Source organism: Rhodobacter sp. 4.3.4 (assembly GCF_058724655.1).
In genome coordinates, this window is the sequence record NZ_CM178967.1 from 731053 (window position 1) to 787525 (window position 56473).

Annotated in this window: 53 protein-coding genes (1 of these 53 cut by a window edge); 25 read left to right on the forward strand and 28 right to left on the reverse strand. The window is 65.7% G+C overall.

The window, feature by feature from the left end:
* The 8 genes from AC4PTB_RS03540 to AC4PTB_RS03575 all read right to left on the reverse strand — a co-directional run.
* Positions 1-1671, reverse strand: partial view of a DUF5906 domain-containing protein gene (locus AC4PTB_RS03540; RefSeq protein WP_492191721.1) — the 5' portion only. The gene continues 627 nt to the left of window position 1, outside the view; only the first 1671 of its 2298 coding nucleotides appear in the window; its start codon is at positions 1669-1671; the stop codon falls past the left edge of the window.
* Positions 1672-1819: 148 nt separating this feature from the next.
* Entirely contained in the window at positions 1820-2050 is a 231-nt protein-coding gene (locus AC4PTB_RS03545; protein ID WP_492191722.1) for a helix-turn-helix domain-containing protein, read from the reverse strand.
* 134 nt (positions 2051-2184) lie between these two features.
* A complete protein-coding gene (locus tag AC4PTB_RS03550; protein WP_492191723.1) occupies positions 2185-3366 on the reverse strand; it encodes a tyrosine-type recombinase/integrase in 1182 nt (393 codons plus the stop codon).
* A gap of 222 nt (positions 3367-3588) precedes the next feature.
* Positions 3589-4047: a GNAT family N-acetyltransferase gene (locus AC4PTB_RS03555; RefSeq protein WP_492191724.1), complete on the reverse strand. Its 459-nt coding sequence runs from the start codon at positions 4045-4047 to the stop codon at positions 3589-3591.
* Entirely contained in the window at positions 4044-5408 is a 1365-nt protein-coding gene (locus tag AC4PTB_RS03560) for a 3-deoxy-D-manno-octulosonic acid transferase (protein WP_492191725.1), read from the reverse strand. Before AC4PTB_RS03560 ends, AC4PTB_RS03555 begins: the two co-directional genes overlap by 4 nt.
* Positions 5405-6697 (reverse strand): 3-deoxy-D-manno-octulosonic acid transferase, encoded by a 1293-nt coding sequence (locus tag AC4PTB_RS03565; RefSeq protein ID WP_492191726.1) that lies wholly within the window; start codon positions 6695-6697, stop codon positions 5405-5407. Before AC4PTB_RS03565 ends, AC4PTB_RS03560 begins: the two co-directional genes overlap by 4 nt.
* Positions 6698-6771: 74 nt before the next feature.
* Positions 6772-7164 carry a diacylglycerol kinase gene (locus AC4PTB_RS03570; protein WP_492191727.1) on the reverse strand — a complete coding sequence of 131 codons (393 nt, stop codon included), beginning with the start codon at positions 7162-7164 and terminating at the stop codon, positions 6772-6774.
* Positions 7164-8831 (reverse strand): phosphoethanolamine transferase, encoded by a 1668-nt coding sequence (locus tag AC4PTB_RS03575; protein ID WP_492191728.1) that lies wholly within the window; start codon positions 8829-8831, stop codon positions 7164-7166. The genes AC4PTB_RS03570 and AC4PTB_RS03575 overlap by 1 nt, the downstream gene beginning before the upstream one ends.
* A 137-nt stretch (positions 8832-8968) precedes the next feature.
* Between AC4PTB_RS03575 and AC4PTB_RS03580 the strand changes: the two genes are divergently transcribed.
* Together AC4PTB_RS03580 and AC4PTB_RS03585 are read left to right on the forward strand one after the other, a co-directional pair.
* Positions 8969-9622, forward strand: a complete 654-nt coding sequence (locus AC4PTB_RS03580) for a response regulator transcription factor (protein ID WP_492191729.1) — start codon at positions 8969-8971, stop codon at positions 9620-9622.
* Positions 9619-10857, forward strand: a complete 1239-nt coding sequence (locus AC4PTB_RS03585; protein WP_492191730.1) for a sensor histidine kinase — start codon at positions 9619-9621, stop codon at positions 10855-10857. Before AC4PTB_RS03580 ends, AC4PTB_RS03585 begins: the two co-directional genes overlap by 4 nt.
* Here the strand turns inward: AC4PTB_RS03585 and AC4PTB_RS03590 are convergent.
* The 14 genes from AC4PTB_RS03590 to bchF form a co-directional block, all read right to left on the reverse strand.
* On the reverse strand, positions 10854-12176 hold the full coding sequence (locus AC4PTB_RS03590) for an ABC1 kinase family protein (protein ID WP_492191731.1): 1323 nt from the start codon (positions 12174-12176) through the stop codon (positions 10854-10856). The genes AC4PTB_RS03585 and AC4PTB_RS03590 overlap by 4 nt on opposite strands.
* Before the next feature lie 39 nt (positions 12177-12215).
* Positions 12216-12797, reverse strand: coding sequence for a NifB/NifX family molybdenum-iron cluster-binding protein (locus AC4PTB_RS03595; RefSeq protein WP_492191732.1), 582 nt, complete (start codon positions 12795-12797; stop codon positions 12216-12218).
* 15 nt (positions 12798-12812) lie between these two features.
* Positions 12813-13301, reverse strand: coding sequence for a lysozyme inhibitor LprI family protein (locus AC4PTB_RS03600; protein ID WP_492191733.1), 489 nt, complete (start codon positions 13299-13301; stop codon positions 12813-12815).
* A gap of 108 nt (positions 13302-13409) precedes the next feature.
* On the reverse strand, positions 13410-14234 hold the full coding sequence (puhE, locus tag AC4PTB_RS03605) for a putative photosynthetic complex assembly protein PuhE (RefSeq protein ID WP_492191734.1): 825 nt from the start codon (positions 14232-14234) through the stop codon (positions 13410-13412).
* A gap of 171 nt (positions 14235-14405) precedes the next feature.
* On the reverse strand, positions 14406-14894 hold the full coding sequence (puhC, locus tag AC4PTB_RS03610; RefSeq protein ID WP_492191735.1) for a photosynthetic complex assembly protein PuhC: 489 nt from the start codon (positions 14892-14894) through the stop codon (positions 14406-14408).
* A gap of 10 nt (positions 14895-14904) precedes the next feature.
* On the reverse strand, positions 14905-15546 hold the full coding sequence (gene puhB, locus AC4PTB_RS03615) for a photosynthetic complex putative assembly protein PuhB (protein ID WP_492191736.1): 642 nt from the start codon (positions 15544-15546) through the stop codon (positions 14905-14907).
* Between the two features lie 71 nt (positions 15547-15617).
* The gene (gene puhA, locus AC4PTB_RS03620) at positions 15618-16382 is read right to left on the reverse strand and encodes a photosynthetic reaction center subunit H (protein ID WP_492191737.1); all 765 of its coding nucleotides are present in this window, start codon (positions 16380-16382) and stop codon (positions 15618-15620) included.
* A gap of 14 nt (positions 16383-16396) precedes the next feature.
* A complete protein-coding gene (locus AC4PTB_RS03625; RefSeq protein ID WP_492191738.1) occupies positions 16397-17830 on the reverse strand; it encodes a PucC family protein in 1434 nt (477 codons plus the stop codon).
* Entirely contained in the window at positions 17827-18501 is a 675-nt protein-coding gene (bchM, locus tag AC4PTB_RS03630; RefSeq protein ID WP_492191739.1) for a magnesium protoporphyrin IX methyltransferase, read from the reverse strand. The genes AC4PTB_RS03625 and bchM overlap by 4 nt, the downstream gene beginning before the upstream one ends.
* A 1-nt stretch (position 18502) precedes the next feature.
* A complete protein-coding gene (gene bchL, locus AC4PTB_RS03635; protein ID WP_492191740.1) occupies positions 18503-19417 on the reverse strand; it encodes a ferredoxin:protochlorophyllide reductase (ATP-dependent) iron-sulfur ATP-binding protein in 915 nt (304 codons plus the stop codon).
* A 28-nt stretch (positions 19418-19445) separates the two neighbouring features.
* The gene (locus AC4PTB_RS03640; RefSeq protein ID WP_492191741.1) at positions 19446-23015 is read right to left on the reverse strand and encodes a magnesium chelatase subunit H; all 3570 of its coding nucleotides are present in this window, start codon (positions 23013-23015) and stop codon (positions 19446-19448) included.
* Between the two features lie 4 nt (positions 23016-23019).
* Positions 23020-24597 carry a ferredoxin:protochlorophyllide reductase (ATP-dependent) subunit B gene (gene bchB, locus AC4PTB_RS03645; RefSeq protein WP_492191742.1) on the reverse strand — a complete coding sequence of 526 codons (1578 nt, stop codon included), beginning with the start codon at positions 24595-24597 and terminating at the stop codon, positions 23020-23022.
* Complete coding sequence (locus AC4PTB_RS03650; RefSeq protein WP_492191743.1) at positions 24594-25868, reverse strand: ferredoxin:protochlorophyllide reductase (ATP-dependent) subunit N; 1275 nt, start codon at positions 25866-25868, stop codon at positions 24594-24596. Before AC4PTB_RS03650 ends, bchB begins: the two co-directional genes overlap by 4 nt.
* Complete coding sequence (gene bchF / locus AC4PTB_RS03655) at positions 25865-26380, reverse strand: 2-vinyl bacteriochlorophyllide hydratase (RefSeq protein ID WP_055209586.1); 516 nt, start codon at positions 26378-26380, stop codon at positions 25865-25867. Before bchF ends, AC4PTB_RS03650 begins: the two co-directional genes overlap by 4 nt.
* Positions 26381-26702: 322 nt before the next feature.
* Between bchF and AC4PTB_RS03660 the strand changes: the two genes are divergently transcribed.
* The 8 genes from AC4PTB_RS03660 to idi all read left to right on the forward strand — a co-directional run bounded on the left by AC4PTB_RS03660 (position 26703) and on the right by idi (position 35802).
* Positions 26703-27521, forward strand: a complete 819-nt coding sequence (locus AC4PTB_RS03660; protein ID WP_492191744.1) for a cobalamin B12-binding domain-containing protein — start codon at positions 26703-26705, stop codon at positions 27519-27521.
* Between the two features lie 98 nt (positions 27522-27619).
* Complete coding sequence (gene ppsR, locus AC4PTB_RS03665) at positions 27620-29005, forward strand: transcriptional regulator PpsR (protein WP_492191745.1); 1386 nt, start codon at positions 27620-27622, stop codon at positions 29003-29005.
* A gap of 460 nt (positions 29006-29465) precedes the next feature.
* Positions 29466-31193: a magnesium-protoporphyrin IX monomethyl ester anaerobic oxidative cyclase gene (bchE, locus tag AC4PTB_RS03670; protein WP_492191746.1), complete on the forward strand. Its 1728-nt coding sequence runs from the start codon at positions 29466-29468 to the stop codon at positions 31191-31193.
* A 15-nt stretch (positions 31194-31208) separates the two neighbouring features.
* Positions 31209-31850, forward strand: coding sequence for a bacteriochlorophyll 4-vinyl reductase (gene bchJ, locus AC4PTB_RS03675; protein ID WP_492191747.1), 642 nt, complete (start codon positions 31209-31211; stop codon positions 31848-31850).
* Between the two features lie 44 nt (positions 31851-31894).
* Positions 31895-32809, forward strand: coding sequence for a chlorophyll synthase ChlG (gene chlG, locus AC4PTB_RS03680; protein WP_492191748.1), 915 nt, complete (start codon positions 31895-31897; stop codon positions 32807-32809).
* On the forward strand, positions 32806-34092 hold the full coding sequence (locus AC4PTB_RS03685) for a BCD family MFS transporter (protein WP_492191749.1): 1287 nt from the start codon (positions 32806-32808) through the stop codon (positions 34090-34092). Before chlG ends, AC4PTB_RS03685 begins: the two co-directional genes overlap by 4 nt.
* A 1-nt stretch (position 34093) precedes the next feature.
* Positions 34094-35269 carry a geranylgeranyl diphosphate reductase gene (locus tag AC4PTB_RS03690; protein WP_492191750.1) on the forward strand — a complete coding sequence of 392 codons (1176 nt, stop codon included), beginning with the start codon at positions 34094-34096 and terminating at the stop codon, positions 35267-35269.
* Positions 35260-35802 carry an isopentenyl-diphosphate Delta-isomerase gene (gene idi / locus AC4PTB_RS03695; RefSeq protein WP_492191751.1) on the forward strand — a complete coding sequence of 181 codons (543 nt, stop codon included), beginning with the start codon at positions 35260-35262 and terminating at the stop codon, positions 35800-35802. The genes AC4PTB_RS03690 and idi overlap by 10 nt, the downstream gene beginning before the upstream one ends.
* Positions 35803-36011: 209 nt before the next feature.
* Here idi and bchO read toward each other — a convergent pair whose 3' ends face one another.
* The 4 genes from bchO to crtA are packed head-to-tail and all read right to left on the reverse strand — an operon-like array spanning position 36012 to position 40333.
* Positions 36012-36866: an alpha/beta fold hydrolase BchO gene (gene bchO, locus AC4PTB_RS03700; RefSeq protein ID WP_492191752.1), complete on the reverse strand. Its 855-nt coding sequence runs from the start codon at positions 36864-36866 to the stop codon at positions 36012-36014.
* Between the two features lie 2 nt (positions 36867-36868).
* Complete coding sequence (locus AC4PTB_RS03705; RefSeq protein WP_492191753.1) at positions 36869-38557, reverse strand: magnesium chelatase subunit D; 1689 nt, start codon at positions 38555-38557, stop codon at positions 36869-36871.
* 1 nt (position 38558) lies between these two features.
* On the reverse strand, positions 38559-39611 hold the full coding sequence (gene bchI, locus AC4PTB_RS03710) for a magnesium chelatase ATPase subunit I (protein ID WP_492191754.1): 1053 nt from the start codon (positions 39609-39611) through the stop codon (positions 38559-38561).
* On the reverse strand, positions 39608-40333 hold the full coding sequence (gene crtA, locus AC4PTB_RS03715) for a spheroidene monooxygenase (RefSeq protein ID WP_492191755.1): 726 nt from the start codon (positions 40331-40333) through the stop codon (positions 39608-39610). Before crtA ends, bchI begins: the two co-directional genes overlap by 4 nt.
* Positions 40334-40490: 157 nt before the next feature.
* Here crtA and AC4PTB_RS03720 point away from each other — a divergent pair, with 157 nt between their 5' ends.
* The 3 genes from AC4PTB_RS03720 to tspO all read left to right on the forward strand — a co-directional run bounded on the left by AC4PTB_RS03720 (position 40491) and on the right by tspO (position 43673).
* Positions 40491-42062: a phytoene desaturase gene (locus AC4PTB_RS03720; protein WP_492191756.1), complete on the forward strand. Its 1572-nt coding sequence runs from the start codon at positions 40491-40493 to the stop codon at positions 42060-42062.
* Entirely contained in the window at positions 42059-43084 is a 1026-nt protein-coding gene (crtB, locus tag AC4PTB_RS03725; RefSeq protein ID WP_492191757.1) for a 15-cis-phytoene synthase, read from the forward strand. The genes AC4PTB_RS03720 and crtB overlap by 4 nt, the downstream gene beginning before the upstream one ends.
* A 106-nt stretch (positions 43085-43190) precedes the next feature.
* Positions 43191-43673 (forward strand): tryptophan-rich sensory protein TspO, encoded by a 483-nt coding sequence (gene tspO / locus AC4PTB_RS03730; protein ID WP_492191758.1) that lies wholly within the window; start codon positions 43191-43193, stop codon positions 43671-43673.
* 58 nt (positions 43674-43731) lie between these two features.
* Here tspO and crtC read toward each other — a convergent pair whose 3' ends face one another.
* Complete coding sequence (gene crtC, locus AC4PTB_RS03735) at positions 43732-44577, reverse strand: carotenoid 1,2-hydratase (RefSeq protein WP_492191759.1); 846 nt, start codon at positions 44575-44577, stop codon at positions 43732-43734.
* Between the two features lie 65 nt (positions 44578-44642).
* Positions 44643-46127, reverse strand: a complete 1485-nt coding sequence (gene crtD, locus AC4PTB_RS03740; RefSeq protein ID WP_492191760.1) for a 1-hydroxycarotenoid 3,4-desaturase CrtD — start codon at positions 46125-46127, stop codon at positions 44643-44645.
* A gap of 136 nt (positions 46128-46263) precedes the next feature.
* Here crtD and AC4PTB_RS03745 point away from each other — a divergent pair, with 136 nt between their 5' ends.
* From AC4PTB_RS03745 to pufX, 12 genes are all read left to right on the forward strand, one after another.
* Positions 46264-47133 carry a polyprenyl synthetase family protein gene (locus tag AC4PTB_RS03745; RefSeq protein WP_492191761.1) on the forward strand — a complete coding sequence of 290 codons (870 nt, stop codon included), beginning with the start codon at positions 46264-46266 and terminating at the stop codon, positions 47131-47133.
* Positions 47134-47135: 2 nt separating this feature from the next.
* Positions 47136-48317, forward strand: coding sequence for a methyltransferase (locus AC4PTB_RS03750; RefSeq protein ID WP_492191762.1), 1182 nt, complete (start codon positions 47136-47138; stop codon positions 48315-48317).
* 162 nt (positions 48318-48479) lie between these two features.
* The gene (bchC, locus tag AC4PTB_RS03755; protein WP_492191763.1) at positions 48480-49424 is read left to right on the forward strand and encodes a chlorophyll synthesis pathway protein BchC; all 945 of its coding nucleotides are present in this window, start codon (positions 48480-48482) and stop codon (positions 49422-49424) included.
* Positions 49424-50425, forward strand: coding sequence for a chlorophyllide a reductase iron protein subunit X (locus tag AC4PTB_RS03760; protein ID WP_492191764.1), 1002 nt, complete (start codon positions 49424-49426; stop codon positions 50423-50425). Before bchC ends, AC4PTB_RS03760 begins: the two co-directional genes overlap by 1 nt.
* Positions 50426-50470: 45 nt before the next feature.
* Positions 50471-51964, forward strand: a complete 1494-nt coding sequence (bchY, locus tag AC4PTB_RS03765; RefSeq protein ID WP_444462868.1) for a chlorophyllide a reductase subunit Y — start codon at positions 50471-50473, stop codon at positions 51962-51964.
* Complete coding sequence (bchZ, locus tag AC4PTB_RS03770; RefSeq protein ID WP_492191765.1) at positions 51964-53436, forward strand: chlorophyllide a reductase subunit Z; 1473 nt, start codon at positions 51964-51966, stop codon at positions 53434-53436. Before bchY ends, bchZ begins: the two co-directional genes overlap by 1 nt.
* 1 nt (position 53437) lies before the next feature.
* Positions 53438-53662: a cytochrome PufQ gene (pufQ, locus tag AC4PTB_RS03775; RefSeq protein ID WP_492191766.1), complete on the forward strand. Its 225-nt coding sequence runs from the start codon at positions 53438-53440 to the stop codon at positions 53660-53662.
* Between the two features lie 156 nt (positions 53663-53818).
* Positions 53819-53968, forward strand: coding sequence for a light-harvesting antenna LH1, beta subunit (gene pufB / locus AC4PTB_RS03780; protein WP_013066435.1), 150 nt, complete (start codon positions 53819-53821; stop codon positions 53966-53968).
* A gap of 13 nt (positions 53969-53981) precedes the next feature.
* Positions 53982-54158 carry a light-harvesting antenna LH1, alpha subunit gene (pufA, locus tag AC4PTB_RS03785; RefSeq protein WP_013066436.1) on the forward strand — a complete coding sequence of 59 codons (177 nt, stop codon included), beginning with the start codon at positions 53982-53984 and terminating at the stop codon, positions 54156-54158.
* A 132-nt stretch (positions 54159-54290) separates the two neighbouring features.
* Complete coding sequence (gene pufL / locus AC4PTB_RS03790; protein WP_055209562.1) at positions 54291-55139, forward strand: photosynthetic reaction center subunit L; 849 nt, start codon at positions 54291-54293, stop codon at positions 55137-55139.
* Positions 55132-56055, forward strand: coding sequence for a photosynthetic reaction center subunit M (pufM, locus tag AC4PTB_RS03795; protein WP_492191767.1), 924 nt, complete (start codon positions 55132-55134; stop codon positions 56053-56055). Before pufL ends, pufM begins: the two co-directional genes overlap by 8 nt.
* A gap of 12 nt (positions 56056-56067) precedes the next feature.
* Positions 56068-56304, forward strand: a complete 237-nt coding sequence (gene pufX, locus AC4PTB_RS03800) for an RC-LH1 core complex protein PufX (RefSeq protein WP_111395987.1) — start codon at positions 56068-56070, stop codon at positions 56302-56304.
* Positions 56305-56473 lie beyond the last annotated feature (169 nt).

The following is a 56473-nucleotide window of genomic DNA, read 5'->3' on the forward strand; positions in this document are numbered from 1 at the left end:
GTCATCCCGTTCGACATGCACCGCGTGCTCATTGTTGGTTGTGGCGATCAGCCGGTGAACATTCTTCGCGCGGAACGCCGCCTTGAACTTCTCCTCATAGGTCCAGCCCGGTGACGAGATGAACGACTTGAGCGCGTCTGCATCCTTCTTCGACCCGTGAAAGATCGACTCCTCGCAGGCGATGATAGTGCAGCCGAACAGGGACCGATTGAACTGGCCGAACAGGCGCGAGGACTCATGCACAACGTGCATCTGCCGGTCATGAAAGATAGCGCCAAGCACGCGCTCTTGCAGGAACGACTTGCCCGCCCCCTGCGGCCCGCGCAGCGCGAGTGCTGTCGGCACTGATGGTTCTGTCGGGCGCTGCACGGCGTCTGCGAGCCACATCGTGACCCAGTGCGCAAGGCCTTCGTCGCCCGTGCAAAGCACGTCCTTGATGTAGGACTCGAACACCGATGCGTCGCCATCGCGCGGCGCGACCTTGAAGCCACGGAACACGTTATAGCCGGGGCCATCATAGGTTTCCGGTTCGCAGACGACGCCTTCATACTCGGCACGATCCGGGTCTTCGATCCAGAGCTTCGCCAGCGGCACGCGGTACCGGCCAAGCTGCACCTGCTGGTGCGCCGTCTTGGCCATCAGGTCTTCCTTGCCGTAGGTCGTGAACTCAGGCGACGACTTGCGCAGATATTCAATCTTGCCGTTCAAGTCGATCACGGCCCATTCGCGATTGAACTTCTCAACCTCGCGATAGTGCAACGGCGTCGGCGTGCCTTTGTCGCGGCGCTTGGCCGAACGCAGTAGATTCGCAATCTCGACTTCTGGCAGCGCGCCGTCAGCAAAGAGCGGGTGGAAATTGGCATCGCCGTTCAGGCGGCGAATCTCGGCGTCCATTTCTGTGTCAGGCCAGCCGCGCGATTGCATCGACATGGCAATCCGCATGAGCAGGTCATTCCGGCCAGCCGGATTATCCGGCACTTTGTAGCCGATCTCGCTGGAATCGAGTGTCGGGGTCTCACTGATGATCTGCTTGACCAGCGCAGCATCGACCCGGCAACGCTCGTCGATGTGCTTGAGGATCGAGACAGGCGAGTGTTCATCAAGGGCAAACTTCACGCCGGTGTCGTCGATGACCCAAGCAAGCTCGCGCTGCTGGCTGCGAAGCGGCAGATTGACGGCTGTTGGTTCGTTGTCTTTCGAGACGTTGACCTGCGTTGCCTTGGGGAAAACTTCTGTCTTGTCACGGGCCTTCTTCGGCAGCCGTTTGCGCAGGGCAATCAGATAGTCGTGCATGTCGCGCGCTGTGATCGGTTCCGACATGAAGACATAGATGTGAAGGCCGCGGGACTTCGTGCGGAATGCAGCGGCGCGCGTGCGCAGCCGGTCAGCCAATGCACGAACATCGTCTTCCGGCATGTCGTACCAGTCAACGTCGAGCACGCCCCAAGCGCAGGTGCTGTCTGCCTTCACAGGCGCGACGCCGATTGAGGCCTCGCCCGCAATATGAGCAGCGGCCAGTTCCGCCGTGATCGGCCCTTCGACCGTCTGCACCTTGGCTGTGACCTTGCCTTTGGCGTCTTTGGCAACGCCCTTGGCGTTCAATTCGATATGCCGCTTCTCATACCCGTCCCAGAGACGGAGAAAGGCGGCTGCGGTTTCGTTCTGATCCATTTTCTTGTCCTTGGATTGGACAAGCCGGTCCTCAAACTGTGGTCGAAGCGCGCACGAGCATCGTCTATAACCAAGTCATCCCAAATACTTGGCGTTGCTCTGCGCTGACAATTTCGACCGAGGCGAGTTCCAGCTTGCCTCGGTCAATTCATGCAGCGACGCGCGAACGGCTCAGCCACGCGAGAAGATCGGTCCGCGTGTAGCGGATCACCTTCGATGCTGGCTGATGATACGCGGGACCAGACCGCGCGCGGCGATGATCACGCAAGAAGTCCTCGGACACGCCAAGGAATTGCGCGGCCTGCGCCGGGGTCATGATTTCAGGGAAGGACTGCGCTTCGATAGCAGCGCGCAACTCTGCGAGAAGGTCTTCGGTCATAGATGCACTCTCTAGGTTGAGAGCCCATCGACCGATCAAGCAACCTTCTCCCTGAGCGCACCGCGCTCGTCTGCTCGGATCGGCCTCACGCACCGGTAGGTCTGGTCCGGGCGAGGAGGCAAGATGACGGTAAGTTAGGCCCGATTGAGCAATTCTGCAATAGGCAAAGAAGGTCCGCACTTTGCCATGATCTGAGACGCGATGGCGTTTGCATCGGCATGTGACCCAAGATCGTGCATGTAACGCCCAGCAGCACCCTGCATAATGGTCACGTCACCGCGCATCCAGTTGATTACTGGACCTGAAAGACCTGCCTTCGCCGCTGCTGACGAAAACAGGTGGCGCGTGTCGTGGGGGCGCAGAACGCCGCCGTTGTCCACGTCATTGCCGCCAAGGTCGATCTGGCGAAGGCCCGTGATCGGCTTGTTGTAGTGCCGCCCCTCGAAGACGATTTGATCGTGAGTGCGCGGCGTCAGGCGGAACACTTCAAGGGCCGCGTCAGACAGCGGGAACGTGCGCTTGAGGCCGTTCTTCATGCGTTCGAGGGTCAGCATCCCCTCGTCGAAGTCAATGTCAGACCAGCGAAGGGCGCGAATGTTGCTCATCCGAAAGCCGGTGAACAGCAGCGCGAGCCATGCCGCCCGCCTTGTCTGGTTCGGTACGTTCGCGATGGCGTCGAGAGCAGGCCAGCGCTTCGCCTCGTCGAACAGCAGTTCCCTTGTCCGCGCCTCATAGCCTTTCACGCGGTAAGTCGGGTCATGTTCATAGCCATCATCCCGATAGGCAAGCTGGGTGCCATAGATCGCAGACAGGGCGCGCAAAAGGCAACTTGCCGTCGTCGGCTTGTTCGCCATCGCCTTGATCTTCTCGTTGATCATCTGCCGCTTGATGTCCGTGATAGGCATGTCGAGCCAATGCGGGACATGCAGGCGCAGCATGTTGGCATATCCGGCAGCCGTTTCCGGCGACACTTTGCGTTGCCGTGGGTCGAGCGCGCGCGTGCAGTGCTGTTCCAGTGCGACCCGCAGCGTGATCTCAGGCGCATTGCGGCGACGATCATCGTGCCGCGTGATGCCTGTCTCCTCAACGCGCTGGTTGATCTCGGCTGCGGTCTGGGCCGCTTCGATCACGCCCATATTCGGCCAAGTCCCAAGGGTCTCGGTGAAGTTCTGGCCCTTCCAGAACTTGCGATAGCGCCACGTCTTCGAGCGCGTGCCGACTTCAAGGTAGAGGTTGGGATAGCGGGCGTCGCGATACCGTGTCGCCTGCCCGCCTTCGTGCGCGGCCTTGTCGAGCGCGCCTTTGGTGAAGGTCATTTCTTGCGTTGCCATAGCGGCCTCCATGCAATCGACTATGCAATTGCATGGCACCCAGCGGCGGGGTTGATCAACCGAAGATGCTGATTTTGTTAGGTAATCCCACCGTCAGCGATGGTCAGCAAGGCCGAATGATCTGATTAGAAGGCAGCTGCTCTATCCAGCTGAGCTACGGGACCGCATGCCCTCCTTTTGCGCCAAGCGCGAAAGGCATGCAAGCATTCACAGCGCCCGCGTCATGAAGACCGAATTCGGATCGTGGCCGTAGCCCTCGAACGGGCCGCATTCGACAAAGCCCTCGGCCAGATAGAGCGCCCGCGCCGGGCCGAAACTGTCTTGCGATCCTGTCTCGAGGCTGAGCCGGGCAAAGCCCAGACGCCGCGCCTCGCCCACCAGATGCACGACCAGCGCCCGCGCCAGCCCCATGCCGCGCATCTCCGACAGCACATGCATCGATTTCACCTCGGCGTGATGGGCGTCGATCCGCTTCAGCGCGCCCATGCCCACCGGCCGGCCCTCGAAGCGCAGCACGTAAAACCAGATCCCCGGCGCCGCCAGCGCCGAGGCGGGCAGCATGTGGATCGATTCGGGCGGCGTGTCGGCATGCATCGCCACCGTGTGCCGCTCGTGCAACAGCGCCAGCTCCGGCGCCAGCGGCGAAGAAAGTTCAATCTCGATCATGGCTTGTCTCGTCCTGTTTCGACCTCGCTGCGGTTCTGGCGCGATCGGGCGGCCAAGTCCAGCCGGGCCAGCGCCGCATCCGCCGCGGCAAGGGTCCGGGCGCTGGCCCCCGCATGTTCGGCCAGAAAGGCCGCGATGGCGGCGCGGTTGTCGCGCGGCGGTTCGGCCAGCGCCGCCAGCAGCGCCGCCCGGTCGGGCAGGCTGCGCGCCACGCCCGCCGCCGCGGCCTCGGCAAAGGGATATTCGATCGTATGCACCTGCGGCCCGGTCAGCACCGGCTTGCCCAGCATCAGCGGCTCGATCACGTTATGGGCGCCCTTCGGGCTGAAGCCGCCGCCGACAATCACCCGGTCGGCCAGCGCGAGGTAAAAGAACATCTCGCCCAGGCTGTCGCCCAGAACCACATCGGGCGGCAGGATCGGGCCGAGGGGGGCCAGATCTGGGCCAAGCGCGGCACTGCGGCGCAGCACGTTCAGCCCCGCCGCCGTAAGCCCCGTGGCCACCGCGTCAAAGCGCTCCGGCGCGCGGGGAACATGGACGAACAGCGGCGCGGGGCGGTTTTCGGCGCGGGCCCGCGCGGTGATCTCGGCGATGACGCCCGTGAAAAGCGGCTCTTCCGCCTCGACGCAGCTGGCGAGGGTGATCACCTCGCGCCCGGCGGCCAGCGCCGGGCGCAGGCGGTCGGCGGCGGCGGGCAGGGCGGGGGGCACCGGCTGGTCAAAGCGCAATTCGCCGGTGACGGTGATCCCGGTCAGCCCGGTGGCGGCGAAACGCTCGGCCTGCAGGCGGGATTTGACGAAGGCCCCGGAGAGTTGCGCAATCACCCGCTGGCGCAGCCGCAAGCCCTTGCTGTCGCGGGCAAAACGGCCCTGCGTGTAGATCGCGTTCGCGGCGAAAAGCGGCACGCCCGCGGCGCGGCTGGCCAGGATCATCGCGGGCCAGATTTCGACCTCCAGCGTCAGGCCCAGCCGCGGACGGCAGGCGCGCAGGAACCGGCGCCAGCACCAGCCCATGTCGAGCGGCACCCAGACCACCACGACCCGCCCCGCGGCGATTTCGGGACCGAAGGCGCGGGCGGATTCGCCGCGCCCGGCCGGGGTGAAATGCGTCAGCACCACGGTTTCGCCGCGGTCGAGCATGCGCCGCACCAGCGCAAGGGCCGAGCGCATCTCGCCCAAGGAGACCGCATGCACCCAAAGCGCGCCCTGCGGCAGCGCCCTGCGGTAAAAGCCGAAGCGCTCGGGCAGGGCCTGCAGATAGGCGGGGTCGCGGCGGCCGCGGCGCCAGAGATACAGCAGCACAAAAGGCAGGCCGAAAAGCCACAGCAGCCGGTAAAGCCCCATGAACAGCCGCAGGATCATCGGTCGGTTTTCCTCAGTGCCAGCAGCTCGCGGGCGAGCGGTGCCAGTTCGGCCCGGGCCGTGGCGACCAGCGCGCGGGCGCGGTCTTGCGCGGCGGGGGCGGTTTCGGCCACCGCCCGCGCCAGGGTGGCGCCTGCCTCCGGGCCGGTCCCGATGCGTTGCGCAAGGCCCGCGGCGGCCAGATCGGCGTAATCGGTGGCGAAATTATGGGTGACGGGGCCCGAAAGCACCGGCAGGCCCAGACAGATGGCCTCCCAGGGGTTATGGCCGCCAACGGGGCCGAAACTGCCGCCGACACAGGCGACGCGGGCCAGCCGATACCAAAGGCCAAGCTCGCCGAAACTGTCAGCCAGATAGACCTGCGTTGCGGCCTCCGGCATCGCGCCCGTGCTGCGCCGGGTGCTGCTCAGCCCGGCGCGGGTGAGCGCGTCCTGGATCGCCGCGGCCCGGGCCGGAACGCGCGGGGCCAGGATCAACAGCCAGCTCGGATCTTGCGCGGCAAGCATCTTCGCGGCCGCGATCACCACCGCCTCGTCCTCGGCATGGGTGGAAGCCGCAACCCAGACCTTGCGGCCCGACAGCGCGGTCTGAAACCGGGACAGCTCGGCCGGATCGACGCCCAGCGGCGCCGCGGCGGGTTTGAGCGAGCGCATCACCCGCACGCTTTCTGCCCCCAGCGCGCGCAGATGCCCGGCCGAGCCCGCATCCTGCGCCGCGATCAGGGAAAACCGCCCCAGCACGTCACGGTAAAGCCCGCCCAGCCGCGCCCGTTTCGCCGCCGCCCGCGCCCCGATCCTTGCGTTCACATAGGCCAGCGGCACGCCGCGCGCGGCGGTGTCGCAGATCGCACCCGGCCACAGATCCTGTTCTGACCAGATCGACAGATCGGGGCGCCAGTGATCCAGAAAGCCGCGCAGGAAATCCGGCCCGTCCAGCGGCAGGAACTGATGCACCGCGCCCGCGGGCAGGTTCGTCCCCAGAACCTGCGCCGAGGATCGCGCGGTCGAGGTGATCAGCACCGAGAGGGCCGGGTCCTCGGCCTGCAGCGCGGCGATCAGCGGGCGCAGCGCCAGCACCTCGCCCAGACCCACCGCATGCAGCCAGACCAGCCGCCCCGCAGGCCGCGCCGCGGTCGGACGGCCCAGCTTTTCGGGCAGGCGTGCGGGGTCTTCCTTCCCCTGCCTGAGCCGCCGCGCCAGCACCGCGCGCATCAGCGGTTGCAACAGCGGCCGCGCCGCCAGATAGGCGCGCAGCTGCCAGCCGTCAGGGCGCGGGCGGGGGGATGTCACGGCGCTCCTCTCCATCGGGCAGCAAAACCGCGCGGACCCTAGGGCCGCGCGGCGGATTTGTCCATCCGGCCCGCTCAGACGAGGCCAAGCCCCACCGCCGCGACGAAGCCGACATTGCACAGCACCATCAGCCCGACGGCCAAGGAGCCCAGATCCTTGGCCTCTTTCGCCGCTTGCGACCATTCGGGGGAAATGCGGTCGGTCAGCACCTCGATCGCGGTATTGAGCGCTTCGATAGCCAAAAGCAGCGCGAAGAGCACGCCAAAGCTCAGGAATTGCGCCACCGAGGCGCCGAAAAGCGCCAAAAGCCCCAGGGCGACGGCGCCCAGCAGCATCTCCTGCCGCGCCGCCGTCTCGCGCAACAGCCGCCCCATCCCGGCCAGCGAATAGCCGGTCGCATCAATCAGATGCCCCAGCCCCGGCCGCGGCGGCACCACCTGCGGCGCGGGTTTTTCCGGCTTGGTCATCACGCCCCTCCCTTGCGGCAGTCGTCGCTCAGATCCAGCGCATCCTTGCGCACCGAGGTCTGGATGTCGAGAAGGCCCAGCACGGAATGGAACAGGTTGTCATGCGAGACGGGCTGCGCGGCCTGCGCCGTCAGACAGGATTGCGGCACCTGCATCGTGTCCTGGAAGGCCTGCGACAGCCAGATCACGAAGGGCACCTTGCGCTGTTCGTCAGGGGCCATGAACATCGGCGCGGCATGCAGATAAAGCCCTTTCTCGCCAAGGCTTTCGCCGTGATCCGAGACGAAATACATCGCCGGGATCACGCGATCTTGCGCCGCCATCATCCGCACCGTCTCGGCCAGCACATGATCGGTCATGCGGATCGAATTGTCATAGGCGTTGACGATTTCCTCGGCCTTGCAATCGGCAAAGGCCGAAGACCGGCAATCGGGCGTGAAGACCGCCTGATCGGCCGGATAGCGCAGGTAATAGGCCGGCCCGTGGCTGCCGATCATGTGCAGGACCAGCACGGTGTTTTCGGTGATCGTTTCCATCCGCGCCTTGATGATCGGCAGGAAGGCGGCATCGGTGCATTCGCCGCCCGCACAGGCGGCGGGATCAAGCGTCGCATCGACCCGCGTCACCGGGCCCAGCCGTTTCGCCACCTTCTGATCGCCGGTGTTGTTGTCGATCCATTCCACCTTCAGCCCGGCATGGGCCAGAACGTCGACCAGATTCTCGCGGCCAAGGAAGCGCTTTTGCGAATAGCCCTCGGTGCCCAGATCCGAGAACATGCAAGGCACCGACACCGCGGTCGAGGTGCCGCAAGAGGAGGTGTCGGTGAAATTCACCACGTCAAGTTTCGCCAGTTCCGGCGTGGTGTCGCGGGCATAGCCGTTCAGGCCGAAATTCTGCGCCCGCGCGGTCTCGCCGACGAACAGCACGAACAGCACCGGCTTTGGCGCGGCCTGCAGAAGCGGCCCCGGGCGGGCGTCGCGACCATAGGGGGCGGCGGTGATATCGGCGGTGGCAAGGCGCAGCATGCCATAGCGCGCCATCGCCCGCAGCGGCGCCCCGGGCTGGAACGCGGCCAGCATCTCGCGGTGGTTGCGCACGGCGGGGGCGAAGCTGCGGTAATTGCTGACCAGAAGCCCCAGAAGCAGCACCAGCGTCAGCGTGATGCCCAGCGGCCAGCGCCAGATCAGGCTGCGCAACCGCACCGGTTTGAGCGGCAGGCCAAAGATCAGCGCCGCGGGCAGCACGCCCCACAGCCCGATGTCGCGGAAAAACTGCAGCGTGAACAGATGCTTGCTTTCCGTCGTGGTGGTCAGCATGGCGTTCTGGATCATGTCGCGGTCGATCAGCACGCCATAGGCGGCGCGGAAATGCTCGGCCACGGCGGCGGTCAGAATCATCAGGGCCAGCGCCGGACGCTGCACCCGGGGCAGGGTGACAAAGGCCATCAGCACCAGCAAAAGCAGGCTGACCGAGATGCCAAAGGCCACGAGCGCGACCGGATCATTGGCGAAGACCCGGAAGATCGCCGACCACATGCCGCCGTTCAGCGCCGCCAGCAGATAGGCGGCGACCAGCAGGTTCAGCCCCCAGGGCGTCAGCTGAAAGCGGTCTTTGCCACGGCTCTGGCCGGATCCGGGGGGCGGAAAGGGAAGGGGATTGCTCGACATGGATGCGTCTCCTTGCGCGGTCTTGCCCCCCTCTCGCCGCGCGGCCTTGCGCCAAGCTTACAGTTGTGCGGCGCAGGCCAAAAACTTCGGCGCGGAAAGCGCTCGTCAAAGCCCCGCCGCGCGGCTATGCCGGGAACATGCGTCTGCTTCTGATCGAAGATACCGCCGATCTGGCCGAGACCCTTGCGCGCCACCTGCGCGCCGAGGGCCATGCCGTCGATCTTGCCGGCGATGTCGAGGGCGCGCTGACGGCGCTTGCGGTGAGCGAATATGGCTGCGTGATCCTGGATCTTGGCCTGCCTGACGGCTCGGGGCTGGCGGTGCTGCGCGACCGGCGCGACCGCGGCGACCGCACCCCCTTCATCATCGCCACCGCCCGCGACCAGATTTCCGACCGCATTGCGGGGCTGGATGCCGGGGCCGATGATTACGTGGTCAAGCCCTTCGATCTGAACGAATTGTCCGCCCGCATCAGGGCCCATGCCCGGCGGGCGCAGGGCGTGCCCGAGGCGCGGATCGTGCTGGGCGAGCTGGAGGTGGACCGGGCGCTGGCGCGGGTCTGGCGGGCGGGGGCCGAGGTGCGGCTGACGGCGCGGGAATGGGCGCTGTTCGAGGCGCTTCTGGGCGCGCGCGGCCGGGTTCTGGGCAAATCCGCGCTGGAAGAGGCGCTTTACGCCTTTGATGACCGGATCGAGGGCAATGCGATCGAGGTCTATGTCTCGCGGTTGCGGGCGAAGCTTGGCCCCGCGGTGATCGAGACCCGGCGCGGTCTGGGCTACGTGCTGCCATGACCTTCTCCCCGCGCTCGATCCGCAACCGGTTGTTGCGCGCCGTGCTGGGGGTGGTGGCGCTGGGCTGGCTGGGCACGGTGGCGCTGACCGCGGTCTTCATCGACCGCGAGATGAGCGAGGGGTTCGACGAAGAGCTGGAACTGGTCGCGGAGACGACGCTGCTTGCGCTGGAAACCGGCAGCGACACGGCGGTGCCGCGGCTGGTGGGGGTCTCGCCCGGGCAGGACCAGCGGCTGTTGCGGATCATCCGCCCCGGGGTGCCCGAGCCCGCGGTGCCCTGGGTCTCGCCCGCGACAGACGGTTTTTTCGAACAGGCGGGCTGGCGCGTGTTGCGGCGCAGCGGCGATCATGAAGTGGTCGAGGTGGCGCATAATCAGGCCTGGCGGCGCTCGGAGATGGCCGAGGCGGCGGTCTCGCTGCTGATCCTGGTCGGTCCGGTGGTGGCGCTGCTGATCTGGGGCCTGCGCCGTGCGCTGCGCCGTGCGCTGGCGCCGCTCGACGATCTGGCGGAAATGATCGCCGGGCGCGGTCCCGACGATCTCTCACCCCTGCCCGAGGCCGGTCTGCCGCTGGAATTGCGCCCGCTCGCGCATGGGTTGAACGGCTATCTGGCCCGGATCGACGATCTGCGCGCGATCGAGCGCCGCTTCGTCGCCAATGCCGCGCATGAGCTGCGCACGCCGATTGCGGCGATCCGGGGGCGGCTTGATCTGCTGGGCGGGCCGGGGGCGGTGGCGGCGCTGCCGATGCTCGACGATCTGACCCGGCGGGTGGAGCGGTTGTTGCAGCTCTCGCGCTCCGAGGCGGGGCTGGGTCTGGGGCGCGGCCCCTCGGATTTGCTGCAGGTGGCGCGGCTTCTGGTTGCGGAAGCGCGGCGGCAGGGGGCGGTGGTGCATTTCGACGATGGCGATCTGGAACACCTGAGCCTGCCCGTCGATGCCGATGCTTTGGCGATCCTGATCCGCAACCTGCTGGAAAATGCGCTTGAACACGGCAGCGGGCCGGTGCGCGTGGTGATCTGCCCGGCCGAGGCGGGGCAGGGGGGCGGCGCGGCGCTGATGATCGAGAACCCGACCGCGCAGGTGGCCTTTGTCGAGGCGCCTTTCGCCAAGGGGCCGGGGTCGCGCGGGCTGGGGCTGGGGCTTTCCATCGTCGCCGCCTTGGCGACGGCGATGGGGGCGAGCGTCGAGAAGTCGATCCGCGCCGGGCTGGCGCGGGTGGTGGTGCGGTTTTAAAGCCAGCTTTCGACGACGTCGCGAAGCGCGATCCGGGCGCGCAGCTTCGTTGCCAGCAGATAGACGCCGCCGAATTTGCGTTGCAGAAACAGGCTGTCCACCGGCGGAAAGCGGAAATGATGCCGATGCGACTGCAAGGCCATGCTTTCGTCGCGCATCCGCAGCGCCAGATCGTTCTGCCCGAAATCGTACAACCCGGGCTGGCGCAAAGGCTCGACCGTCATGCGGAACATCCCCAGCAGCATCGCTTCCAGATCCTCGGGCATCTCGGCATGCAGGAAACCGATCTCGCGCGCGGCATCGCGCACGCCGGTCATGTCATCCGCAAGCCCCGCCCGCAAAAGCCGTCGATAGCGCTCGGCAAAGTCCTCGGGGAATTCCCGCGTCGCGCCGAAATCGAGCAGGATCACCCGCCCCGTCGCCGGATCATAGCGGAAATTGGCGAAATTCGGGTCGGTCTGCATCAGCCGGTACTCGAAAAGCTCGCGGAAGATCAGATCGACAATCAGCCGCATCACCCGGTCGCGTTCCGCCTGCGGCGCGGTTTCAAGGCTCTCGATCGGCACGCCCTCGACGAAGGACATCGCCAGAACCTCGCGCGTGGTCAGATCGGCATGCAGCGCGGGCACGGTGAAATCGGTGCTATTTTCCTTGAGCTGTCCGAACAGCGCCAGATATTTGCCCTCGCGCTCGTAATCGGCCTCCTCGTGCAGCTGCCGCTTTGCCTCCTCCAGCATCGGCGAGATATCGAGCCCCTTCGGCACCAGCCCGGAAATCTTCATCAGCGTCGCGACATTGTCGACATCCGAATCGATCGAGGTGCGCACGCCCGGATATTGCACCTTGATCGCCAGATCGCGGCCGTCCTTGGTCCAGGCCCGATGCACCTGCCCGATCGAGGCGGCGGCAATCGGATGCACGTCGAATTTCTTGAAATGCTTCAGGAAATCCGGCCCCCAAGCGGTGATCAGCACCTTTTTCAGCTGCGCGGGGGGCATGAAATGCGCCTCGGAGCGCAGCCGGGCCATGATCTGCGACAGCTCGGGCGGCAGCATCTCGCCCGCGTCCATCGACATCAGCTGCCCCATCTTCATCGCCGCGCCGCGCATCTGCGCCAGCTTGTCGGCAACCTTGAGCGCGTTTTGCGGCGTCAGCAGCAGATCGCTCATCACCGGGCGCTGGCCGCGGGCCAGGCTTTTTGCCCCCTCGGCCATCACCGAGCCTGCGATGCTGGAGGCCAGCCCGCCAAGCTTCGCCGCACGCACGAAGCGCGAGGACGGCACGGGCATGGGTTTCATATCGGGCTTGCGCTCGGTCATGGTCGCTCCGGGTTTGGTTTCGGTCAGATAGGACGGGGCTCAGCCCCGGCAAGAGCCGCCGCCGCCGCCGCAGCCGCAGCCGCCGCCCTGGCGCGGCGCATCGCGCAGCGTGGGAACGGCCCCGTGCCCGTGATCATGGTGGTGATCGTGGCCACCGCAGCCACAGCCGCCGTGGCCATGGTCATGTCCATCGTCGTCGTCGTGGTCATGGCCGCCGCAGCCGCCCCGGCCACCGCAGCCGCCGCGTCCGTCGCAGCCGGGCGAGAGCCCCTCCAGCGTGCGGGCGGTGCCGATCAGCGCATCCATCAAGCCCTCGGCCAGCGCCGCCGCGGCGGCTTGCGGGTCGGTCTCCTCTTCGGTCACCACCGCCAGCACGCCGCGTTCGGCCATGCGCGCGACAAAGCCCTCGCCCGCGCTGGCCGAGATCACCGCCGTCATCGCATCAAGCGGATGCGGCCCGTCGCCGTGGAACTCATGCATCGCCAGCTCTTTCGGCAGGTCAAGGCGATCCACCTCGACCGGCCCCTGATCGGCCGTCACCTCATAGACGAGAAAGCGGCGGGTCTTGCCCGCATGTCCGGTGATGGTGCGGAAATTCTGGCTGGCAACGGCGATCAGCATGGGCGCTCCTCGGGGTCAGTTGGCTTTGGCAGAGGCTTCGAGGAACAGGGTCTGCTCGGCGGTCAGCCGCATGTGACAGGCGGCGGCATAGACCATCCGGCGGGGCGAATTGCGATGCACCATCCCCTCGAAGGTGCAGCGTTTCTCGGCCCATGTCTGCCAGGCGTCAAGCATGATCTGCGTATCGTCGACGAGCCGCGGCATGCCCGCGGCGATCTGTTTCGAATAGGGCACGTCCAGCTTTTCCGCCCGCGCCTTCATCGCCTCGGCCGCCGTCAGCATGCGCTTGCGCCACCAGCCGTGTTCGTCGGCATAGCAGGCCGCGACATCGGTGGGCTGGGTGGTGGAGGGACGCTTGCGGCAGGCCTCGGCCGAAAGCCCGATGCAGGCCGCCTGCGCCTCGGGCGTCGTCGCCTCTACCATGCAATCGGCGGTGGGATTTCCCGCAAGGGCGGGCAGTGGCAGGCTCAGGCAAAGGGCAAGCGAGAGGGTCGAAACACGCATCGGCGGAAACCTTATGAAATTCCGGATGCGGGCAGATAAACGCGCGGGGCAGGGGGCGTCTGTGACCTCGTCACAAATTCCGACATCGCGCGGTCACATTTGCGCGCGTCACTTGCCCAGCGGAATGCGCCCCGGCACCGGCTCGGCCACCGCATCGGCCGGGTCTTCGACCGAGGGCAGCATCCAGGTCCAGAGTTTCTGGTCCGGCAGCGGCAGCACCATGAACCAGTGTTCCAGAAGCGCCAGCGCCGTCAGCACGGTCAACAGCACGAAGCCGATGAAGATACCGTCGGTCTGCGCATCGGCGGCGCGTTCCATCCAGCAGCCGGTGGCAAAGGTCAGCACGGTGATCGAGACCGGGAAAAGGAAGTTCATCCGGGCGTGGCGGAAATGGCTGGCCAGATGGGCCAGCGGTTTCGGCAGGAACTGGGTGTTGATCCGCGGCACGCCCAGGAACAGGTTCAGCTTCGCCGAGACGCGGGCGAAGAACAGCGTCGCGAAGGTCCAGAGGCCGAAATGATTCTCGCCGCCCCAGACCAGCACCGCGCAGAGGATCAAGGCCGAGATCAGGCCGATTTCATGCCACAAAAGCGTGCCGACCGAGCGGATGAACCGTTCCGTCATCGGCGCGAAGGGCGGGCAATGATCGCGGTTCGGACCGGCGACCACGCCCGAGAGGAAAGCCAGCTCGAACCAGCCCCAGACCGAGACGGCGGACAGGAAGGCGATATGGGCGCCGCGCACCGAGGTGTCATCGGCGGAATTCGCCATCGCGATATAGCCGCCGATCAACAGCGGCAGCCCGCCGACGACCGAGCGCATATGCGCTGCCCGGCCTGACAGGTCGGCGCGGCGGATACGCCACAGGATCGCGCCGGTGGAGAACCACCACACGAAGATCGTCGTCAGCGCCACGAGCCACGGGTTGTTCATGCGCGGCACCCCCGGTCACGGGGGCGCCGCGCTGGACCGGGGGACGCGCCCATCGCCCCGATCCGAACCGCCACGGGGGCGGTAACGCAAGACCCGCAAGGCCACGCCTGCCGCCGCGCCGGGGCGGCGGAATTCGGTCGTACGTGGCTGGTCAAAGCGGGCATGGGTTCCTCACTTCATGTCAAGAATACGCTCGAAGGCGGCCTTGCTGTCGGCGCCAAAGGCGTAAAGTTCGGTGGACCATCCGGTAGCCGGGTCTTCCATCGTCAGACGGCCATTGTCATAGCGCACGATCCGCACCGGCGGGTTGTCGGTGATCCGCGCCACGGCGCGCGAGCGGCGCACCGCGGCCGCCATCACGTCGACGAACCCGCCCTCGGGCAGATCGAGCAGCAGATTGCCCTCGGGGTCGGAGACGGTGACATGGCGGGCGTCGATATCCTTGAGCACGACCAGTTTTTCGGCGACGACCTTGCCCGGCGGCGGCACGCCCTCGCGCGGGCGGTCGGTCAGCACGGCATAGGTGGTCAGCGCCAGCGACAGGAGCGCGATGCCGATCATCGCCCGCAACAGCGGCTTCGGGATCAGTTCGGCCTCGGGCTTGCCCGCGGGTTTCGCCTCGGGGCGCTGCGGGGCAGGGGAGAGCGGAAGCTGTGCCATCTTGTTCCCCTTATTCCGCCACGGCCAGACCGGCACCGGCTTTCGGTGCGGCGACGACCTGCGGTTCGTTCAGCTTCGCCTGCGCAGCCTCGGAGAGGATGCGGGCGACCTTTTCGGCCTCGGGGATGCAGCGGAAGGCGGCCTGCGGCACGCGGAAATGCCAAGGGCGCGCATGCGGCCAGAGCACGCCATAGGACAGGCGCATGTCCGAGCGGTTCTGCAGCGCGATCGTGCCGAAGCCCTTGCGGCCGAGCTTGGCCAGCGACATCGATTCGATCACGGTGAAGGGAATGGTGAAGGTCACCTGCAGCGCGGCGCCGATGCGCAGGATCACGCGGGCCGAGGTGATGGTGTAGATCGCGGCACGGGCCTGCGCCCAGGCGAGCAGAAGCATCAGCCCGTAGACGACAGCGGCCATCAGAAGGAAAAGCACGGCACTGGGCAGCGCAACACGCGCGCCTTCCTCGTGCCACAGAAGCGTCGTGCGCCAGGCGGCGACAAACAGCATGATGCCCGTCATCCAGCGGATCTTGAACGCGTCGCGCGCCAGCATCCACATGTCGGGCTTGCCCTGCCAGAGAATCTCTTCGCCTTCCGGCAGGGGAGCGGGAATCCCCGGCTGGGGTTCGAAGTCGAAGTCATGGTCTGACATGCAGACCTCCGTATTCCAGTAGTGCGGTCAGACGGGACGGCGCGGGCGCGCGCCGTCCCCGCAGGCTCGCATCAGAGCGCGTAGGGTTTGACACCCTTGGCGTACATGTAGCCCCCGGCGATATAGGCCGAGATCTTGTCTTCTTCGAGCTTGGTGACCACATCCGGCGACTTGATGTCGGGGATGGTGTCGAACAGGTCCGAGGTGATCGCGTTGACGCGCACACGGTCCGACCAGATCTTCAGCATGGTCATCGGCAGCAGCTTTTTCTTGCCCGAGTTCAGTTCGACCTCGAGGTAACGGACCAGCTGCTCGGGGATGTCCACCCACATGTCGACGATCTTGCCGACCACTTCGGTATCCCCGGCCTGCACCGGCATGCCACGCGGATCGCGACCGGCGGAAACCTTCATCTCGGTCTTGCGCATCGGCTGGATCTTGTTGTGACCATGCGCGTCAACCTCGGGCTCGTCGCGCCGCGGCACCCACGAAGCCGGGCCCACGCCGTCGAGCATCGGGTTGCCGGTCGGACGGAACGGATAGCCTTCGTTGACCGAGGTGCGCTCAAGCGCGAGGTCGGTGCGACGGTGGGCTTCTTCGTTCTCGACCGAGGGAACGACGATCTTGCGGCCATCGGCCAGCTCGAAGGTCTTCGGCGAGGGCACCGGGAACGGACCCTGGTTGACCGAAGGCAGGCCGTCGTCGTTTTCGAGCGGATAGCCTTCGCGCATGTTCTCGGTTTGCAGATAGTAGATCAGATAGGCGAGAAACGCCCAGAACGACCAGATTGCAAGACTGGCCAGATCGAAGTCTCCGAAGAAATTGACACCGACCATGTGGTCCTCCTTTGTCAGGTTGGAAATTCGGCAAGGCCGATCCGAGCCTCGCCGGTTTCCGGCTTCTTGGGGAAAAGGCTGCCGGGGCGAACGAGCGGTCCGAGCACGGCAAGGGTGATGAAGAGCAGTCCGATTTCGGTCACATAGACCACCGTGTAGCCGAGCGCCGGGCTATCGAGTGACCCCAGATAACCCGCCGCGGCGGCGTGGGCAACGAGGTCACGCGTCGCACCCCCGATGAAGACCGCAAGCCCCGCCGCCGTGGCCTGCGCCGCACCCCAGGCGCCGAGCGCGATGCCGGCAGCACCCCGCACGACCACCATCATCGCCACGGTCAGCGTGGCAATTCCGAACATGCCGCTGCCAAGGCCGATGCCCATGGCCGCCGCGAAGAACAGCACCTTGCTGCCGAAAAGCGCCGAGAACAGCACCGCCGTAAAGGCGACGATGCCGACCAGAAGCCCGCGTGCAGCGACGCGATGCGCCACCGCGCCCTGCGACAGGCGCCGTGCCGACCAGATGAAACCGACCAGCGCGCCGAAGGCCCAGCCCGCGGTCAGCCAGGTCGTCTGCCCCACCGCGAGGCCAAGCACCTGCCCGCCATAGGGTTCGAGAAGCACGTCCTGCATCGAAAAGGCAAGCGTGCCGACCATCACCGTGGCCAGAAGCCGCAGCGCGCCCGGTTCGGCCGCCAGAAGCCCCCAGGCCTCGCGGAAGCTTTGCCGCGGCGCTTCGCGTTCGGCCTTGGTCATCGGCCGCATCACTTCCTGTTTCCACAGCGCGATGACGTTCAGCACCAGCGTCATCGCCCCGCAGCCCTGCACGACGCGGATAAGGGTGATCTGGTCGAAATCCCGCAGCAGCCAGCCGACGATCACCGCCGAAATGCCCATGCCGATCAGGAACATGACATAAAGCAGCGCGACCACCTGCGGCCGGGTTTCCTCGGTCGCGCGGTCGGCGGCCAGCGCCAGACCCGCGGTCTGCGTCATGTGCATGCCAACGCCCGCCATCAGGAAGGCGACGGCGGCAAAGGCCTCGCCCGCCCAGGCCGGACCCATGGTCTGATCGCCCGAGAGCAGGATCAGCGCGAAGGGCATCAGCGCCAGCCCGCCCATCTGCCACAGCGAGCCGAACCACAGATAGGGCACCCGCTTCCAGCCAAGCGCCGAGCGGTAGGTGTCGGAGCGGTGGCCAAGGATGGCGCGGAAGGGCGCCACCAGCACCGGAATCGAGATCATCGCCGCCACGACAAGCGCAGGCACGCCCAGCTCCAGGATCATCACCCGGTTGAGCGTGCCCAGAAGCAGCACCTGCGCCATGCCGACGGAAACCTGAAACAGCGACAGCCGCAGCAATTGCCGCAGCGGCAGGGTTTCGGACGCCGCATCGGCGAAGGGCAGCCAGGTCATCGCCAGCGAACCGATCATGCGGCGGGAGAGTATCATGGCCGATACTCCAGGCATTCCGAGATGTAGAAACCGCGCGCGACGCGGTCGATCTTGATCAGGCTGTCGCCCGCATGGCGCTGCAGCTTGTCGAGCGCATGCGGGATCATCACCGGCGAGCGGTTCGACCGCGGGAAAAGCTTGCCCAGCCACCAGAACGCCATCAGGAAGGCTGTTCTCGGCGCGACGGTGAAGACGATGGCGCTATGGGTGCGCTTGCCCAGTTCCGTCAGCACCCGGCCGATGTCCGGGGCGCGGTAATAGATCAGGCTGTCCATCGCCACGACATAATCGAACTGGCCAAGCGCCGGGTCCGCCATGTCGCCAACATGGAAGCTGACCTTGTTGCGCAGCTCGGGCGGCAGGCGGTCCTTGGCGATGTCGATCAGCTGCGGCGAGATATCCACCGCCACCACATCGGCGCCGCGTTTGGCCAGTTCCACCGTCGTCAGCCCGGTGCCGCAGCCCGCATCCATGACGCGGCAGCCGGTCAGATCGTCGGGCAGACGCGAGAGCATGACCGCGCGCATCGTGTCGCGGCCCTCGCGCACGGTCTGGCGGACCTTGCTCACTTTCGCATCCGCGGTCGTCAGCCGTTCCCAGGCGCGGGTGGCGGTGCGGTCGAAATAGTGTTCGACGCGGTTGCGGATCTCTGCGTAATCGGAGGCCATCTCAGTCGAATCCCAGAAGTTCGAAGATATGGCGATCGGTCAGCGGCTCGGGCGTCAGGCCCGGCTCGCCGGTCGAACGCCAGAGCGTCTCGGCCAGACGGATGTATTCGGCGCGCGCCATCACCACATCCTCGGCATCGTCCATCTCGAACAGGGTGCGCTTTTTCAGCCGCGAGCGGCGGATGGAGTCGAGATCCGGCATATGGGCGATGCGCTTGAAATTGGCGGCTTCGCAGTAGCGGTCGACCTCGTTCGTCTCGCGCGAGCGGTTCGCCACGCAGCCCGCAAGGCGAACCTTGTAGTTGACCGATTTCGCCTGCACCGCCGCGATGATGCGGTTCATCGCATAGATGCTGTCAAAGTCGTTCGCGGTCACGATCAGCGCCCGGTCGGCATGCTGCAAGGGGGCCGCAAAGCCGCCGCAGACCACGTCGCCCAGAACGTCGAAAACGACCACATCGGTGTCTTCCAGCAGGTGATGCTGCTTGAGCAGCTTCACCGTCTGACCAACGACATAGCCGCCGCAGCCGGTGCCCGCGGGCGGGCCGCCCGCTTCGACGCACATCACGCCGTTGAAGCCTTCGGTCACGTAATCTTCGGGGCGCAGTTCTTCCGGGTGGAAGTTCACCTGCTTGAGCACGTCGATCACGGTTTCCTGCAGCCGCCCCGTCAGGGTGAAGGTGCTGTCATGCTTCGGATCGCAGCCGATCTGCAGCACGCGCTTGCCCAGAAGCGAGAACGCGGCCGAGAGGTTCGAAGAGGTCGTCGATTTGCCGATCCCCCCCTTGCCGTAGACCGAGAACACGCGCGCGCCGCCGACATCGAGGCCGATGTCTTCGCTGTCGTGCACCTGCACCGAGCCCTCGCCGTCACCGTCGAAGCCCTTCAGGTCGGGAATGTCGTCGCGCGGGCTCATGCGGCCCTCCTTTTCGTCGTCGTCCATGTCATTCTGCCGCAACGCCTTCCATCCGGTCCTCCAACTCGTCCGCGGCGGCTTGCAGCGCGGCCAGAGTTGCAGCATCCGGCTGCCAGTAGTTGCGGTCCGAAGCTTCCAGAAGCCGTTGCGCCATCCGGCTCGACGCGGCCGAGTTCAGGCTGGCCAGCCGCTCGCGCATCTCGTCGTCAAGGACAAAGGTTTCCGAAAGCCGTTGATAGACCCAAGGTTCAACCTGCCCTGTCGTGGCAGACCAGCCAAGGGTGTTCGTCACCTGCGCTTCGATCTGCCGCACGCCTTCGGCGCCGTGTTTGAGCAGCCCTTCGTAGAATTTCGGGTTCAGGCTGCGCGCCCGGGTCTCCAGCGCGATCTGGTCTTGCAGCGTGCGCACCGTGCCCGCGCCGCGGGTCTGGTCGCCGATATAGACCGGCGTTTCCTTGCCGCCCTGCGCCCGTTTCGTCGCCCGCGCGATGCCGCCCAGCGTGTCGAAATAGTGATCGACGGTGGTCACGCCCAGTTCGACGGATTCAAGGTTCTGATAGGCCAGATCGACCTTGGACAGCACGTTTTGCAGCAGGTTCACCTGTTTCGTCGACTTGCCGTCCCGCCCATAGGCAAAGGATTTGCGCGACTCATAGGCATCGGCCAGCTCGTCCTCATCGCCAAAACCGGCCGAGCCGACCAGCGTGTTGACGTTCGAGCCATAAGCCCCCTCGGCATTCGAGAACACCCGCAGCGAGGCGGTCTCGAAGTCCATCCCGGTGTCCTGCATCGTGGCGAGCACGTTCGCCCGGATGAAGTTCTGCGCCAGCGGCTCATTCTCCGCGCTGGCGCACAGGTAAGCGGCCTCGGCCAGAAGCTTCGTCTGCAACGGCAGCAGGTCGCGGAAGATGCCCGAGAGCGTCATCACCACATCGATGCGCGGACGGCCAAGTTCGGCCAGCGGGATCAGCTCTGCCCCGGCCAGGCGCCCGTAGGTGTCGAACCGCGGCCGCGCGCCCATCAGCGCCAGCGCCTGACCGATCGGGCCGCCATCCGACTTGATGTTGTCCGAGCCCCACAAAACCAGCGCGATCGAGCGCGGCAGGGTGGGGTGGGTGGCCAGAAGCCGCGCCGCCTGCGCCGCGCCGTCGCGGATCGCAAAGGCGGTCGGCATGCGGAACGGGTCGAAGGCGTGGATGTTGCGCCCGGTCGGCAGGATCTCGGGCGAGCGCACCAGATCCCCGCCCGGCACCGGCGGCACATAGCGGCCATCAAGCGCGCGCAAAAGCCCGGCGATTTCATGCTCTTCCTGCAGAAGCTTGTCCGCCCGCGCACGGTCGGCATTCTCCGGCATCAGATCAAGCATCTCGGCCCGGGCCTCGGCGGTCATCGGACGGCCGACGACATGCAGACCCTCGGTGATCAGCGCGCCTTCGGTTTCAAGGAGTTTCTCCCACAGCGTCGAGAGGTCCGAGGCGTCCATGTTCACGCCCTTGGCCTGTTCGCGCACCAGCGCCTCCAGATCCTCGCATTCGGGCGAGTCGGGGGGCAGGGCGCGCAGACGGCCAAGGCTTTCCTTGATCTCGGCCAGACCCTTGTAGAGGCCCGATTGCGCCAAGGGCGGGGTCAGGTGGCTGACGATGACCGCATTCGAGCGGCGTTTCGCAAGGGTGGCTTCCGACGGGTTGTTGGCGGCATAAAGATAGACGTTCGGCAGGTTGCCGATCAGCCGATCCGGCCAGCAGGCCTCGCACATGCCCGCCTGTTTGCCGGGCATGAATTCAAGCGCCCCGTGCATGCCGAAGTGCAGCAGCGTGTCGGCGGCGAAATCCTCGCGCAGCCAGCGGTAGAAGGCCGCAAAGGCATGGGTCGGAGCGAAGCCCTTCTCGAACAGAAGCCGCATCGGGTCGCCTTCATAGCCGAAGACCGGCTGCAGCCCGACGAAGACATTGCCGAACTGACGGCCCAGAACGAAGACGTCCCGCCCGTCGGTCTGGTGCTTGCCGGGGGTGGAGCCCCAGGCGGCCTCGATGTCCTTGAGCCATTTCGTGCGGGCGACGAATTCGGCGGCCGGAATCCGGGCGGCGATCTGCGCCGGTTGCCCATGCGTCGTGTTCGGACCGCAGAGCACCGCGTCGCGCAGCTCCTGCACGCTTTCGGGCAGCTCGCCCATCTGGTAGCCCGAAGCCTTCATCGCGTGCATCACGTTGAAAAGGCTCTCAAAGACCGACAGATATGCAGCGGTCCCGGCCGCCCCCGCATTCGGCGGGAAGCCGTAAAGCACGATGCCGACCTTGCGCTCCGCGACCTTGGAGCGGCGCAGCTTCGCCATGCGGACGACCTTGTCCACCAGCGTCTCGATCCGCTCGGGGCAGGGGGCCATGGCGTGGCTTTCGGCTTCCGGATCGGGTTTGCAACCGCGTGCACAGGTCACGCAGCCCGCCGGATCATGGCGGCCCGCGAAAACGGTCGGGTTCGTCGCGCCGTCGATTTCCGGCAGCGCGATCAGCATGGTGGTTTCTACCGGGCCAAGTCCGCCGCCCGAGGCCCGCCATTGCCCCAGCGTCTGGAATTCCAGCGGCTGCGCGGTGACGTAAGGAACATCAAGCGCTTTCAGCGTTTCGACCGCCGCATCGCTGTCGTTATAGGCCGGGCCCCCGACGAGCGAGAAGCCCGAGAGCGACAGCAGCGTGTCGATCTTGCCGTGCAGGAATTCCTCGATCGCCGGGCGGCCATCCAGGCCACCGGCAAAGGCGGGCAGAACGGCGACGCCATGCGCCTGCAATTCGCGGATCACCGCATCATAATGCGCGGTGTCCTTGGCCAGAATGTAGCTGCGCAGCATCAAAAGACCGATCGTCGCGACCGGGTTAGCGGGCTGCGGCAGCTTGGAAGGATCGGTGGTGATCCGGCCCGGCATGTCGGGGTGATAAAGTCCGACCTCGGGGTAGTCGATCGGCGCCGCCGCCTTGATGCCGCGCCAGTCGCGGTTGTCGGCATAGCGGCCCACCAGATAGCGGACCATCGATTCGATGTTGTCTTCGGAGCCGCCCAGCCAATATTGCATGCACAGGAACCAGGCGCGCAGATCCTGCGCTTTGCCCGGGATGAATTTCAGCATCTTCGGGATCGTGCGCAGCATCGACATCTGCTTTTCGGCAGATCCGGCACCGGGTTCGTTCTTGCCGCGCAGCTTTTTCAAAAGCGCCATCGGCCCCGAAGCGGGCTTGGTCATGTCCAGATCGCCCATCTTCGTCAGACGGACCACCTGCGGATCGGCGACCATGCCGACAAAGGCATCCAGAGTGTCACGCACCGCCTGCATCTCGGGCACGATCATCTGCAGATGTTCGTCGATGAACAGAAGGTTCGCGACAACGATATTGGCGTTCAGCACGGCCGCTTTCGCAGCGGCGAGCTTGGCCGGGTTTTCCGACCATTCGGCAGCGGCGTGGACGGAGACATGGATGTCGGGGAAGTCGTGTTGCAGCCGCGGCAAAGCGCGGGCAGCCGGACCGGCGGCATGCTGGTCGAGCGTGATGATCACGACGTTATAACCGCCCGGACGGTGCGGCGGCAGCGGCAGGGTTCCGCTCATCGACTCATCGTGCATAATGGGCCTTGGCCTCATAGAGGGTTTCGACGGTGATGTCGCACACGCCTTTGTGCGCGGCATAAAGTTCGGTGTTGCGCTTGGCCTTGCCCCGGACAAAGAACGGGATCTTGCGCAATTCGCGCTCGGCCTCGGGCAGCCAGCGGATTTCACCGCTGGCCTGGGTCACGACTACCGGCGAGGGCGCTGCCGGGGTGTCGGAGGTCGCCGCTGGGGCCGCTTCGGCCGGGACGACAGGGGATTCTTCCCGGGCGACCGCCTTGCCGCCATGATGGCTGGCACCGGCCGCGTCGTGGAATTCGAAATCTTCGCGGAACATCGTCAGCAGATGTTCCTCAAGCCCCATCACCAGCGGATGCACCCAGGTGTCGAAAAGGACGTTCGCGCCTTCAAAGCCCATCTGCGGGGCGTAGCGGGCGGGGAAGTCCTGCACATGGACGGGGGCCGAGATCACCGCGCAGGGCAGGCCCAGCTTTTTCGCGATGTTGCGCTCCATCTGCGTGCCAAGGATCAGCTCGGGTGCTGCGGCCTCGATGGCCTTTTCGACCTCAAGGTAATCGTCGGTGATCAGCGCCTCGAGCCCGTATTCGGCGGCGGCGGTGCGCAGCGGGCGGGCCATCTCGCGGTTGTAGCAGCCCATGCCGACGACTTCGAAACCGACTTCCTTCGCGGCGATCCGCGCGGCGGCAATGACATGGGTGCCGTCGCCGAAGATGAAGACGCGCTTGCCGGTCAGGTAGGTCGAGTCGACGGACGCGCTCCACCAGGGTTGCCGCAGCGTCGATTCGTCGGTGACGACGGGCAGGCCGGTGATCTTGCTCACCTCGGCCAGGAAATCGCGGGTGGCGCCGACGCCGATCGGCACGATCTTGGTGAAAGGCTGCTTGCAGGCGCGCTCCAGATGCCGCGCCGCCGATTCCCCGGTTTCGGGATACATCAGCACGTTGAAATGCGCCTGACCGAGCTTGCGCAGGTCATCGGGGCTGGCGCCCAAGGGCGCGCAGACATTGACCTTGATCCCCATCGTGGCCAGAAGCTTCGTCACCTCGGCCACGTCGTCGCGATGACGGAAGCCAAGCGCGGTGGCGCCGAGCAGGTTGCAGGTCACCTCGGGCGTGCGCTCCATCGGCACGGCCAGCGCGCGCACCAGCGCGCGGAAGGTCTCGTCCGCGCCGTAGTTTTCCTTGCGCGAATAGCTCGGCAGTTCCAGCGGCACGACCGGGATGGGCAGGTTCAGCGCGCGGGAAATCCCGTTCGGATCGTCTTGCAGCAGTTCCGCCGTGCAGGTCAGCGCCACCGCCATCGCCTGCGGCTTGTAGCGCGCATGGGCGGCGGCCAGCGCGTCCTTCAGCAAAATCGCGGTGTCGGTGCCCATATGCGAGGCTTCGAAGGTGGAAAAGCTCACCGGCGGGCGGGCATTGCGGCGCTCGATCATCGTGAAGAGAAGATCGGCGTAGGTGTCGCCTTGCGGCCCGTGCAGCACCAGCTGCAGGTCCTTCATTGCGGTCGCAACACGCATCGCGCCGACATGCGGCGGGCCCTCATAGGTCCAGAGCGTCAGCTTCATGCCGCGCCTCCGTTCAGCAATGCACGACGGCGCAACGGGCGCGAGAACAACCCGGCCAGATCCCCCGCCTGCTCGTAGAAATGCACCGGCGTGAACACCAGTTCGATTGCCCACTTCGTCGCATGACCGTTGGCCTCGAGCGGGTTCGCCAGCCCCAGACCGCAAACGGTCAGATCGGGGTTGATCGCCTCGTGCCGGTCCAGCTGGGCTTCCAGATCCTGCCCCTCGGTCAGCGCGGTGTTCGACGGCAGCAGCGCCAGATCCGGCGCCATGATCGCCTTATGCAGGAAGGGGGTGGCAATCTCGGTCGTCTTCATGCCGCATTCGCGCGCCAGAAACCGCGCCAGCGGAATTTCCAGCTGGCTGTCGGGGAACATGAAAAGCGACTTGCCGGTGAGCGTCTCAAGATGCGCGGCAATCGCCTTTTTCGCCCGGGCGCGGGGCGCGGCGGTGACGGCCTCGAACTTTTCAGCCGAGACGCCATAGGCATCGGCCACGGCCTTCAGCCAGAGCGTCGTGCCTTCCTCGCCAAAGGGGAAGGGGGCCACGATCCGCTTCGCGCCGCGCCGTTCCAGAGCCCCGGCGGTTTCGCCAAGGAAAGGCTGCGCCAGAATGAACCGGGTGTTCGGCCCGACGGCGGGCTCGATGTCCGAGCGCCGCGCGGGCAGCATCCGCACCGGGCCGACGCCCAGTTGCGTCAGAAGCGACAGGCACTGATCCTCGACCACATCGGGCAGGGCGCCGACGACGATCAGTTCGGCCGCGTCGGTGGTGTCGAGCGTCGGCACCATCGCGGCAAGGCAGGTGTCCTCGCCTTGCGTGAAGGTCGTATCCAGACCCGAGCCGGTGTAGCTGTAAACCCGCACATGCGGCGCGTGGATGCCGCTCAGCCGTTCGGCGGCGCGGTCAAGATCGAGCTTGAGCACTTCGGAGGGGCAGGAGCCGACTAGGAACAGCTGCCGGATATCGGGGCGACGCTCCAGAAGCTTCGCCACCTCGCGGTCCAGCTCCTTGTGCGCATCGGCCAGACCCGCCAGATCCTGCTCTTCCAGAACGGCGGTGCCGAAGCGCGGCTCGGCAAAGATCATCACGCCCGCGGCGGCCTGCAGCAGATGCGCGCAGGTGCGCGAGCCGACGACCAGAAAGAAGGCATCCTGCATCTTGCGGTGCAGCCAGACGATCGAGGTCAGGCCGCAAAACACGGCTTTCTGACCACGCTCGCGCCGCACCGGAGAATCGGTGCAGCCGAAAGTCGGCGAATCGAGGCTCATCGCGTCCCCCGTTCCATCACCAGGGAGCCGGCGTCTTCGGAAGCTGCCTGAAGCCGCGCCTGACGCAGTTTCCACAGGAACTGTCCGGCGTTGATGACATAGGTTGCATAGGCAGCCAGCGCGATGAACATTTGCAGCTCATGCGGTTGGCCGGTGAAAAGCGCCCAGAGATAGGCCGTGTGCAGCGCGATCACCCCGAAGGAAAACACGTCCTCCCAGAAGAAGGCGGGGGCGAAAAGATACTGCCCGAACACGACTTTTTCCCAGATCGCTCCGGTCACCATGATCGTGTAAAGCAAAAGCGTCTTGATCAGGATCGAGATCGTCGCAGCCTCGTAACCCTCTCCGGTGAAAAGGAATCTCACCACGAGCACGAGAGAGATACCGAAGACCAGGAACTGCAGCGGCGCCAGGATGGCCTGCACCACGGTCCACGGAGTCGCGTCCCTGCGGGCGCGTTCTTCCTCGGTGTAGAGTGCCTTTCGCGACGGGTTTTGGGGGGAGTTTGGCATAGTGGCAGCCAGCCTTTCTTCGTGAGCGCACTCTGCCGTGAAACTGGGCTTGTCACGAGAAAGTGTCAATGAAAACTTACACTCAGGGGCGGGACGAAACGCCGCTGCCCGCGCGCGCAGGGGCGCCTTGATGCCTCGGCCCGCGCCCGGCTAAACCACGGCCACGGCCCGTCCGGGCGAAAACCGGGCGGGGCGGGATGCGCCTTTTCTCAACTTGGCCCGTGCCTTGCGCCGCGGCGGTCGATGTGCCGCCGACCGGGCCGGGGCGGGGGCGGAAACGGCGTGTTGATGTGTAACAGATGTGGGTTTATTGACCCATGTCATGTTCCGCTCGTCCAGGATGAGGAATGATCCCGGGCGACGTTGGGTTTCGGGGACTCGAATGCGGGATATAAGTGTTGAACTCGAGCATGGCTCGACGGGATGCCCTGATGGTTTCGTCGGTCTTGCTTTGGAGGCGATCGGGCGGCTTGTCGCGCGGCGCATGAACGGAGTGGCGGAACTGCAGACCGTGCTTGTGGACAGGATGGTCGAACTGGCAACGGGACCGGAGCTTGGCGCGATGGACCTGCTGTTCGAGGACTTCCGCGCCGCGCATGTCCCGGTTGAGGAGATCGCCACGCACTACATCCCCGAGGCGGCCCGGCAGATCGGCGCCGCCTGGGACAGTGACCGGATCGGCTTCGCGCAGGTGACGATCGCGATTTCGCGGCTGCAGGAATTGCTGCATGCGCTGCAAAGGCTGGTCACGACCGACTCGGTCGGCGGCACCAGCGGGGCAACCGTGCTTTTGATCGTGCCCCCGGGCGAGCAGCACACGCTTGGGTCGCTCATCGTGGCGATGGAGCTTCGCCGCCGGGGGGTGTCGGTGCGGATGCTCTTCGCTCCGGGGTTGAGCGATCTGTCGCGTTTGCTGGCGACAACCCGGTTTGATGCGGCTTTGATCACCGTCGGCAGCATGGACAGGGTTGAAATCTGCGCCAAACTTGTCAAAACCCTTTCCAGCCTCACGAAGGGGCGGATGCGCGTTGCGATCGGTGGCGCCATCGTATCGCAGCGTGCCGAAGCACTCGCAAGAACCGGGGCGGATCTGGTGACGAACGATCTTTCGCTCGTCATTTCCGAATTCTCTCTGGTATGACTGAAAACGGTTGTGGGTCGAGGAAGACGAGGGAAGGCTGACGAAGAGACACGGGTTGTGGAAAGGTTGCGGCCGTGACATCTGATGGAAGCTTCTTGATGCGACGGGAGGCCTTGCAAAGGGTCTCTCCCGAGCTTTTGGCTGACATCGTGACATCGGTCTGCGACATTGCGCTGATTGTGTCGCCCGGTCGTGTTGTCGAAACGGTGATGGTCAGCCCGCAGTTTGGCGCCGCGGAGCGTTTCGCGGATTGGCAGGGGGCGCGGCTGTCGCAGCTCTTCAGCCCGGAAAGCGCGCAGAAGCTGGAAAACCGGCTTGCTGACGGGCCGGAGCCCGGTCGCGCGCTGCAGCTGGAACTGACCCATTCCGCCGAGGCCTTCACCCTGCCGGTGCGCTACACCATTACCCGCTCGGGCGAGGATGGGACGCTGTTGCTGATCGGGCGCGACATGCAGCCCTTGGCCGAGGTGCAGCAGCAGTTGGTCAAGGCGCAGCTGGCGTTGGAACGCGATTACGAGGCGCAGCGCGAGATCGAGACCCGGTATCGCGTGCTGCTCGAGGCGCATCCGGCGCCGCTTTTGATCGTGTCGATGTCGACCGGGCGGATTGCCGATCTGAACCTGGCCGCGGCCGGGATGATCGGCGCCACCCGGGCCGAGCTGATCGATGCGCCGGTGGGGCAGGAGCTGGACGGGCGCCGCCGCGGCGAATTCCTGGAAAACCTGGCCAAGCTGGCCGGCTCGGACCCGCTGGGCGGGGTCGAGCTGACGATCCGCCGCTCGCGCCGCAAGGTGACGGTGACGGCGACGCTGTTCCGGGCCGCGGGCGACCGGCTGCTTTTGTGCCGTCTGGGCGAGGCTGAGGCCCGGCGTCCCCGCGTCGATGACACGGTCGAGCTGAGCGAGCGGCTCTTCCTCAAGGGCGTCGATGCGATGGTGTTTCTGGACGCCGACGGCACGATCCGGGCGGCGAATGACGCCTTTCTCTATCTGACCGATGCGGGCTCGGCGGCGCTGGTGCAGGGGCGGTCCTTTGCCGATTTCCTGTCGCGCGGGGCCGTCGACCTGAACGTGCTGCTTGATAACGTCAAGCGCATCGGCCATCTGCGCCATTACGTGACCCGGCTGAACACCGATTTCTCGGGGCAGGTCACGGTCGAGCTGTCGGCGACGCTGTTCCATGACCGGGCGACACCGACGATCGCGCTGGTGATCCGCGACAGCAACCTTGCCGATGCGACCCGGATCATGCCGGGGATGGCCAGCAACGAGGGGCTGCGCAACGTGATGCAGATGGTGGGCTATGCCACGCTGCGCGACATCGTTTCGGAGACCACCGAGATCATCGAGAAGATGTGCATCGAAACCGCGCTGGAGCTGACCGGCAACAACCGGGTGGCGGCGGCCGAGCTTTTGTCGCTGTCGCGGCAGTCGCTTTATGTGAAGCTGCGCAAGTTCGGCCTGCTGTCGAAGGACGCGGAATAACACTCCGGCCGGATTGACCGGGGCCAGCGCCGGGGTCGCGCGCGACATTGGCCTTGTCCTGCCGGGGCGGGGCGGCACCGGCGGTTATTGCTCCTGACGTTTCGCATCGCCGCATCATCGGCCGCCGCCGGATCGGCGCCGGGTCGATCGCCTTGCGGCCGAAATCCCTCATACCTGATTCACCTTTGCGGATCCGGGCCGCCGCAGGCGCCGCGGCGGCCGCTTTCCGGCCCCGGTGTTCCCGCTTTTCCCCCGCCTTTTTCCGGCTGCGCCACCCCGTCGCAGGCCCCCCTGACCCTGCTGGGGGGCTCAACCAGAATCAAGCGATATCAAAAGCTTGCGAGCGCGGCTTGCGCTCCGCGACAGGGGTGCGGCAATTTTCTGCATTTGACCTGTGCGATTTAATGTGGTTGGGATGCATGTCAACTGAGGTTTACACCTACGCCCTGGAGGGTCAGCCATGCGCATCCTTTTCGTCCACCCCAATTACCACTCCGGCGGGGCCGAGATCGCGGGGAACTGGCCCCCGTCGTGGGTCCCCTATCTTGCGGGTCACCTGAAAAAAGCGGGTTTTGACGATATCCATTTCATCGATGCGATGACGATGAACGTCTCGCATGACGAGCTGCGCAAGAAATTCGCCGAGCTGCAACCGGACCTGATCGGCGTGACCTCGATCACCCCCTCGATCTACGAGGCGGAAGAGACGCTGAAGATCGCCAAGGAAGTCGTGCCGAATGCGGTGCGCGTGCTGGGCGGCGTGCATGCGACCTTCATGTTCCGTCAGGTGCTCTCGGAGGCGCCCTGGGTCGACGTGATCGTGCGCGGCGAAGGCGAAGAGATCATGGTCGAACTGGCCAAATGCGTCTCTGAAGGCCGCTGGCCGGAAGACCGCGCCTCAATCAAGGGTCTGGCCTTCCATGACGGCAACGAGATCGTCGCGACGCAAGCTGCGCCGACCGTCAAGGACATCGACAGCCTGAAACCCGACTGGTCGCTGATCGACTGGAAACACTATATCTATATCCCGCTGGGCGTGCGCGTGGCGATTCCGAACATGGCGCGGGGCTGCCCCTTCACCTGTTCGTTCTGCTCGCAGTGGAAGTTCTGGCGTGACTACCGCGTCCGCTCGCCGAAAGCGGTGGTGGACGAGATCGAAGATCTGGTGACCAACTACGACGTCGGCTTCTTCATCCTGGCCGACGAGGAACCGACGATCAACAAGAAGAAATTCGTCGAATTCTGCCAGGAGATGATCGACCGCGGTCTGAACCACAAGGTCAAGTGGGGCATCAACACCCGCGTGACCGACATCTACCGCGACCGCGACCTGCTGAAATTCTACCGTGAGGCGGGCCTTGTCCACATCTCGCTCGGCACCGAAGCCGCGGCGCAGCTGAAGCTGGACCTGTTCAACAAGGAAACCACCGTCGCCGAGAACAAGGAGGCGATCCGCCTTCTGCGCGAGGCCGACATTTTCACCGAAGCGCAGTTCATCGTCGGCCTCGACAACGAGACCAAGGACACGCTGGAAGAAACCTTCCAGATGGCCTGGGACTGGCAGCCGGACCTGGCGAACTGGTCGATGTACACGCCCTGGCCCTTCACGCCGCTGTTCCAGGAGCTGCGCGATCAGGTCGAGGTCTTCGACTTCTCGAAATACAACTTCGTGACCCCGATCATGAAGCCGAAGGCGCTGACCCGCGGCGAGCTGCTGGACGGCGTGATGAAGAACTACCGTCGCTTCTACATGCGCAAGGCGCTGTTCCACTATCCGTGGCGCGGCACCGGCTTCCGCCGCCGCTATCTGCTCGGCTGCCTCAAGGCCTTCCTCAAGGCCGGGGTGGGGCGCACCTTCTATGACCTCGGCAAGGCCGGCTACTGGGGCCCGCAGACCAAGGACACCGTCGATTTCCACTTCGACGAGACCCGCAAGATCGCCGAGGCGCAGGTCGCCGACTGGGAAGCCGCCGCCGACCGTTCGCGCAAGCATAAGGAACGGCAGGAAGCGCTGCGCGCCCAGATGAAGGACCGCGCCGCCGACCGCAACACCGCGAACTTCGTGATGCCCGCGGATGCGGAAGACGAGTTCGACCTTTCGGCCGAGACGCACGAGGCGCGCAGCGCCGAACATGCGGCGATGGCCTGCGGGGGCGGCAAGGACCAGATGGTCGACGCCGCGGAATAAGAAGGAGTGACGGCCATGAGCGGTGCCGCGCCTGCGCCGCAAGATGACGAGCCCCGGATCGGGCCGAATGCCATCTTGCAAACGATCGGCGTGCTCGACCGCCACCTTGGCCGTGCCGAGCGTGACCGGGTGATGCGGCTGGCGGGCGTGCCCGTCCCGCCGCCTGACTCGGGGATGCTGCCGGAAAGCCAGTGCCGGGCCGTGCATCAGGCGCTGCGCGTCGATCAGGGCGAAGCTGCCGAGGGCCTTCTCTGGCTCTCGGGGCTGGCCACCGGCGACTATATCCTGGCCAACCGGATCCCCGGTTTTGCCAAGGCGATCATCCGCGTGCTGCCCGGGTTTCTGGGCGCACGCCTTCTTGCGGCGGCGATCACCAAACATGCCTGGACCTTTGTGGGGTCGGGGCGGTTCCGGGTCGAAAGCTTCCGCCCGCTGACCTTCCGCATCGATGACAATCCGCTGCGCGCCGCCGCGGCCGAACGCCCCTCGTGCTTCTGGCATGCGGCGGTGTTCGAACGGCTTTTCGGCACGCTTGTCTGGCCCGAGGTGACGGTGGAGGAAATCTCCTGCGCTTCGGTCAGCGGCGGCCCGTGCCTTTTTGTCCTGCATCCGCAGGGCAAGAAAACGGCTATGCCCAGCTCTGTCCATTCCGGCTGAGGCCCCTTCGGGCCTTGCCCCGCAACTTCCGGTGACCTGACCCCATGAGCGCCCAAGACCTTTCGCCCAGCCGCCGCAGCATTCCCGAACCGCGGGCGATGCTGGAACTGATCAAGCCGGTGACCTGGTTCCCGCCGATGTGGGCCTATCTGTGCGGCGCGGTGTCCTCGAACGTGCCGATCTGGGACAACAAGGGCGTCGTGGTGCTGGGCATCGTTCTGGCCGGTCCGATCGTCTGCGGCATGTCCCAGGCGGCGAATGACTGGTGCGACCGCCATGTCGATGCGATCAACGAGCCGCACCGGCCGATCCCCTCGGGGCGCATCCCGGGCTATTGGGGCCTTTATATCGCCATTGCCATGTCGCTTTTGTCGCTCGTCGTCGGCTGGCAGCTGGGAACCTGGGGCTTTGTCGCGACGCTTCTGGGCGTCGCCGCCGCCTGGGCCTATTCGGTGGAACCGATCCGGCTGAAACGCTCGGGCTGGTGGGGGCCGGGGCTGGTGGGGCTGGCCTATGAGGGCCTGCCCTGGATCACCGGCGCCGCCGTGCTTCTGGCCACCGCCGACAGCGCGCCGGGCTTTCCCATCGTGATGATGGCGACGCTTTACGCGCTTGGCGCGCATGGCATCATGACGATCAACGATTTCAAGGCGATCGAGGGCGACCGCAAGCTGGGCATCAAGTCGCTGCCCGCCGTTTATGGCCCCGAGGTCGCGGCGAAGATCGCCTGCACGGTGATGGGTCTGGCGCAATCGCTGGTCATCACCATGCTGTATCTGTTCTCGAAACCCTTCCACGCCACCGCCGTTCTGGTCCTGCTGTTCGGGCAGTTCTGGGCGATGTCGGTCTGGATGCGCGACCCCGAGGGCAAGGCGCCCTGGTATAACGGCACCGGCGTCGTGATGTATGTCTCGGGCATGATGATCACCGCCTTCGCGATCCGGGGCTTCACGGTATGACGCTCGGCTGGCTCCAGATTTTCCGGCTGGGGCTGGTGCAGCTGTGCATCGGCGCGGTGGTGGTGTTGACCACCTCGACGCTGAACCGGCTGATGGTGGTGGAACTGGCGCTGCCCGCGGTGCTGCCCGGCGCTTTGGTGGCGCTGCATTACGGGCTGCAGATCGCCCGGCCCGCCTGGGGGCTGCGCTCCGATACCAAGGGCAATCGCACCTTCTTTGTCATCCTGGGCATGGCGGTTCTGGCGCTTGGCGCCTTTCTGGCCGCGCTTGCCGTGGTGCTCTTTCCGCTCGCCTGGGGGCAGGCGCTTTTGCTCTCGATCTTCGCCTATGTGCTGATCGGCTTTGGCGTCGGCGCCTCGGGCACCTCGTTGCTGGCGCTTCTGGCCTCGGGGACTGAGCCGCGCCGCCGCGCCGCGGCCGCCACGATCACCTGGCTTTTGATGATCTTCGGCATCGCCGTCACCGCGGGGACGGTCGGCCATTTCCTCGACCCCTATTCGCCCGAACGCCTGCTGTGGATCGTGGCCATCGTCACCCTGGGCGCCGTGGTGCTGACCACGCTCGCCGTCTGGGGGATCGAACGGCGGCTCGACCATCCGGTCCCCGAGGACACGCCGCCGCGGCTGCTGGAAGGGCTGCGCGAGGTCTGGGCCGAACCGCAGGCCCGCGCCTTCACCTTTTTCCTGTTCCTCTCGATGACCGCCTATTTCCTGCAGGAACTGATCCTCGAACCCTATGCGGGGCTGGTCTTCGGCTTCACCGCCGGGGAAACGACCAAGCTGTCGGGGATGCAGAATGGCGGCGTGTTCTTCGGCATGCTGACGGTGGGGATTGCGCTCTCGGGGCTGAAGATCGGCACCCTGCGCGGCTGGGTGGTGGCGGGCTGCCTTGGCTCCTCGGCCGCGCTTGCCGCGATTGTCGTGCTCGGCCATCTGCCCGGCGCGGCGCTGATCCCGGCGGTGATCGGGCTTGGCTTCTTCAACGGCATTTTCGCCGTCGCGGCGATCGGCGCGATGATGGCGCTGGCGGGCGAGGGGCGGTCCTCGCGCGAGGGCACGCGGATGGGCCTTTGGGGCGCGGCGCAGGCGATTGCGGCGGGCTTTGGCGGCCTGCTGGGGGCGGGCGCGGCCGATCTGATGCGGTTTTTTCTGCCCGATGCCACGGCATTCGGGCTGGTTTTCGGGGCGCAGGCGCTCCTTTTCATCGTCGCGGCCGTGATGGCGACCGGAGTGGTCGCCGCACGGGGCGCGGCACGGGTTCCCACGGTCATGGCGGGTGAATGAGATGCAATATGATGCTTTCGTTGTCGGGGGCGGTCCTGCGGGATCGACGGCGGCATGGGATATGGCCCGCGCGGGTCTCAAGGTGGCCCTGCTGGACCGCGCAGGGCGCATCAAGCCCTGCGGCGGCGCGATCCCGCCGCGGCTGATCCGCGACTTTGACATTCCCGATCACCTGCTGGTGGCCAAGATCACCTCGGCGCGGATGATCTCGCCCACCGGCCGTTTCGTCGACATCCCGATCGAGAACGGCTTCGTCGGCATGGTCGACCGCGAGGATTACGACGAATGGCTGCGTGAGCGCGCGGGCAAGGCGGGGGCGGACCGGATCACCGGCACCTGGCTGCGGATCGAGCGGGACAGCGGCAAGACCGTCGTCGTCTGGCGCGACAAGGTCACCGGCGAGGAGATGAAGGCCGAGACCCGGGTGGTGATCGGCGCCGACGGGGCGAATTCGCAGGTGCGCAATGAAGTGCCCGCGACGAAGATCCCGCTCGTCTTCGCCTATCACGAGATCATCAAAGCGCCGACGACGGTGGCGAATTACGACCCGACGCGCTGCGATGTCTATTATGATGGCCGGATCAGCCCGGATTTCTATGGTTGGGTCTTCCCGCATGGCAAGACTGCCTCGATTGGCATGGGGACGGAACTGCCCGATGTCAGCCTGAAGGATTGCACGACGCTGCTTCGCCAGATGTCCGGGCTCGACAAGGAAGAGACGATCCGCAAGGAAGGCGCGCCGATCCCGCTGCAGCCGCTCGATGTCTGGGACAATGGCAAGGATGTGGTGCTTTCGGGCGATGCCGCGGGCGTCGTGGCGCCCTCCTCGGGCGAGGGGATCTATTACGCCCATGCCGGTGGCCGCTATGCGGCGCAAGCCGCGATGGCCTTCCTGAAATCGGGCAAGCCCGCCGATCTGAAGCTGGCGCGGGCCGGGTTCATGAAAGAGCACGGCACCGTCTTCAAGGTGCTGCGGATGATGCAGGACAAGTATTATCACAGCGACGACCGGCGCGAGCGCTTCGTCTCGCTTTGCCATGATGTCGATGTGCAGCGCATGACGTTCGAGAGCTACATGAACAAGAAGATGACGAAGTTCCAGCCGATGAAGAACCTGAAGATCGGCTTCAAGAACCTGGCGCATCTCTCCGGCCTCGTGCCGCCGCAATGGACCTGATCATGGCTCAGGATATGATCCCCGCCTGGGTGGAGGGCGTGCTGCAACCCGTCGAGAAGCTGGAGGCCCACCGCAAGGGCCTGCGGCATCTGGCGATTTCGGTTTTCGTGACGCGCGGCAACAAGGTGCTTTTGCAGCAGCGCGCGCTGTCGAAATATCACACGCCAGGGCTTTGGGCGAATACCTGCTGCACCCATCCCTATTGGGGCGAGGACGCGCCCACCTGCGCCGCGCGGCGTCTGGGGCAGGAGCTGGGCATCGTCGGGCTGAAGCTGCGCCACATGGGGCAGCTGGAATACCGGGCCGATGTGAACAACGGCATGGTCGAGCATGAGGTGGTCGATGTCTTCACCGCCGAAGCGCCCGAGGGGATCGAGCCGCAGCCCGATCCCGCAGAAGTGGCCGATACCGAATGGGTGCGCATCGACGCGCTGCGCTCGGAGATCCACGCCAATCCGGAACGCTTCACGCCCTGGCTGAAGATCTATATCGAGCAGCACCGCGACATGATCTTTCCGCCGGTGACCGCCTGAGATTTCGCCCGGGGCGCTTGCGCCTCGGGCGACCCGCCGGGGGCCCCGCCCCCGGACCCCCGGGATATTTGGGGCAAGATGAAACAAATGACTGTCCGTCTGAGGGGGGACAGCCGTAGCCACCCCTGCTTTTCCTTGGCAAAATACGCCGGGGGGTGCGGGGGGCGGAGCCCCCCGCGGGTCGCCTCGGGCTTGCCCGAGGCGAAATCTCACCCCTCGAGCCAGTCCAGAATCATCCCCGAAAGCCCGTCCGGCGCCACCTCGTGGATCAGATGTCCGCCGTCGATCCGCTTGAGCGCCGCCATCGGCAGGAACCGCGCCGCATCGGCCGAGACATGGGCGGGCACCGCCCGGTCACCCGTTCCCGCGATCAGGAACACCGGTTTCGCGATCCGGGGCAGGGCGCCGATCAGCGGCCCCAGCTCCCATTGCGCCATCATCCGCAGCCCGCCATCGACATGTTCGGGGTTCTGGATCAGCGCCGTATATTGCGCCTTGCCCGCGGCATCGATCACCGAGCCGGTCATGTCGAGCAGCTGGCTGATCCGTTGCCGAGAGGCGCCAAACCGCGTCACCAGCGGCGCGGTGAAGGGCAGGGCGGCCAGGCCCCGCGCCATCATCGGGAAGACCACCCCCGCCACGCCCTCGAAATGATCCAGTGCCGCGTTGATCCCCACCACCCGCGGCACCGGCGTCTCCAGCGCCAGTTGCAGCGCGATGGCGCCGCCCGCGGAATGGCCGATCACCGCCGCGGGCGTGACATGCAGATGCTGGCAGAGCTTCCACAGATCCTCGGCCATCGGCCTCAGGCCAAAGCGGTGGCGCGCGGTCGAGCGCGAACAGCCATGCCCCGGCAGATCCGGCACGATCACCCGATAGCGTGCGCAAAGTCCCGGGATCATCCGCCGAAAGCTGTGCCCCGAAGCGCCAAGCCCATGCAGCAAAAGCAACACCGGCCCGTCAGCCGGGCCGGTGTCGATCACCCACCAGTCGATGGGCCCGACCCTGCGTCGCGTTGCGGCCGACCGATAGGGCCAGTTTGCCGGCAACGCGCGTGGGTCCATCGTTACGCCTCCAGAGCCGCTCCCAGAACGTCGGCCATCTTGTGCGCCGTCGCCCTTGGCAGGGCAATGTAATGGGCGTCCATGGTGCGGGCAAGGTCAACGAGCGCCGGATTGGGCCGCATCGCCGTGTCGATGATCACCGCGGGCATGCCGCTTGCGCGGATCGCCCGGGCAACCTTGGTGGCCTGTTCCCCCGCCAATTCGCGGTTCGCCGTGCCATCCAGCGCGATATTGCCGCGCCCATCGGTCAACAGCGCGATCGTCGGCGTCATGCCGCGCGAACGCGCCTGTTTCGCCGTCGCCATCGCCATTTCCATCCCGCTCGCAAGCGGCGTGCCACCGCCCCCCGGCAGGCCCTGCAGCTGCCGCTTCGTCTGCGTCAGCGAGCGCGAGGGTTGCAGCAGCACCTGTGCCGCCGTGCCGCGGAAGGTGATCAGCGACACATGGTCCCGCGCCGCATAGGCCCGGCCCAGCAGCAGTTCCACCGCGCCCTTGGCCTCGGAAAGCCGCGCCACCGCCGCCGAGCCCGAGGCATCGACGGCAAAGATCAGCACGCGGTCGGACATTTCCTTGCGCCGCTTGATGTGGATGTCCGAGCTTTCGACCAGCAGCACCCGTTCGGTGCCCGCAGGCGCCTGACGCCGCCGCAGCCCCTGCCAAGGCGCGGCAGAGCGCAGGGTGGCGACCAGATCGATCTTGGCGTCATCCTCCAGCTTGCCCTTGCGCGAGGGCAGGGGGCGGCCGCGACGGTTGCCGATCTGCTCTTGCCCGGCGCCCTGACCGCCAGAGGCGGCCCGCAACCGGCTGCCCATGTTCAGCGTTTGCAAGATGTTGTCGGGCAGCATCGCGCGGACGGCCTCGACCACGATCTCGGGCGGAATGCCGTCAAGCGGGTCGATCTGATCCTGCTCGTCCTGCTGGTTTTCGCCCTCGTTTTGCTCGGGCGGTTCCGGCGGCGGCGGAGGAGGGGGCGGCGGCGCCTCTTGCAGCGGCAGCGCCCGATGCGCCAGCGTCAGTTCCGCGGCATGCAGCACGTCTTCGGCCCCGACCGTGGTGCGGCCCGCCAGAGCGGTCAGGATCCGCGCCGCGGTCAGCGCCAGCATCGGTGCGCGCAGGCTGGAAATGCCGAGCTGCCGACAGCCCTCGACAATCTCGCTCACCCGTTCGGCGGGCATCTGCACCTGCGGCAGCAGTTCGCGGGCGCGTTCCACCTTCGCGGTGTCGGGCAAAAGCCCCGGCCCGTCGATCGTGCGCACCTCGGAGAGATCGACGAAAAGCCCGAGCCGGTCGGCCACCGCATGCGGCAAGGCCTCGTCCGGTTCGGCGGCTTCATCCAGCGCGATCAGCGCGTGCTGTCGCAGATCCAGCGCCTGCGCCAGACGCGCGCCCAGCTTTGCCGTGCAGCGTTCGGCCATCGGCAGGATGAAGACGCTGGGCCGGTCCAGCAACCCGCCCTTCAGGACGGGTTTGCCGGAATGCAGCGTCTCGGCCACGTCAAGGCCACCGTAAAGCGCGCCATCGTCCACATTCGGCGGCAGACGGCGCAGCGCCATCGGGAAGGGCAGCTTGGCCAGCGTGTCGGTGAAGGCGAGCCGGATCGGACCGGCGCGCGAGCGCAGCCACAATCCGCCGACCGCGGCGGGGTCGACCGTCAGCACCGCAAGGGCCGACTTCAGGCGTTCGTGGTCCATGTTACGGCAACGTTTCTTCGACCGTCCGGGCCACGCGGGCCGTCGAGCCGGCTTCATCCAGGGGATCGCGGCGCAGACGGTGCGACAGCGCCATCGTTGCCACCCGCTTCAGGTGATCGCGGCCGACCGCCGCAGCCCCTTCCAGCGCCGCAAGGGCACGGGCAGAGCGCAAAAGCGTCAGCTCGCCGCGCAGACCGTCGGACCCCAGCGCGATGCAGAGCGCGGCGCAGTCATAAAGCGCGGTGTTCGGCGCCTCGACCTTCGGCAGCTGCTCGCGCGCCGCAAGGATCTTGTTGCGGATCTCCATGTCCTTCGGCCGCCATTCCTCAAGGAAGGCCTTCGGATCGGCGTCATAGGTGTCGCGACGACGGATCACCTCGACCCGGGTTTCGACATCGCGGGGCGACAGAACCTCGACCGAAAGGCCGAAACGGTCCAGAAGCTGCGGCCGCAGGTCGCCCTCTTCGGGGTTGCCCGAGCCGACCAGAACGAAGCGGGCGGGGTGACGGATCGACAGACCGTCGCGTTCGACCACGTTCTCGCCCGATTGCGCCACGTCGAGCAGCAGATCGACGATGTGATCTTCCAACAGGTTGCATTCGTCGATGTAAAGATAGCCGCGGTTGGCCCGCGCCAGCAGGCCCGGCTCGAACGCCTTTTCCCCCTTCGAGATCGCGCGCTCGATATCCAGCGCCCCCACCACGCGGTCTTCCGACACGCCCAGCGGCAGATCGACGACCGGGGTCGGCTTGCGGATCACGTTGGTCGACAGAACGGTCGCCCAGTCCGGGATCATCTCGACCGAAGGCGAGGAGACCGGGCAGCCCTCGACCGCCTCGATCTCGGGCAAAAGCGCCGCCAGCGCCCGCACCGCGGTCGATTTGCCGGTGCCGCGGTCACCAAAGACCAGAACGCCGCCGATGCCGGGATCAACCGCGGTCAACAGCAGCGCCAGTTTCATGTCTTCCTGACCGACGATGGCCGAAAAGGGAAAGACGGGTCTCGTCTTCGCGCCCGAAGCAGAGGGTTGAAGTCGAGCGACGGCGGTAGTCATGCAGTTTCCCTTTCCAAGACTTGGCTGGCGAGCGGGTCCTTGCCCATCCAGCTTCCCTCGGTCCCGAGCAGGCGGAACCGGGCATAGAGTTCTTCGGTGAACCAACCTTCTTCACGCGCAGCGCGGATCGCCCTGCCATGCGGCGTATCGCCGCGGGCGAAGGCGTTCATCTTTGCCACATCCGGCCAGATCGAGAAAGTCACCTGATGGAACAGGGGAATTTCCCCGATCCCGATCTTGAACATCAGGTTCTGATCCTCGCCGACCTTTTCGGAAATCTTCGGCACGCGCGACCAGAAGGCATTGGCCTTGTGCGGCTTGATCGCGGCGCGGGTCAGCGCCACCACGGGCTCGTCGCCGCTGGGCTCCATCGCCTGTTCGGGCAGGAACGGATTGACGCCGCCCCAGGTGCCGCGCGCCGAAAGCGGTTGCAGATGCAGCACAAGCGTTTCCGCGGCATGCGTCCGCCAGCGCTTCCAGACCGGGTGGTTCGTGGTCACGTCGCGGGCGTCAGCCTCGGTGTCGAAGGCCGCCATGATTGCCCAGACGCGCCAGTTCGGCTTGGGCGTGAACCCCTCGCCGGTGCCGGAGCCGCAAAGCTTGTAGAACTTCACCCTTGGCTCGTCGTTCAAGGGGCGACGTGACAGGATCATCTGGCTGATGACCCAGGGCAGCGAGCTTGTGCCGTCAAAACGGAACAGGCTGAGTGAGGCGACAGGCATCTACGTCCTCCCCTATGAAGTGTAACGTGATATTTACATGTCTGTCCCTTGTAATGGAAGGCCTCAGACGTTTTGTCGCGAGACAGCGTCGGCAGTTGTAAATCGGAATTGACGGCCTATCATCCCCCCAATGCAACCAAAAACTACCGAAGAGACCATGTCCAAGAACACAGAAGGTATGGGGCGCGCCGTTGTCATCGGTGCCGGCCTCGGCGGTCTTGCTGCAGCGATGCGGCTGGGCGCGAAAGGTTACAAGGTGACGGTCGTCGATCGTCTGGATCGGCCCGGCGGGCGTGGGTCTTCGATCACCAAGGGCGGGTATCGATTCGACCTCGGGCCGACCATCGTCACGGTGCCGGATCGTCTGCGCGAGCTTTGGGCAGATTGCGGGCGCGATTTCGACAAGGACGTGAAACTCGTCGCGATGGAGCCCTTCTACACCATCGATTTCCCCGATGGCGAGAAATACACCGCCTATGGCGATGACGCCAAGGTCAAGGCGGAAGTGGCGCGGATCAGCCCCGGCGATGTCGAGGGCTTCCGCCATTTCATGTGGGACGCCAAGGCCCGCTATGAATTCGGCTACGAGAACCTTGGCCGCAAGCCGATGAGCAAGCTGTGGGACCTGATCAAGGTTCTGCCGACCTTCGGCTGGCTGCGCGCCGACCGTTCGGTCTATGCCCATGCCAAGAAAATGGTGAAGGACGACCACCTGCGCTTCGCGCTGTCGTTCCACCCGCTCTTCATCGGCGGTGACCCCTTCCATGTCACCTCGATGTATATCCTTGTCAGCCAGCTCGAGAAGAAATTCGGCGTGCATTACGCGATCGGCGGCGTGCAGGCGATTGCCGATGCGATGGCCAAGGTGATCACCGATCAGGGCGGCGAGATGCGGATGAACACCGAGGTCGACGAGATCCTGGTGTCGCGCGACGGCAAGGCCACCGGCATCCGGCTGATGGATGGCACCGAGCTTCCGGCGCAGGTCGTGGTCTCGAACGCCGATGCGGGTCACACCTACAAGCGGCTTCTGCGCAACCGCGACCGCTGGCGCTGGACCGACGAGAAGCTCGACAAGAAGCGCTGGTCGATGGGGCTTTTCGTCTGGTATTTCGGCACCAAGGGCACGGCAAAGATGTGGAAGGATGTGGGCCACCACACCGTCGTCGTCGGGCCGCGCTACAAGGAACATGTGCAGGACATCTTCATCAAGGGCGAGCTGGCCGAGGACATGAGCCTTTATGTCCACCGTCCCTCGGTCACCGATCCGACCGCGGCGCCGAAGGGCGACGACACGTTCTACGTCCTCTCGCCGGTGCCGAACCTTGGCTTCGACAATGGCGTCGACTGGTCGGTCGAGGCCGAGAAATACAAGGCCAAGGTCTTGAAAGTGATCGAGGAACGGCTGTTGCCGGGGATCGGCGAGAAGATCACCGAGGAAGTGGTCTTCACGCCGGAAACCTTCCGCGACCGCTATCTCTCGCCCTTGGGCGCCGGGTTCTCGCTGGAACCGCGGATCCTGCAATCGGCCTGGTTCCGCCCGCATAACGCCTCGGAAGAGGTGGACGGGCTCTATCTGGTCGGCGCGGGCACCCATCCGGGCGCCGGTGTGCCCTCGGTGATCGGCTCGGGCGAGCTGGTCGCGCAGATGATCCCGGATGCGCCGAGGCCCGAGACCCCGGCGGCGGCACCGAAGGCCCGGACCCCCCGGGCCAAGGCGGCGCAATGATCTCGACCGAGGATATGGAGATCTGCCGGGAGCTGATCCGCACCGGCAGCTACTCCTTCCATGCGGCGTCGAGGGTTCTGCCAGCGCGGGTGAGAGACCCCGCGCTGGCGCTTTACGCCTTTTGCCGGATCGCCGATGACGAGGTGGACGAGGTCGGTCCGCGCGACAAGGCGGCGGCCGTGTGCAAGCTGGGCGACCGGCTGGAGGAGATCTACGCCGGCCGTCCGCGCAACACCCCTTGCGACCGCGCCTTTGCGGCGGTGGTCGAGGAATTCGAGATGCCGCGGGAATTGCCCGAGGCGCTGCTGGAGGGGCTGGCCTGGGATGCCGAGGGGCGGTGGTATCACACGCTCTCCGACGTGCAGTCCTATTCGGCGCGGGTGGCGGCGGCTGTCGGCGCGATGATGTGCGTGCTGATGCGGGTGCGCAATCCCGATGCGCTGGCGCGGGCCTGTGATCTGGGCCTTGCCATGCAGATGTCGAACATTGCCCGCGACGTGGGCGAGGATGCGCGCGCCGGGCGGCTGTTCCTGCCCGTCGACTGGATGCTTGAGGAGGGGGTCGATCCGCACGCCTTCCTGCGCGATCCGCAGCCGGGCCCGGGTATCCGCCGGGTGACCGAGCGGCTTTTGAACCGTGCCGACCGGCTTTACTGGCGTGCCGCGACCGGGGTGCGGCTTCTGCCCTTCGACTGTCGGCCGGGGATCGTGGCCGCGGGCAAGATCTATGCCGCGATCGGCGCCGAGGTGGCGAAGGCGAAATACGACAACATCACCCGGCGTGCGCACACGACCAAGGGTCGCAAGCTGTGGCTGGTGGCCAATTCCGCGATGACGGCGACCGCGGGTGCGGTGCTGCCGCTCTCGCCGCGGGTGCATGCCAAGCCTGAGCCCGAGGTGGCCTTTCTGGTCGATGCCGCCGCGCATCGCAACCTGCATCCCGAACGCTCGGAGGTGCTGATCGCGGCGCTGATGGCGCTGAAAGCGCGGGACCGCGGGCTGGTGATCGACCGGGCCTCGTGACCGGGCTTCGTGACGCTGCCCCCTGACGGGGGGGCGCGACGGTTCGTCACTGGACGTGTGCGCGCCCCGGGTCCACAACGGGGCGTGTCCACAACCGGAGGCTATCATGAGCCTGACTCTGTTTGCCGTCTATTTCGTCGCCTGTGCCTGCGCGGGCGCAACCGGAGCGATCTTCAGCCCGGGCGCGTGGTATGAGAGCCTGAAGAAGCCGAGCTGGGTGCCGCCGAACTGGCTGTTTCCCGTCGCCTGGTCCACGCTTTACATCCTGATGTCGATTTCGGCCGCGCGGATTTCCGGGCTGGCGATGGAGAATGAACTGGCCGTGCTGGGTCTGGCCTTCTGGGCGGTGCAGATCGCGGTCAACACGCTTTGGACGCCGATCTTCTTCGGTTTGCGGCGTCTGGGTGGCGGGATGCTGGTGCTGACGCTGCTCTGGCTGAGCGTCTTTGCCACCTGCGTCCTGTTCTGGAGCGTCGACTGGCTGTCGGGGCTGATGTTCGTGCCCTATGTGATCTGGGTGACGGTGGCCGGGGCGCTGAATTTCAGCGTCTGGCGGCTCAATCCGGGGGAAAAGCCGGTCACGCTCTGACAGGCGCCTGCCCCCGAGGCGTGAAGGCCCCGCCGGTAGCACCGGCGGGGCCTTTTCGTCAGTCCTTGTGCTTCCATCCGGCGCGGCGCGGCACCCGCACCGCCAGCATCGGCTTCAGCACCGGCTGGCGGAACCGCACCAGATCCAGCGCCTCGTGCATGCCCACCGTTTCCTCGCCGTCGATCTGCGTGCGCATCAGCGCGCGCGAATAGAAGGGCGCCTCCAGCAGCGAATAGACCCCCGCCGGATGCGCCCCGGCATCGCAGCGGGTCTCGCGCCGCACGAACCAGGGCGTGCGCTTCATCTTCACCAGCGGCGGCGGGGTCTCGATCTCGCAGACCGAGCCATCGGGGTTGATCTGCACCGCCAGCGCCACCTTGGTCCGGTCAAGCCGCGTCGCATCGTAAAAACACACCGTCCGGTCTTTCAGCGGGAACCGCCCCCAGGTCCAGAACGAGAAATCCTCCTCCAGCGCGCGGGTGCCGAAATTGGCGTCGAAATAGCCATGCCCGGTCCATTTGTGACCGGGCGCCAGATCCACCTCGACATCGGCGATGGGCGCAAAGGGCCGCCAGGTGTGGCCCGCATCGGGCGTCAGCCGCACCTCGACCCCGGTCACCGCCCGCGGCGTCAGCACGACGCGCCCCTTGAGCTTGCCGAGCTTCGGCAGCGCGCCCCATTCATCGACATCGATGACCAGCTCCTTGCCGGTCCAGGTCAGCTTCGACGGCCCGACCTGAAAGCTGTCGCGCGACTGCCGCAGCGCGGATCGCCCGCGGTCGGTCATCGTGAACCGGCCATCGGTGCCGGTCGTCACCATGTTGATGCAGCAGTGGTTTTGCGGCTCGCGACGGCCCGACCAGCGATACCACGGGCTGAAGACCGAGCCGATGAAGGCGATCATCGAAAACGCCTTTTCGCCGTCGTCGGAGATGCCGTCGCAATACCACCAGGCGTAGCCGTTCGGCCCTACTTCGCGGCGGAAATCCGGTCCGCCAGCAAGGCCCGTGCTGCATGCGTCCCGGAAGTCAGCGCCATGGGCACCCCGGCACCCGGGTGCGTTCCCCCACCCGCCAGATAAAGCCCCCGCAGCCCCGTCCGCGCCAGGGGCCGCCGGAACGTCGCCAGCGTCCCCTCCGGCGAGCCGCCGTAGATCGCCCCCAGCGAGCCCGGGAACCGCCGCGACAGAAGCGCCGGTGTCGTCAGTGCCCGGCTTTCCGGATCCGGGCTGAAGCTCAGCCCCATTGATGCCAGAATGGGGAAGGTGCGTGCCCTGCATTGTGCCTCCTCCTGAGGAAAGGGTTGATGGCCTGCGGGGCCGTTCATGATGATCTCGAAACGCTCGATCTCGGGCACAGGGGCCTGCATCTCGCGGTCCTGCGCACAGATATAGAGCGTCGGCTCCTCGGGCATCTCGCCCGCGCCGATCGGGCCGAATTCCAGTTCGGGATCGGCGGTGAAAAAGACGTTGTGATGCGCGAGGTCAACGCCCTGTGGGGTGGCACCAAAGGCCCAGACCCAGGCCGAGAGGCTGGGGGCGGGGCGGGGCGATTTCTCCATCGAGGCGCGGGCGGCAGCGCCCAGAAGCCCGTCGCGCAAAGCGCCCGGGTCGCCGTTGAAGATGCAGGCAGAGCAGGGGATCGAGGCGCCGGTCTCGATCTCGACCGCAGTCACCCGGCCTTCCTTGCGCACGATGCGCTTGGCCTTGGCGCCGTAATGGAACCGGACGCCCTTCGCTTCGGCCACCCGGGCCAGCGCGGCGGCGACGCCATGCATCCCCTCGCGGATCGCCCAGACGCCCTGCACCTCGGCCTGCCAGATCAGCGACAGCACCGCGGGCGTCGCCCCCGGACGGCCGCCGACATAGGTGGCGTAGCGGCCGAAAAGCTGCGCCAGCCGCGGGTCCTTGAAATGATGGGCGAGCAGGTCGCGCATCGTCAGCCCGGGGCGCAGCGCGGGCCAGAGCCGCGGATGCGTCGCGGTGGCGGCGGCGATTCGCCAAAGGTCCGGTTTCGGCGCCGCTATCACCGAGCGGTGGAACGCCTCCCAGAGCCCGACCGTCAACTGATCGAAGCGGCGGAATGCCGCAGCCTCCTTGTCACCGGCAAAGGCGCGGATCGCCTCGATATTGGCTTCGGTGTCGGTGAACAGATCTAGGCTGGAGCCGTCGGGCCAGAAATGCCGGGCGAGTCGGGGCAGGGGGATCAGCGTCAGATGCTCCTCGGCGCGGGTGCCGCAGGCGGCAAAGAGCGCATCCAGAACATGTCGCATCGTCAAGACCGTGGGCCCCGTATCCGCAGGCCCGCCCGGTGTCGGAACCGCCCTTGCCTTGCCGCCGGGGCCGTCGCCCGCCTCAACCACCGTGACCCGAAGGCCTGCCGTCGCCGCACCGATGGCGGCCGCAAGGCCCCCCATTCCGGCGCCGATCACCACGACGTCCGTTTCACTCCGCATTGCTCGCTCCCGCACGCACCGCCATCCGCACCCGCTCGGGAGTGCAATTTTGTCCCATATTCCTGGGTGTAACTTTCAGTTTACACAGGTAGGTGCGAATGCCAATGTGCGTCGTGACGCAGCGGAGGGCTCTGTCATGTCTCTGGATAAACGTATCGAGTTGGCGCTGGTCAAGGCGCTGTCGCCCGAAGCTTTGAGCGAATCTCCGCCTTTGCTTGCCGCCGCGCTGCCTTACGGGGTGTTTCCCGGCGGTGCGCGGATCCGGCCGACGATCTTGGTTTCGGTCGCGATGGCCTGTGGCGACGATTGTCCCGCCGTCACCGATGCCGCAGCTGTGGCGCTGGAGCTGATGCATTGCGCCAGCCTTGTGCATGACGATCTGCCCGCCTTCGACAATGCCGATATCCGCCGCGGCAAGCCCAGCCTGCACAAGGCCTATAACGAGCCGCTGGCGGTTCTGGCGGGCGACAGCCTGCTGATCCGCGGCTTCGAGGTTCTGGCCGATGTCGGCGCCGTCAACCCGGAGCGGGCGCTGAAGCTGATTTCGAAGCTTGGTCAGCTTTCGGGCGCGCGCGGCGGGATCTGCGCCGGTCAGGCCTGGGAAAGCGAAGCCAAGGTCGATCTGGCCGCCTATCATCAGGCGAAGACCGGGGCGCTGTTCATTGCCGCGACGCAGATGGGGGCGATTGCGGCGGGCTATGACGCCGATCCCTGGTTCGATCTCGGCATGCGGATCGGCTCGGCCTTCCAGATCGCCGACGATCTGAAAGACGCGCTGATGTCGGCCGAGGCGATGGGCAAGCCCGCCGGGCAGGATATCGCGAACGAGCGCCCGAATGCGGTCAAGACGATGGGCATCGAGGGCGCGCGCAAACATCTGCAGGACGTTCTGGCGGGCGCGATCGCCTCGATCCCGTCCTGCCCCGGTGAGGCGAAGCTGGCGCAGATGGTGCAGCTTTACGCCCACAAGATCATGGATATCCCGGCCAGCGCCGAGAGGGGCTGATCGTGCCGAAGGACGATCACGAGGGCGCGACGGCCGACCGGACCTCGGCGCCGACAGCAGCGGGAAAGCAGCCGCAGGTTCCGGGCCAGCCCGGGGCGGCGCCGGTGCAGCCGGGGCGGGTGAATTTCTTCACCCGGATCGCGCTGTCGCAACGGCTGCATGAACTTTTTGAGCGCATGCCGCTGATGAACCGCGTCACCCGGCGCGAGGGCGAGGCGCTGTTCGACATCGTTTCGGGTTTCGTGCAAAGCCAGGTTCTGCTGGCGATCGTCGAATTCCGGGTGCTGCATATTCTGGCCGGGGCCTCCTGGCCCCTGCCTGCGCTGGCCGAACGGACCGGGCTGGCCGAGGATCGGCTGGCGGTGCTGATGCAGGCCGCCGCCGCCCTGAAGCTGGTGAAGTTCCGCCGCGGTCTGTGGCAGCTCGCCCCGCGCGGCGCCGCCTTCATCACCGTGCCCGGGCTCGAGGCGATGGTGCGCCATCACCCCGTGCTTTATCGCGATCTGGCCGATCCGGTGGCCTTCCTGAAAGGCGATATCGAACCCGAGCTGGCGGGCTTCTGGCCCTATGTCTTCGGGCCGCTGGCGCAGGAAGATGCGGGTCTGGCCGAGCGTTATTCGCAGCTGATGGCTGACAGCCAGCGCGTCGTCGCCGATGACACTTTGCGGCTCGTCGATCTGCGTGGCGCCAAGCGGGTGATGGATGTGGGCGGCGGCACCGGGGCCTTCCTGCGCGTCGTCGCCAAGCTTTACCCCGAGCTGCCCTTGACGCTGTTCGATCTGCCGCATGTGCTGGCGGTGGCGGACCGCTTCAGCCCGAAGCTGGATTTCGCGCCGGGCAGTTTCCGCGACGATCCGATCCCGCAGGGCGCCGATGTCATCACTTTGGTGCGCGTGCTGTATGATCATCCTGACAGTGTCGTCGAACCGCTTCTGGCCAAGGTGCATGCCGCGCTGCCGCCGGGCGGGCGTTTGATCATCTCGGAGGCGATGGCGGGCGGGGCAAAACCCGACCGCGCCTGCGATGTCTATTTCGCCTTCTACACGATGGCGATGAGTTCGGGGCGCACGCGATCCCCCGAAGAGATCAAGCACATGCTTGAAAAGGCCGGGTTCACCAAGGTTTCCAAGCCGCGGAGCCTGCGCCCCTTCATCACCTCGGTGATCGAGGCCGAACGCGGCTGACACGGCTGCGTTCGGACCCGGCTCTGACCCGGGGGGCAGAAAGTCGCACATCCGTCTGTCGCAAAAGTGTCTAATCAAATTGACAGTCGGGCGTGTAAGTTCAATGATACACATAGGCGTGATCAGCCCGACTCTCCGGCGTGATCATACCGGGAGCACGTAATGGAAACGCAAGTCGTCATAATGTCCGGGCCCAAGGCCATCTCGACGGGCATCGCCGGTCTGACCGACCCCGGACCGGGGGACCTCGTCGTGGATATCGCCTATTCGGGCATTTCGACTGGCACCGAGAAACTGTTCTGGCTCGGCACCATGCCGCCCTTCCCGGGCATGGGATATCCGCTTGTTCCCGGCTACGAAAGCTTTGGAGAGGTCGTTCAAGCCGCCCCCGACACCGGCTTCCGACCGGGCGATCACGTCTTCGTTCCTGGCGCAAACTGCTTTACCGGCGGCGTGCGCGGGCTTTTTGGCGGGGCCTCGAAGCGTCTTGTCACGGCCGCCTCGCGGGTCTGCCGCCTTGATGCCGCGATGGGGCCCGAGGGGGCGCTGCTGGCCCTGGCGGCCACCGCGCGTCATGCGCTGGCCGGTTTCGACAATGCCCTTCCTGATCTGATCGTCGGCCATGGCACGCTTGGGCGGCTTCTGGCCCGTCTGACCCTTGCCGCCGGTGGCAAGCCGCCGATGGTCTGGGAAACCAATCCTGCCCGGCGCTCGGGCGCGGTCGGCTACGAGGTTCTCGACCCCGAAGCCGATCCCCGGCGCGACTACAAGGCCATCTATGACGCCTCGGGCGCGCCCGGTCTGATCGACCAGCTCGTCGGGCGTCTGGGCAAGGGCGGGGAACTGGTGCTGTGCGGCTTCTATACGGTGCCGGTCAGCTTCGCCTTCGTTCCCGCCTTCATGAAGGAAATGCGCCTGCGCATCGCCGCCGAATGGCAGCCTGCGGATCTCTCCGCGACGCGCGCGCTGATCGAAAGCGGGGCGCTCTCGCTGGATGGTCTCATCACGCATCGCCGCCCCGCGGCGGAAGCGGCCGGGGCCTATCAGACCGCTTTCGAAAACCCCGACTGCCTGAAGATGATCCTTGACTGGAAAGATGCAAAATAATGACTGACGCACCCAACCTGAAGGGATTTGACGCCCGCCTGCGGGAAGAAGCCGCCGAAGAGCCGACGCTCGAAATCCCCGAGCATCCGCCGACCAAGAAGACCCAGATCATCGCGATCTACGGCAAGGGCGGTTCGGGCAAGTCCTTCACCCTGGCCAACCTGTCCCACATGATGGCCGAAATGGGCAAGCGCGTGCTGCTGATCGGCTGCGACCCGAAATCGGACACCACCTCGCTTTTGTTCGGCGGCAAGAACTGCCCGACGATCATCGAGACCGCGACGAAGAAGAAGCTGGCGGGCGAGGAAGTGAAGGTGGGCGACGTCTGCTTCAAATCGGGCGGCGTCTTCGCGATGGAGCTGGGCGGGCCGGAGGTCGGTCGCGGCTGCGGCGGGCGCGGCATCATCCACGGCTTCGAGCTTCTGGAAAAGCTCGGCTTCCATGACTGGGATTTCGACTTCGTGCTGCTCGACTTCCTGGGCGATGTGGTCTGCGGCGGCTTCGGCCTGCCGATCGCGCGGGACATGGCGCAAAAGGTCATCGTGATCGGCTCGAACGACCTGCAGTCGCTTTACGTGGCGAACAATGTCTGCAACGCGGTCGAATATTTCCGCAAGCTGGGCGGCAATGTCGGCGTGGCGGGGATCGTGATCAACAAGGATGACGGCACCGGCGAGGCGCAAGCCTTCGCCCGCGAGGTGGGGATTCCGATCCTGGCCGCGATCCCGGCCGATGAAGAGCTGCGCCGCAAATCGGCCGCCTATCAGATCGTCGGCACCCATGCGACGCCCTGGGGGAAACTCTTCGAGGAACTGGCGGGCAATGTCGCCGATGCGCCGCCCTTGCGGCCGCGTCCGCTGTCGCCCGATGCGCTGCTGGCGCTGTTTGAAACCGACGAGGAAACCCGGGTCGTCGATCTGGTCCCCGCGACGGATGAAGACCTGCGTGGCGCCAATGCCGCGCCGAAGAAATCTCTGGAAGTGATCTACGACGATGTCTGACTGCACTGCTGCGAGAGCCCGGGCCGCATGCAAGGAGGGCCGGGCATGACCGATCTTCCGCAAGCCGAAGGCGGCTGTGGCGCAGGCAACGAACGTCTGGCCGCGCAGGCCGCCGCCGCGGGCAATGCCGAGCTGATGGCGCGGTTCAAGGCCGATTATCCGGTCGGGCCGCATGACAAGCCGCAAACCATGTGTCCGGCCTTTGGCGCTTTGCGCGTGGGCCTGCGGATGCGCCGGGTGGCGACGGTTCTGTGTGGTTCGGCCTGCTGCGTCTATGGTCTGTCGTTCATCTCGCATTTCTACGGCGCGCGCCGGTCGGTGGGCTATGTGCCCTTCGATTCGGAAACGCTGGTGACGGGCAAGCTCTTCGAGGACGTCCGCGCCTCGGTGCATGATCTGGCCGACCCGGCGCGCTACGATGCCATCGTCGTCATCAACCTCTGCGTGCCCACCGCCTCGGGCGTGCCGCTGCAGCTTTTGCCGAACGAAATCAACGGTGTCCGCGTTGTCGGCATCGATGTTCCGGGTTTCGGCGTGCCGACCCATGCGGAAGCCAAGGACGTGCTCTCGGGTGCGATGCTGGCCTATGCCCGGCAAGAGGTCATGGCGGGGCCGGTGCCTGCGCCGATCTCGGGCCGGTCCGACCGTCCGACCGTGACGCTTCTGGGCGAGATGTTCCCCGCTGATCCGATGGTGATTGGCGCGATGCTGGCGCCGATGGGGCTGGCTGTGGGGCCGACGGTGCCGATGCGCGACTGGCGCGAGCTTTACGCCGCGCTTGACAGCAAGGTCGTCGCCGCCATCCACCCGTTCTACACCGCCGCCATCCGGCAGTTCGAAACCGCAGGCCGCGCCATCGTCGGCTCGGCCCCTGTCGGCCACGACGGGACGATGGAATGGCTGGCCAATATCGGCCGCGCCTACGATGTTTCGGCTGACAAGATCGCTGCCGCGCAGAATGCCTTCGGTCCGGCGATCAAGGGCGCGATTGCCGGGGCGCCGATCAAGGGCCGGATCACCGTCTCGGGCTATGAGGGCTCGGAGCTGCTGGTGGCGCGTCTCTTGATCGAATCCGGCGCCGAAGTGCCCTATGTCGGCACCGCCGCCCCCCGCACGCCCTGGAGCGCTTGGGACAAGGACTGGCTCGAATCGCGCGGCGTGGTGGTGAAATACCGCGCCAGCCTGGAAGACGATTGCGCCGCGATGGAAGGGTTTGAACCCGATCTGGCCATCGGCACGACGCCTCTGGTGCAAAAGGCGAAAGCCCTGGGCATTCCAGCGCTTTACTTCACCAACCTGATCTCGGCCCGGCCGCTGATGGGGCCTGCGGGCGCCGGATCGCTGGCGCAGGTGATGAATGCCGCCATGGGCAACCGCGAGCGCATGGGCAAGATGAAGGCCTTCTTCGAGGGCGTGGGCGAGGGCGATACCGCCGGGATCTGGCAGGATACGCCGAAGCTTTACCCCGACTTCCGCGAGCAACAGCGCAAGAAGATGGAAAAAGCCGCCAAACTGGCCAAAGCCGAGGAGATGATCTGATGTTTCTCCTCGATCACGACAGGGCAGGGGGCTATTGGGGCGCGGTTTACACCTTCTGCGCCGTCAAGGGGCTGCAGGTGGTCATCGACGGTCCGGTGGGCTGCGAAAACCTGCCGGTGACCTCGGTGCTGCACTACACCGACGGGCTGCCGCCGCATGAATTGCCGATCGTCGTCACGGGCTTGGGCGAGGCTGAGCTTGGCCGCGAGGGCACCGAGGGCGCGATGAGCCGGGCGTGGAAGACGCTCGATCCGCTTCTGCCCTCGGTCGTCGTCACCGGCTCGATTGCCGAGATGATCGGCGGCGGCGTGACCCCGCAGGGCACGAACCTGCAACGTTTCCTGGCCCGCACCATCGACGAGGACCAGTGGCAATGCGCCGACCGCGCGATGACCTGGCTTTTCACCGAATACGGCATGACCAAAGGCCGGATGCCGGGCGAGCGTTTGCGCCCCGAAGGGGCGAAGCCGCGGGTCAACATCCTGGGGCCGATGTATGGCGCCTTCAACATGGCCTCGGATCTGCACGAGATTCGCCGTCTGGTTGAGGGGATCGGCGCCGAGGTGAACATGGTGTTCCCCCTTGGCACCCATCTGAGCGAGGTCCGCAACCTGGTGAATGCCGATGTGAACGTGGTGATGTACCGCGAATTCGGCCGCAACCTGGCAGAGATTCTCGGCAAGCCCTATCTGCAGGCGCCGATTGGCCTCGAAAGCACCACGAAGTTCCTGCGCAGCCTTGGCGAGCTGCTCGGACTTGACCCCGAGCCCTTCATCGAGCGCGAAAAACATGCAACTTTGAAGCCCTTGTGGGATCTGTGGCGATCTGTCACGCAAGACTTCTTTGCGACGGCCAGCTTCGGAATCGCCGCCACCGAGACCTATGCCCGCGGCATAAAAGCCTATCTCGAGGGCGATCTGGGCCTGCCTTGCGCCTTTGCCGTGGCCCGAAAGGCCGGAGAGAAGACGAAAAGCGACGAAATTCGCGGTTTGATCCGGCAAACACGCCCTCTGGTTGTGTTCGGCTCGATCAACGAGAAGATTTATCTGGCCGAAACCAAGGCCGGCCACGGCCCTGCGGCCTCGTTCGTGCCCGCCTCGTTCCCCGGCGCGGCGATCCGCCGCGCGACGGGCACCCCCTTCATGGGTTACATGGGTAGTGTCTACCTGCTGCAAGAAATCTGTAACGGACTGTTCGACGCGTTGTTCAATATCCTGCCGCTCGCTTCCGAAATGGACAGCGCCGCGGCGACACCGGCAACCTTGCGTCGTGACATGCCCTGGGATGCGGATGCACAGGCGGCCCTGGACCGGATCGTGTCGCAACACCCGGTCCTGACAAGGATTTCGGCGGCCAAGTCGCTGCGTGACGCGGCCGAGAAAGCGGCTCTCGATCAGGGGGCTGAAAGAGTGGTTCTTGAAATGGTCGAAGCCCTGGGGGATGCGACCGTGGATCGGAAGGGGGGGAACTGAAATGCAAGGCCAGCGTCTTCGCGCTCATGGCGTTCAACATGTCGACCGTGTGCCGCGTCCCGAGTTCGCTCTTTACTTCACGCTGATCCTGATCGTCGCGGTGCCCTTCGCGCTGGTCGGTTGGGTCATGTCTCTGGTGCGGGAACGCCGTGTCCCCGAGTGCGGGCCCTTCGCTCGCGCCTGGCGCGAGGCCGGCGAGATCACGCCCGAGATTTTCCGGCCCTGAGCCGGCAAGGAATTCCGTCGGGGGCCATATCCCCGTCGGTCGAAGTTCTCCACGGGCGGGATGAGCCCCTCGTGGTGGAAATGCGGGATGGCAGGTGCCATTTCGTTTGCCCAGCCGCAGGGAATGCGGCGTCAGTCTGCCAATCCGGAGGTTGTTATGGCTGATAAGAACGACCTGAGCTTCACAGGTCTTACCGACGAGCAAGCGCAAGAACTGCATGCCGTCTACATGAGCGGGCTGTCGGCGTTCATCGCCGTCGCGGTGCTCGCCCATCTGGCGGTCATGATCTGGCGTCCGTGGTTCTGAGGAGAAACTGAAAATGTCCAAGTTCTACAAAATCTGGCTCGTTTTCGATCCCCGTCGCGTGTTCGTGGCCCAGGGCGTGTTCCTGTTCCTGCTCGCGGTGCTGATCCACCTGATCCTGCTCTCGACCCCCGCTTTCAACTGGCTGACCGTTGCCACCGCCAAGCATGGCTACGTGGCTGCTGCCCAGTAAGCGTTACTGAGCGTTGCGGGCGGGGCGAGAGTCTCGCCCCGCCCGCGACCATACCGCAAGACGCAACCCATCGGCACGATCTGAGGCCTTTTGCCGGGCCAAGGACCGTCCCGCAACAGCGGAGACACGGGCATGGCTTTGCTCAGCTTCGAACGAAAATACCGTGTGCCGGGCGGCACCTTGATTGGCGGGAGCCTTTTCGACTTCTGGGTCGGACCCTTCTATGTCGGGTTCTTCGGGGTCACCACCATCTTCTTCGCCACGCTCGGCTTTTTGCTTATCCTTTGGGGAGCCGCGATGCAGGGCACGTGGAACCCCCAACTGATCTCCATCTTTCCGCCGCCGGTGGAAAATGGTCTGAACGTGGCGGCCCTCGACAAGGGCGGTCTTTGGCAGGTCATCACCGTCTGCGCGACGGGCGCCTTCTGCAGCTGGGCTCTGCGTGAAGTCGAAATCTGCCGCAAGCTCGGCATCGGGTTCCACATTCCGGTGGCCTTCTCGATGGCGATCTTTGCCTATCTGGTCCTCGTCGTGATCCGTCCGATGATGATGGGGTCGTGGGGCTACGCCTTCCCGTACGGTATCTGGACGCACCTCGACTGGGTGTCGAACACCGGCTACACCTACGGCAACTTCCACTACAACCCGTTCCACATGCTGGGCATCAGCCTGTTCTTCACCACCGCCTGGGCGCTGGCGATGCACGGGGCTCTGGTCCTTTCGGCCGCCAACCCGGTCAAAGGCAAGACGATGCGGACGCCGGACCACGAGGACACCTACTTCCGTGACCTCATGGGCTATTCGGTCGGCACGCTCGGCATCCACCGCCTCGGCCTGCTGCTTGCGCTGAACGCGGTGTTCTGGTCGGCCATGTGCATGCTCGTTTCCGGCACCATCTACTTCGATCTGTGGAGTGACTGGTGGTACTGGTGGGTGAACATGCCGTTCTGGGTCGACATGGCAGGAGGCATCAATGGCTGAGTATCAGAACTTCTTTAACCAGGTTCAGGTCGCCGGTGCGCCCGAAATGGGCCTCAAGGAAGACGTCGACACCTACGAGCGCACGCCTGCGGGGATGTTCAACATCCTCGGCTGGATGGGGAACGCCCAGATCGGGCCGATCTATCTCGGCATCGCCGGCACGGTTTCGCTGGTGTTCGGTGCGGCCTGGTTCTTCACCATCGGTGTGTGGTACTGGTATCAGGCCGGGTTCGATCCCTTCATCTTCATGCGGGATCTGTTCTTCTTCAGCCTGGAGCCGCCGCCGGCCGAATACGGTCTTGCGCTTGCTCCGCTCAAACAGGGTGGTGTCTGGCAGATCGCGTCGCTGTTCATGGCGATCTCGGTCATTGCCTGGTGGGTCCGTGTCTACACCCGCGCCGACCAGCTCGGCATGGGCAAGCACATGGCTTGGGCCTTCCTGTCGGCGATCTGGCTGTGGTCGGTTCTCGGCTTCTGGCGCCCGATCCTGATGGGTTCCTGGAGCGTCGCTCCGCCCTATGGCATCTTCTCGCACCTCGACTGGACGAACCAGTTCTCGCTCGACCACGGCAACCTGTTCTACAACCCGTTCCACGGCCTCTCGATCGCTGCCCTCTACGGCTCGGCGCTCCTGTTCGCCATGCACGGCGCGACCATCCTTGCGGTGACCCGTTTCGGCGGCGAACGCGAGCTGGAACAGATCGTTGACCGCGGCACCGCTTCGGAACGCGCCGCCCTGTTCTGGCGCTGGACGATGGGCTTCAACGCCACCATGGAAGGCATCCACCGCTGGGCGATCTGGATGGCCGTGATGGTGACGCTGACCGGTGGTATCGGCATCCTGCTCTCGGGCACCGTTGTCGACAACTGGTATGTCTGGGCGCAAGTCCACGGCTACGCCCCCGTGACCCCGTAAGGAGAAGAGACCATGTCCATGTTCGACAAACCCTTCGACTACGAAAACGGCTCCAAGTTCGCGATGGGGATCTGGATTGGTCGGCAGATGGCCTATGGTGCCTTCCTTGGCTCGATCCCGTTCCTGTTCGGTCTTGGTCTGGTGCTGGGGTCCTATGGCCTTGGCCTGATGCTCCCCGAGCGTGCCCACCAGGCGCCCTCGCCCTACACGACCGAAGTCGTCGTTCAGCACGCGACCGAAGTCGTCTGAGACCACTTTCCCCGGCCGTGCCCGTGTCGCACGGCCGGGGTATTCCGTTCCGGGCCCTGGCCCGGAAACTCCGGGGCCCCACAGCCCCGATCCCTTCCCTGTTAATGACAGGCACCTGGTGCCGCAGGTCCGACCCCCGCGGCACCCTTTTGGACCAGAAGGCTCATCG

Excerpts from the sequence above, each read along its gene's own strand:
- AC4PTB_RS03545 (WP_492191722.1), bottom strand. The coding sequence starts at position 2,050 with ATGACCGAAGACCTTCTCGCAGAGTTGCGCGCTGCTATCGAAGCGCAG.
- AC4PTB_RS03550 (WP_492191723.1), bottom strand. The coding sequence starts at position 3,366 with ATGACCTTCACCAAAGGCGCGCTCGACAAGGCCGCGCACGAAGGCGGG.
- AC4PTB_RS03555 (WP_492191724.1), bottom strand. The coding sequence starts at position 4,047 with ATGATCGAGATTGAACTTTCTTCGCCGCTGGCGCCGGAGCTGGCGCTG.
- AC4PTB_RS03560 (WP_492191725.1), bottom strand. The coding sequence starts at position 5,408 with ATGATCCTGCGGCTGTTCATGGGGCTTTACCGGCTGCTGTGGCTTTTC.
- AC4PTB_RS03570 (WP_492191727.1), bottom strand. The coding sequence starts at position 7,164 with ATGACCAAGCCGGAAAAACCCGCGCCGCAGGTGGTGCCGCCGCGGCCG.
- AC4PTB_RS03575 (WP_492191728.1), bottom strand. The coding sequence starts at position 8,831 with ATGTCGAGCAATCCCCTTCCCTTTCCGCCCCCCGGATCCGGCCAGAGC.
- AC4PTB_RS03580 (WP_492191729.1), top strand. The coding sequence starts at position 8,969 with ATGCGTCTGCTTCTGATCGAAGATACCGCCGATCTGGCCGAGACCCTT.
- AC4PTB_RS03585 (WP_492191730.1), top strand. The coding sequence starts at position 9,619 with ATGACCTTCTCCCCGCGCTCGATCCGCAACCGGTTGTTGCGCGCCGTG.
- AC4PTB_RS03590 (WP_492191731.1), bottom strand. The coding sequence starts at position 12,176 with ATGACCGAGCGCAAGCCCGATATGAAACCCATGCCCGTGCCGTCCTCG.
- AC4PTB_RS03595 (WP_492191732.1), bottom strand. The coding sequence starts at position 12,797 with ATGCTGATCGCCGTTGCCAGCCAGAATTTCCGCACCATCACCGGACAT.
- AC4PTB_RS03600 (WP_492191733.1), bottom strand. The coding sequence starts at position 13,301 with ATGCGTGTTTCGACCCTCTCGCTTGCCCTTTGCCTGAGCCTGCCACTG.
- puhE (WP_492191734.1), bottom strand. The coding sequence starts at position 14,234 with ATGAACAACCCGTGGCTCGTGGCGCTGACGACGATCTTCGTGTGGTGG.
- puhC (WP_492191735.1), bottom strand. The coding sequence starts at position 14,894 with ATGGCACAGCTTCCGCTCTCCCCTGCCCCGCAGCGCCCCGAGGCGAAA.
- puhB (WP_492191736.1), bottom strand. The coding sequence starts at position 15,546 with ATGTCAGACCATGACTTCGACTTCGAACCCCAGCCGGGGATTCCCGCT.
- puhA (WP_492191737.1), bottom strand. The coding sequence starts at position 16,382 with ATGGTCGGTGTCAATTTCTTCGGAGACTTCGATCTGGCCAGTCTTGCA.
- AC4PTB_RS03625 (WP_492191738.1), bottom strand. The coding sequence starts at position 17,830 with ATGATACTCTCCCGCCGCATGATCGGTTCGCTGGCGATGACCTGGCTG.
- bchM (WP_492191739.1), bottom strand. The coding sequence starts at position 18,501 with ATGGCCTCCGATTACGCAGAGATCCGCAACCGCGTCGAACACTATTTC.
- bchL (WP_492191740.1), bottom strand. The coding sequence starts at position 19,417 with ATGAGCCCGCGCGACGACATTCCCGACCTGAAGGGCTTCGACGGTGAC.
- AC4PTB_RS03640 (WP_492191741.1), bottom strand. The coding sequence starts at position 23,015 with ATGAGCGGAACCCTGCCGCTGCCGCCGCACCGTCCGGGCGGTTATAAC.
- bchB (WP_492191742.1), bottom strand. The coding sequence starts at position 24,597 with ATGAAGCTGACGCTCTGGACCTATGAGGGCCCGCCGCATGTCGGCGCG.
- AC4PTB_RS03650 (WP_492191743.1), bottom strand. The coding sequence starts at position 25,868 with ATGAGCCTCGATTCGCCGACTTTCGGCTGCACCGATTCTCCGGTGCGG.
- bchF (WP_055209586.1), bottom strand. The coding sequence starts at position 26,380 with ATGCCAAACTCCCCCCAAAACCCGTCGCGAAAGGCACTCTACACCGAG.
- AC4PTB_RS03660 (WP_492191744.1), top strand. The coding sequence starts at position 26,703 with ATGTTCCGCTCGTCCAGGATGAGGAATGATCCCGGGCGACGTTGGGTT.
- ppsR (WP_492191745.1), top strand. The coding sequence starts at position 27,620 with ATGCGACGGGAGGCCTTGCAAAGGGTCTCTCCCGAGCTTTTGGCTGAC.
- bchE (WP_492191746.1), top strand. The coding sequence starts at position 29,466 with ATGCGCATCCTTTTCGTCCACCCCAATTACCACTCCGGCGGGGCCGAG.
- bchJ (WP_492191747.1), top strand. The coding sequence starts at position 31,209 with ATGAGCGGTGCCGCGCCTGCGCCGCAAGATGACGAGCCCCGGATCGGG.
- chlG (WP_492191748.1), top strand. The coding sequence starts at position 31,895 with ATGAGCGCCCAAGACCTTTCGCCCAGCCGCCGCAGCATTCCCGAACCG.
- AC4PTB_RS03685 (WP_492191749.1), top strand. The coding sequence starts at position 32,806 with ATGACGCTCGGCTGGCTCCAGATTTTCCGGCTGGGGCTGGTGCAGCTG.
- AC4PTB_RS03690 (WP_492191750.1), top strand. The coding sequence starts at position 34,094 with ATGCAATATGATGCTTTCGTTGTCGGGGGCGGTCCTGCGGGATCGACG.
- idi (WP_492191751.1), top strand. The coding sequence starts at position 35,260 with ATGGACCTGATCATGGCTCAGGATATGATCCCCGCCTGGGTGGAGGGC.
- bchO (WP_492191752.1), bottom strand. The coding sequence starts at position 36,866 with ATGGACCCACGCGCGTTGCCGGCAAACTGGCCCTATCGGTCGGCCGCA.
- AC4PTB_RS03705 (WP_492191753.1), bottom strand. The coding sequence starts at position 38,557 with ATGGACCACGAACGCCTGAAGTCGGCCCTTGCGGTGCTGACGGTCGAC.
- bchI (WP_492191754.1), bottom strand. The coding sequence starts at position 39,611 with ATGACTACCGCCGTCGCTCGACTTCAACCCTCTGCTTCGGGCGCGAAG.
- crtA (WP_492191755.1), bottom strand. The coding sequence starts at position 40,333 with ATGCCTGTCGCCTCACTCAGCCTGTTCCGTTTTGACGGCACAAGCTCG.
- AC4PTB_RS03720 (WP_492191756.1), top strand. The coding sequence starts at position 40,491 with ATGTCCAAGAACACAGAAGGTATGGGGCGCGCCGTTGTCATCGGTGCC.
- crtB (WP_492191757.1), top strand. The coding sequence starts at position 42,059 with ATGATCTCGACCGAGGATATGGAGATCTGCCGGGAGCTGATCCGCACC.
- tspO (WP_492191758.1), top strand. The coding sequence starts at position 43,191 with ATGAGCCTGACTCTGTTTGCCGTCTATTTCGTCGCCTGTGCCTGCGCG.
- crtC (WP_492191759.1), bottom strand. The coding sequence starts at position 44,577 with ATGATCGCCTTCATCGGCTCGGTCTTCAGCCCGTGGTATCGCTGGTCG.
- crtD (WP_492191760.1), bottom strand. The coding sequence starts at position 46,127 with ATGCGGAGTGAAACGGACGTCGTGGTGATCGGCGCCGGAATGGGGGGC.
- AC4PTB_RS03745 (WP_492191761.1), top strand. The coding sequence starts at position 46,264 with ATGTCTCTGGATAAACGTATCGAGTTGGCGCTGGTCAAGGCGCTGTCG.
- bchC (WP_492191763.1), top strand. The coding sequence starts at position 48,480 with ATGGAAACGCAAGTCGTCATAATGTCCGGGCCCAAGGCCATCTCGACG.
- AC4PTB_RS03760 (WP_492191764.1), top strand. The coding sequence starts at position 49,424 with ATGACTGACGCACCCAACCTGAAGGGATTTGACGCCCGCCTGCGGGAA.
- bchY (WP_444462868.1), top strand. The coding sequence starts at position 50,471 with ATGACCGATCTTCCGCAAGCCGAAGGCGGCTGTGGCGCAGGCAACGAA.
- bchZ (WP_492191765.1), top strand. The coding sequence starts at position 51,964 with ATGTTTCTCCTCGATCACGACAGGGCAGGGGGCTATTGGGGCGCGGTT.
- pufQ (WP_492191766.1), top strand. The coding sequence starts at position 53,438 with ATGCAAGGCCAGCGTCTTCGCGCTCATGGCGTTCAACATGTCGACCGT.
- pufB (WP_013066435.1), top strand. The coding sequence starts at position 53,819 with ATGGCTGATAAGAACGACCTGAGCTTCACAGGTCTTACCGACGAGCAA.
- pufA (WP_013066436.1), top strand. The coding sequence starts at position 53,982 with ATGTCCAAGTTCTACAAAATCTGGCTCGTTTTCGATCCCCGTCGCGTG.
- pufL (WP_055209562.1), top strand. The coding sequence starts at position 54,291 with ATGGCTTTGCTCAGCTTCGAACGAAAATACCGTGTGCCGGGCGGCACC.
- pufM (WP_492191767.1), top strand. The coding sequence starts at position 55,132 with ATGGCTGAGTATCAGAACTTCTTTAACCAGGTTCAGGTCGCCGGTGCG.
- pufX (WP_111395987.1), top strand. The coding sequence starts at position 56,068 with ATGTCCATGTTCGACAAACCCTTCGACTACGAAAACGGCTCCAAGTTC.